At 67.1% G+C, this 57671-nt stretch carries 54 protein-coding genes and 3 tRNA genes (1 of these 57 running past the window's edge); 11 read left to right on the top strand and 46 right to left on the bottom strand.

What is annotated here, in order from left to right:
* From WB461_RS12025 to WB461_RS11955, 15 genes are all read right to left on the bottom strand, one after another.
* Positions 1 to 478: the start of an LPXTG cell wall anchor domain-containing protein gene (locus tag WB461_RS12025; protein WP_423852962.1), read on the bottom strand. The gene continues 554 nt to the left of window position 1, outside the view; only the first 478 of its 1032 coding nucleotides appear in the window; the start codon lies at positions 476 to 478; its stop codon lies beyond the left edge, outside the window.
* Positions 479 to 660: 182 nt separating this feature from the next.
* Complete coding sequence (locus tag WB461_RS12020) at positions 661 to 1428, bottom strand: hypothetical protein (RefSeq protein ID WP_423852961.1); 768 nt, start codon at positions 1426 to 1428, stop codon at positions 661 to 663.
* Between the two features lie 60 nt (positions 1429 to 1488).
* Complete coding sequence (locus WB461_RS12015; RefSeq protein ID WP_423852960.1) at positions 1489 to 3012, bottom strand: alpha/beta hydrolase; 1524 nt, start codon at positions 3010 to 3012, stop codon at positions 1489 to 1491.
* Positions 3013 to 3156: 144 nt separating this feature from the next.
* Positions 3157 to 3229 (bottom strand) — tRNA-Ala (locus WB461_RS12010).
* A gap of 63 nt (positions 3230 to 3292) precedes the next feature.
* Entirely contained in the window at positions 3293 to 3940 is a 648-nt protein-coding gene (locus WB461_RS12005) for a histidine phosphatase family protein (protein WP_423852959.1), read from the bottom strand.
* Entirely contained in the window at positions 3937 to 4290 is a 354-nt protein-coding gene (gene rsfS / locus WB461_RS12000; protein ID WP_423852958.1) for a ribosome silencing factor, read from the bottom strand. The genes WB461_RS12005 and rsfS overlap by 4 nt, the downstream gene beginning before the upstream one ends.
* Positions 4287 to 4922, bottom strand: coding sequence for a nicotinate-nucleotide adenylyltransferase (gene nadD / locus WB461_RS11995; protein WP_423852957.1), 636 nt, complete (start codon positions 4920 to 4922; stop codon positions 4287 to 4289). The genes rsfS and nadD overlap by 4 nt, the downstream gene beginning before the upstream one ends.
* A gap of 5 nt (positions 4923 to 4927) precedes the next feature.
* On the bottom strand, positions 4928 to 5071 hold the full coding sequence (locus WB461_RS11990; protein WP_423852956.1) for a hypothetical protein: 144 nt from the start codon (positions 5069 to 5071) through the stop codon (positions 4928 to 4930).
* 12 nt (positions 5072 to 5083) lie between these two features.
* Positions 5084 to 6331 carry a glutamate-5-semialdehyde dehydrogenase gene (locus WB461_RS11985; protein ID WP_423852955.1) on the bottom strand — a complete coding sequence of 416 codons (1248 nt, stop codon included), beginning with the start codon at positions 6329 to 6331 and terminating at the stop codon, positions 5084 to 5086.
* 77 nt (positions 6332 to 6408) lie between these two features.
* On the bottom strand, positions 6409 to 7497 hold the full coding sequence (gene proB, locus WB461_RS11980; RefSeq protein ID WP_423852954.1) for a glutamate 5-kinase: 1089 nt from the start codon (positions 7495 to 7497) through the stop codon (positions 6409 to 6411).
* A complete protein-coding gene (gene obgE / locus WB461_RS11975) occupies positions 7497 to 9035 on the bottom strand; it encodes a GTPase ObgE (RefSeq protein WP_423852953.1) in 1539 nt (512 codons plus the stop codon). The genes proB and obgE overlap by 1 nt, the downstream gene beginning before the upstream one ends.
* Before the next feature lie 96 nt (positions 9036 to 9131).
* Positions 9132 to 9395 carry a 50S ribosomal protein L27 gene (gene rpmA / locus WB461_RS11970; RefSeq protein ID WP_118394833.1) on the bottom strand — a complete coding sequence of 88 codons (264 nt, stop codon included), beginning with the start codon at positions 9393 to 9395 and terminating at the stop codon, positions 9132 to 9134.
* A 12-nt stretch (positions 9396 to 9407) separates the two neighbouring features.
* Complete coding sequence (rplU, locus tag WB461_RS11965) at positions 9408 to 9716, bottom strand: 50S ribosomal protein L21 (RefSeq protein WP_423852952.1); 309 nt, start codon at positions 9714 to 9716, stop codon at positions 9408 to 9410.
* A gap of 93 nt (positions 9717 to 9809) precedes the next feature.
* Positions 9810 to 12362 (bottom strand): Rne/Rng family ribonuclease, encoded by a 2553-nt coding sequence (locus tag WB461_RS11960; protein WP_423852951.1) that lies wholly within the window; start codon positions 12360 to 12362, stop codon positions 9810 to 9812.
* A 166-nt stretch (positions 12363 to 12528) separates the two neighbouring features.
* Positions 12529 to 13293: a TIGR03936 family radical SAM-associated protein gene (locus WB461_RS11955; RefSeq protein WP_423852950.1), complete on the bottom strand. Its 765-nt coding sequence runs from the start codon at positions 13291 to 13293 to the stop codon at positions 12529 to 12531.
* A 52-nt stretch (positions 13294 to 13345) separates the two neighbouring features.
* On the opposite strand from WB461_RS11955, the gene WB461_RS11950 reads away from it, so the two are divergent.
* Entirely contained in the window at positions 13346 to 14551 is a 1206-nt protein-coding gene (locus WB461_RS11950; protein WP_423852973.1) for a CynX/NimT family MFS transporter, read from the top strand.
* 13 nt (positions 14552 to 14564) lie between these two features.
* Here the strand turns inward: WB461_RS11950 and WB461_RS11945 are convergent, their stop codons facing one another.
* On the bottom strand, positions 14565 to 16496 hold the full coding sequence (locus WB461_RS11945; protein ID WP_423852949.1) for a TIGR03960 family B12-binding radical SAM protein: 1932 nt from the start codon (positions 16494 to 16496) through the stop codon (positions 14565 to 14567).
* A gap of 31 nt (positions 16497 to 16527) precedes the next feature.
* On the opposite strand from WB461_RS11945, the gene WB461_RS11940 reads away from it, so the two are divergent.
* Complete coding sequence (locus WB461_RS11940) at positions 16528 to 17154, top strand: hypothetical protein (protein WP_423852948.1); 627 nt, start codon at positions 16528 to 16530, stop codon at positions 17152 to 17154.
* Between the two features lie 71 nt (positions 17155 to 17225).
* On the opposite strand, the gene ndk is transcribed toward WB461_RS11940, so the two are convergent.
* Genes ndk through WB461_RS11925 form a run of 3 tightly spaced genes read right to left on the bottom strand, consistent with a single transcriptional unit; the run spans position 17226 to position 19347 of the window.
* Positions 17226 to 17636: a nucleoside-diphosphate kinase gene (gene ndk / locus WB461_RS11935; protein ID WP_423852947.1), complete on the bottom strand. Its 411-nt coding sequence runs from the start codon at positions 17634 to 17636 to the stop codon at positions 17226 to 17228.
* A 35-nt stretch (positions 17637 to 17671) separates the two neighbouring features.
* A complete protein-coding gene (locus tag WB461_RS11930) occupies positions 17672 to 18004 on the bottom strand; it encodes a DUF4233 domain-containing protein (RefSeq protein WP_423852972.1) in 333 nt (110 codons plus the stop codon).
* Between the two features lie 5 nt (positions 18005 to 18009).
* Positions 18010 to 19347, bottom strand: coding sequence for a bifunctional folylpolyglutamate synthase/dihydrofolate synthase (locus tag WB461_RS11925; protein ID WP_423852946.1), 1338 nt, complete (start codon positions 19345 to 19347; stop codon positions 18010 to 18012).
* 198 nt (positions 19348 to 19545) lie between these two features.
* Between WB461_RS11925 and WB461_RS11920 the strand changes: the two genes are divergently transcribed.
* Positions 19546 to 21660, top strand: coding sequence for an MMPL family transporter (locus tag WB461_RS11920; protein ID WP_423852945.1), 2115 nt, complete (start codon positions 19546 to 19548; stop codon positions 21658 to 21660).
* Positions 21661 to 21734: 74 nt separating this feature from the next.
* Complete coding sequence (valS, locus tag WB461_RS11915; RefSeq protein WP_423852944.1) at positions 21735 to 24311, top strand: valine--tRNA ligase; 2577 nt, start codon at positions 21735 to 21737, stop codon at positions 24309 to 24311.
* 41 nt (positions 24312 to 24352) lie between these two features.
* Here valS and WB461_RS11910 read toward each other — a convergent pair whose 3' ends face one another.
* The 4 genes from WB461_RS11910 to WB461_RS11895 all read right to left on the bottom strand — a co-directional run bounded on the left by WB461_RS11910 (position 24353) and on the right by WB461_RS11895 (position 28115).
* Positions 24353 to 25504, bottom strand: a complete 1152-nt coding sequence (locus WB461_RS11910; protein WP_423852943.1) for a saccharopine dehydrogenase family protein — start codon at positions 25502 to 25504, stop codon at positions 24353 to 24355.
* A 47-nt stretch (positions 25505 to 25551) separates the two neighbouring features.
* Entirely contained in the window at positions 25552 to 26823 is a 1272-nt protein-coding gene (clpX, locus tag WB461_RS11905) for an ATP-dependent Clp protease ATP-binding subunit ClpX (RefSeq protein ID WP_423852942.1), read from the bottom strand.
* Positions 26824 to 26940: 117 nt separating this feature from the next.
* Positions 26941 to 27543 carry an ATP-dependent Clp protease proteolytic subunit gene (locus WB461_RS11900; RefSeq protein ID WP_423852941.1) on the bottom strand — a complete coding sequence of 201 codons (603 nt, stop codon included), beginning with the start codon at positions 27541 to 27543 and terminating at the stop codon, positions 26941 to 26943.
* Positions 27540 to 28115 carry an ATP-dependent Clp protease proteolytic subunit gene (locus WB461_RS11895; protein ID WP_423852971.1) on the bottom strand — a complete coding sequence of 192 codons (576 nt, stop codon included), beginning with the start codon at positions 28113 to 28115 and terminating at the stop codon, positions 27540 to 27542. Before WB461_RS11895 ends, WB461_RS11900 begins: the two co-directional genes overlap by 4 nt.
* Before the next feature lie 695 nt (positions 28116 to 28810).
* Here WB461_RS11895 and WB461_RS11890 point away from each other — a divergent pair.
* Together WB461_RS11890 and WB461_RS11885 are read left to right on the top strand one after the other, a co-directional pair.
* The gene (locus WB461_RS11890; RefSeq protein WP_423852940.1) at positions 28811 to 29077 is read left to right on the top strand and encodes a hypothetical protein; all 267 of its coding nucleotides are present in this window, start codon (positions 28811 to 28813) and stop codon (positions 29075 to 29077) included.
* Positions 29078 to 29133: 56 nt separating this feature from the next.
* Positions 29134 to 31233, top strand: a complete 2100-nt coding sequence (locus WB461_RS11885; protein ID WP_423852939.1) for a tetratricopeptide repeat protein — start codon at positions 29134 to 29136, stop codon at positions 31231 to 31233.
* A 45-nt stretch (positions 31234 to 31278) separates the two neighbouring features.
* Here the strand turns inward: WB461_RS11885 and WB461_RS11880 are convergent, their stop codons facing one another.
* The 11 genes from WB461_RS11880 to WB461_RS11830 all read right to left on the bottom strand — a co-directional run bounded on the left by WB461_RS11880 (position 31279) and on the right by WB461_RS11830 (position 43449).
* A complete protein-coding gene (locus tag WB461_RS11880) occupies positions 31279 to 32268 on the bottom strand; it encodes a Gfo/Idh/MocA family oxidoreductase (RefSeq protein WP_423852938.1) in 990 nt (329 codons plus the stop codon).
* Positions 32265 to 33416 carry a Gfo/Idh/MocA family protein gene (locus WB461_RS11875; RefSeq protein WP_423852937.1) on the bottom strand — a complete coding sequence of 384 codons (1152 nt, stop codon included), beginning with the start codon at positions 33414 to 33416 and terminating at the stop codon, positions 32265 to 32267. Before WB461_RS11875 ends, WB461_RS11880 begins: the two co-directional genes overlap by 4 nt.
* A complete protein-coding gene (locus WB461_RS11870; protein ID WP_423852936.1) occupies positions 33413 to 34306 on the bottom strand; it encodes an ATP-binding cassette domain-containing protein in 894 nt (297 codons plus the stop codon). The genes WB461_RS11875 and WB461_RS11870 overlap by 4 nt, the downstream gene beginning before the upstream one ends.
* Positions 34303 to 35337: an ABC transporter permease gene (locus WB461_RS11865; protein WP_423852935.1), complete on the bottom strand. Its 1035-nt coding sequence runs from the start codon at positions 35335 to 35337 to the stop codon at positions 34303 to 34305. The genes WB461_RS11870 and WB461_RS11865 overlap by 4 nt, the downstream gene beginning before the upstream one ends.
* A gap of 76 nt (positions 35338 to 35413) precedes the next feature.
* Positions 35414 to 36376 (bottom strand): sugar ABC transporter substrate-binding protein, encoded by a 963-nt coding sequence (locus WB461_RS11860; RefSeq protein WP_423852934.1) that lies wholly within the window; start codon positions 36374 to 36376, stop codon positions 35414 to 35416.
* Between the two features lie 34 nt (positions 36377 to 36410).
* Positions 36411 to 37907, bottom strand: a complete 1497-nt coding sequence (locus WB461_RS11855) for a CoA-acylating methylmalonate-semialdehyde dehydrogenase (protein WP_423852933.1) — start codon at positions 37905 to 37907, stop codon at positions 36411 to 36413.
* Positions 37904 to 39805 (bottom strand): 3D-(3,5/4)-trihydroxycyclohexane-1,2-dione acylhydrolase (decyclizing), encoded by a 1902-nt coding sequence (iolD, locus tag WB461_RS11850; RefSeq protein ID WP_423852970.1) that lies wholly within the window; start codon positions 39803 to 39805, stop codon positions 37904 to 37906. The genes WB461_RS11855 and iolD overlap by 4 nt, the downstream gene beginning before the upstream one ends.
* 8 nt (positions 39806 to 39813) lie before the next feature.
* Positions 39814 to 40689: a 5-deoxy-glucuronate isomerase gene (iolB, locus tag WB461_RS11845; RefSeq protein WP_423852932.1), complete on the bottom strand. Its 876-nt coding sequence runs from the start codon at positions 40687 to 40689 to the stop codon at positions 39814 to 39816.
* Positions 40686 to 41579, bottom strand: coding sequence for a Cgl0159 family (beta/alpha)8-fold protein (locus WB461_RS11840; protein WP_423852931.1), 894 nt, complete (start codon positions 41577 to 41579; stop codon positions 40686 to 40688). Before WB461_RS11840 ends, iolB begins: the two co-directional genes overlap by 4 nt.
* The gene (iolC, locus tag WB461_RS11835; protein ID WP_423852930.1) at positions 41576 to 42559 is read right to left on the bottom strand and encodes a 5-dehydro-2-deoxygluconokinase; all 984 of its coding nucleotides are present in this window, start codon (positions 42557 to 42559) and stop codon (positions 41576 to 41578) included. Before iolC ends, WB461_RS11840 begins: the two co-directional genes overlap by 4 nt.
* On the bottom strand, positions 42556 to 43449 hold the full coding sequence (locus tag WB461_RS11830; RefSeq protein ID WP_423852929.1) for a TIM barrel protein: 894 nt from the start codon (positions 43447 to 43449) through the stop codon (positions 42556 to 42558). Before WB461_RS11830 ends, iolC begins: the two co-directional genes overlap by 4 nt.
* Positions 43450 to 43571: 122 nt before the next feature.
* Here WB461_RS11830 and WB461_RS11825 point away from each other — a divergent pair, with 122 nt between their 5' ends.
* Positions 43572 to 44309, top strand: coding sequence for a GntR family transcriptional regulator (locus tag WB461_RS11825; RefSeq protein WP_423852928.1), 738 nt, complete (start codon positions 43572 to 43574; stop codon positions 44307 to 44309).
* 18 nt (positions 44310 to 44327) lie between these two features.
* Here the strand turns inward: WB461_RS11825 and WB461_RS11820 are convergent, their stop codons facing one another.
* The 5 genes from WB461_RS11820 to WB461_RS11800 form a co-directional block, all read right to left on the bottom strand.
* The gene (locus WB461_RS11820; protein WP_423852927.1) at positions 44328 to 44798 is read right to left on the bottom strand and encodes an SRPBCC family protein; all 471 of its coding nucleotides are present in this window, start codon (positions 44796 to 44798) and stop codon (positions 44328 to 44330) included.
* Positions 44799 to 44801: 3 nt separating this feature from the next.
* Positions 44802 to 45263 carry an SRPBCC family protein gene (locus tag WB461_RS11815; RefSeq protein WP_423852926.1) on the bottom strand — a complete coding sequence of 154 codons (462 nt, stop codon included), beginning with the start codon at positions 45261 to 45263 and terminating at the stop codon, positions 44802 to 44804.
* Positions 45264 to 45292: 29 nt separating this feature from the next.
* Positions 45293 to 46552, bottom strand: a complete 1260-nt coding sequence (locus WB461_RS11810) for an esterase/lipase family protein (RefSeq protein ID WP_423852925.1) — start codon at positions 46550 to 46552, stop codon at positions 45293 to 45295.
* A gap of 57 nt (positions 46553 to 46609) precedes the next feature.
* Complete coding sequence (gene tig, locus WB461_RS11805; protein ID WP_423852924.1) at positions 46610 to 47980, bottom strand: trigger factor; 1371 nt, start codon at positions 47978 to 47980, stop codon at positions 46610 to 46612.
* 203 nt (positions 47981 to 48183) lie between these two features.
* Positions 48184 to 48257: transfer RNA gene (locus tag WB461_RS11800), tRNA-Pro, on the bottom strand.
* Positions 48258 to 48288: 31 nt separating this feature from the next.
* On the opposite strand from WB461_RS11800, the gene WB461_RS11795 reads away from it, so the two are divergent.
* The 3 genes from WB461_RS11795 to WB461_RS11785 all read left to right on the top strand — a co-directional run bounded on the left by WB461_RS11795 (position 48289) and on the right by WB461_RS11785 (position 49893).
* On the top strand, positions 48289 to 48837 hold the full coding sequence (locus WB461_RS11795; protein ID WP_423852923.1) for a 4-amino-4-deoxy-L-arabinose transferase: 549 nt from the start codon (positions 48289 to 48291) through the stop codon (positions 48835 to 48837).
* A gap of 47 nt (positions 48838 to 48884) precedes the next feature.
* A tRNA-Gly gene (locus WB461_RS11790) sits at positions 48885 to 48961 on the top strand.
* 74 nt (positions 48962 to 49035) lie between these two features.
* Positions 49036 to 49893, top strand: a complete 858-nt coding sequence (locus WB461_RS11785) for an oxidoreductase (RefSeq protein ID WP_423852922.1) — start codon at positions 49036 to 49038, stop codon at positions 49891 to 49893.
* Here the strand turns inward: WB461_RS11785 and WB461_RS11780 are convergent.
* The 7 genes from WB461_RS11780 to WB461_RS11750 all read right to left on the bottom strand — a co-directional run bounded on the left by WB461_RS11780 (position 49844) and on the right by WB461_RS11750 (position 56612).
* Positions 49844 to 50989, bottom strand: a complete 1146-nt coding sequence (locus WB461_RS11780; protein ID WP_423852921.1) for a SpoIIE family protein phosphatase — start codon at positions 50987 to 50989, stop codon at positions 49844 to 49846. The genes WB461_RS11785 and WB461_RS11780 overlap by 50 nt on opposite strands.
* Positions 50990 to 50998: 9 nt before the next feature.
* Entirely contained in the window at positions 50999 to 51811 is an 813-nt protein-coding gene (locus WB461_RS11775) for an Fpg/Nei family DNA glycosylase (RefSeq protein ID WP_423852920.1), read from the bottom strand.
* Entirely contained in the window at positions 51804 to 52262 is a 459-nt protein-coding gene (locus WB461_RS11770) for a ribose-5-phosphate isomerase (protein WP_423852919.1), read from the bottom strand. Before WB461_RS11770 ends, WB461_RS11775 begins: the two co-directional genes overlap by 8 nt.
* 33 nt (positions 52263 to 52295) lie before the next feature.
* Entirely contained in the window at positions 52296 to 53831 is a 1536-nt protein-coding gene (locus tag WB461_RS11765) for a CDP-glycerol glycerophosphotransferase family protein (protein WP_423852918.1), read from the bottom strand.
* A 16-nt stretch (positions 53832 to 53847) separates the two neighbouring features.
* Entirely contained in the window at positions 53848 to 54741 is an 894-nt protein-coding gene (locus WB461_RS11760) for an alpha/beta hydrolase (protein ID WP_423852917.1), read from the bottom strand.
* A gap of 84 nt (positions 54742 to 54825) precedes the next feature.
* Positions 54826 to 55467: a disulfide bond formation protein DsbA gene (locus WB461_RS11755; RefSeq protein WP_423852916.1), complete on the bottom strand. Its 642-nt coding sequence runs from the start codon at positions 55465 to 55467 to the stop codon at positions 54826 to 54828.
* Positions 55468 to 55472: 5 nt separating this feature from the next.
* Positions 55473 to 56612 (bottom strand): glutamate--cysteine ligase, encoded by a 1140-nt coding sequence (locus tag WB461_RS11750; RefSeq protein ID WP_423852915.1) that lies wholly within the window; start codon positions 56610 to 56612, stop codon positions 55473 to 55475.
* A 72-nt stretch (positions 56613 to 56684) separates the two neighbouring features.
* Between WB461_RS11750 and WB461_RS11745 the strand changes: the two genes are divergently transcribed.
* Positions 56685 to 57671 (top strand): M1 family metallopeptidase (locus tag WB461_RS11745; protein ID WP_423852914.1); only part of this gene is annotated, 987 nt, incomplete at its 3' end.

Below are 57671 nucleotides of genomic sequence, written 5' to 3'. Positions count from 1 at the left end.
TCGAGTTGGTCGCGGCGACTGCGTCGATGTCCAGACCGACGGCCAGCGTGCCATCGGTCGTGGTGCCGGTCGCGATGATGCCGTCGACAGCGGTTGAGTTGGTCGCGGACACGGCGTCGATGTCCGTGTTCGCCGTGACCAGCAGACCGTCGGTGTTCGTGCCGGTGGTCAGCACGCCAGCAGTGTCAATCGCGTTGGGCGAGGAGACTGCGACGCCGTCAACCGAGAGGACGAGCTGTCCGTCGATGCTGTCGACGGCAGTGTTCGCGTCGGCATTCGTGCTCGCATCTGCATTCGTGTTCGCATCTGCATTGGTGTCAGCATCTGCATTGGTGTCAGCGCTGGTGTCGTCGATGCAGTTGGTGGCCGTCACGAAACCGGTGGCCGGCGCGGCGGATGCGCCACCGGCGAAGCCGATCGTCGAGGCGGAAGCCAGAACCAAGGTTCCGAGTGCCATGGTGGCTTTGCGGATTTTCATTGAATTCCTCGTCAAGATCTGCGAATCATGGGAGTACGCGTCTACGGACTGGCACGGCTGTCCACGACGTGTGGGACGAAAAAAAGTTACCACACTTGCGTCGCGATGCTGTTACCACTCCAAACAGCGGTCCTGAAGGTGTGTATTGCTGTCTCTATGACAACGATTCGGGTGCGATCGCGTTATGGCGCCGCGACTACTGATTCGACCTGCTTCTGCGTCTGCGCCTGGATCCCTGCCTCATACTCAGTCAACCGCCGCATCAGTGCAGCCGGCCGATCGCCCAGGCGGAAGAAGAACGGCTGACCCTCGTCAATCTTGTCGGCGCCCTTCTCGGTCATCGCTACGGCGTCATCGGCATACGTCGTCAGGTCGAGCCGGAGCAGATCCGCTCCCCGCGGGACCGGCTGCTTCTTCAGCCGGGTCCGGGCCTTTCGGAAGGCAGGGAGAACCAGCTCACGCAGTGGCGCTCCCGAGAATATGGGTGTGTCGCCCAGAAGCTTGCCGGGCTGCAGACCGGCAAGCTTCTTTCCTGCAGCAATGAATTTGGAGTCTGGAATCGCCTTCAACCGCAAGTACTTCTCGAGGCCGTCCAACGCTGCCAGCGTCGCGGCCCGTCTCGCCCCGGCAGTTGCGTACTTGCTGCTGTGCTCACGTCCGTACGCCGTCGTGCCCTCTGTCGAGATGCGCGGGGCCGTGGACACGCCTTTCGACGCCACCTTCAGCAGAGCTGGGTAGCCATCCTGATCGGCATCGTGCTGTTGCTGAACCGCGTCTGCCGCCGTGGAGACGTGCCGCCGCAGTGCAGCGTCGAACTGCTCGGCCACCCGATCAGCGGTCTGGATCTGCCGTCGCTCCTCAGGTGACTTCGCCACCACAGCAGCTGTACCGGTGAAGAAAAGCCCAGTCGTCACGGTGCCGATCAGGGCCGCGCGAAAACGGGACGTCATGCCCCTAGTGTGCTGTGGCCCGAGAGGAGGGCAAACGCGAGGGTCTTCCAGACACCCCGGTCATCTCGAGTTGTCGCAGGTCACCGGGCCATCTGGGGGCTCGCGCGACGTCAGGTAGCGGTTGACGGCACGGTCGACACACGCATTGCCGATCCCGTACCCGGTGTGCCCATCACCTTTGCGCTTCACGAGGATCCCGGAGTCAAGGTCCGAGGCGAGCGACTTCGCCCACGCGTAGGGCGTCGCTGGATCACGCGTCGACCCGATCACCATGATCGGCGAAGCGCCCGCTCCGGTCACCGGTTGCTGCGGATGATCCGACGATGCTGGCCACCCTCGGCACTCCGCTGCCGACCAGGCCATCACACCGCCGAAGACCGCTGATGCATCCCGGTAGGCCGGGAGCAGATCCCGGATCTCGCTGTCGGTCGGAGCCTCGGGATAGTCCAGGCAGCGAACCGCGAAGAAGGCCTGCGCGGCATTGCTTCGGTACGTGCCATCCTCCCGGCGGCCGTAGTACTGGTCACTCAGCCTGAGCAGGATGCTTCCGTCGCCGAACGAGGCGCGCACGAGGCCCGTCGTCAACACGCTCCAGCTGTCCGGGTCGTACATCGCGTAGGCGATGGCGTAGACCGCCATTCCTTCGGTCAGTCTTCGATCGAACCGGGTCTTGATCGGAGTCTCCTCCAACGAGCTCAGCAGCGAGACGATCATCGCGCTGGCTTCTTTCGGCGTCGTGCCGAGGGGACAGCTCCCTGCGTCGAAGCAGTCCGCGACGTAGGCATCCAGTGAGCGCTGGAAGGACTTGGCCTGGGCGAGGCCCTGGCGCTCCTTGGTCAGTGAGGGATCAACGGCACCGTCGAGGATCATCGCGCCGGTGTGGCGAGGGAAGAGCTCGGCGTACGTCGCGCCGATCTGCGTGCCGTACGAAGCGCCGTAGTAGTCCAGCGTCTGCTGGCCCATCAGCGCGCGCAGTACGTCCAGGTCCCGAGCGACCTCGTCCGTGGACACATGGGCGCTGATCGCGCCGGAGGACTTGACGCAGGCCTTGCCCAGGGAGGCGAAGCCACGATGCAACGCGGCTGCCTCCTTCGGAGTGGCGGGATCGGGATCCAGTGCAACAACCTTGTCGAAGGCGCGATCGGACAGACACTTCAGTGGCTTGCTCCGGCCCACTCCGCGAGGATCGAACCCGATGATGTCCCGTTTTGTGAGGATCGCGTCCGACGTGAGCGACGCGAACGAGTCGACGTAGTCGACGCCGGACCCCCCCGGTCCCCCAGGGTTGATGAACACAGCGCCGTCGGACTTGTCCGCAGCTGGACGGAGCTTGACCCGAAGGCGAATGGTGGGCCCGGCGGGTTGGTCATAGCTCAGCGGGACCCGGACCCAGGTGCACAGCGCTCCGGCGCACTGCTTCCACGCCACGTCCTGACGGTAGAAACGTTCCAGACCGGCAGGCCCCCGCTCGCCGGTGGCGACTGGGTACCGGTTCTCCGCAGAACGAACCCCGCCGACGAATGCCGCCAGCGCGAGGGTCCCGATCATCATCGCGGCGATACCGATGCTGATGCGGGCTAGCACCTGGGATCAGACCTTCCGAGAGACGACGAGGAGCGGCCTCCAGCGTAGGCGGTGACCGCACACTCAGGGCCGACGCTGCGATGTCGGGCTCGGACGCAGCGAAGCGGGGGTCCGGCCGAAGTCCGGCCGAACCCCCGCTGTCTGTGGAGCATAGGAGATTCGAACTCCTGACCTCTTCCATGCCATGGAAGCGCGCTACCAACTGCGCCAATGCCCCGCTGCCCGTGTTCACTGGGCCTCGTCAATGTTAGCCGTTGACCGCACTCTTGCCCAAACCGGGTCACTCGTCGTCCGACATCACTGGCTCTGGCAAGGTCCCCGCGTTCCACTCCGTGAGCCGCCACCTCGACCAGTCCCGGTGACGGGAGTTCTCGAGCACCGACCACGAGCAGTTGCCAAGCCCGCCGAACAGACCCCAGTGCACCTCGGGGATGCCCAGGAAGACGCAAGCCCCAGTCCGGAGGACCGCACCGTGCGCCACGACGACCAGCACCCCACCGGCAGGCAGGTCCTCGAGCAGTTCGTGCAGCGCCGCTGCGAATCGTTCTCCGGCCTGGCGATGCGTCTCGCTGCCCGGGATGCCTGTCTCGTCGCCCGAGGTCCAGGCTTTCATCCCCTCGGGATACTGCGCCCAGGCCTCCTGCCAGGTCAACCCTTCGCGTGCACCGAAGTTGAGCTCCCGCAACCGGGGATCGAGCTCGACGCGCGTGCCCGTCACCTCGCCGAGGGCGCGAGCCGTGTCGGCGGCACGCAGCAGATCGGAGCTGACGATGCGATGCGGTGCGAGCGTGGCCAACCTGGCCGCAGCCGACCGCGCCTGAGCCAGGCCCACCTCGTCGAGCGGGATGTCGCTCTGGCCCTGCACCCGACCTGCCACGTTCCACTCCGTGCGGCCGTGGCGCCAGAGCACGACCTGGCGGGTGCTCATGTCAGGGAGATCGCCGGGCAGTCGCTCCACAGCCGTTCCAGCGCATAGAAGACCCGCTCGTCCTGGTGCTGGACGTGCACGACGATGTCGGCGAAGTCGAGCAGGACCCACCGGCCCTCGCGCTCGCCCTCCCGGCGCACTGCCTTGGCGCCCAGCGAGATCATTCGCTCCTCGACGGCGTCCTGCACAGCGCGAACCTGCCGTGGACTGGATGCCGAGCACAGCAGGAAGACATCGGTGAGCGCCAGCTGCTCGGAGACGTCGAAGGCGATGATGTCCTGCGCCAGTCTGTCCTCGGCGGCCGCGGCTGCGGCCCTGGTCAACTCGACTGCGCGGTCGGTGGCGCTCATGGGACCTTCCGGTAGAGCTCATGTTTGGCGATGTACTGCACCACGCCGTCCGGGACGAGGTACCAGACTGGTTCACCGCGCTCGACGCGGATGCGGCAGTCAGTCGACGATATCGCCAGGGCGGGGATCTCCACGAGTGTGATGCGATCCCGGGGAAGTCCTTCGAGCGTCTCTTCGTTGAGCTCGTGGCCGGGGCGGGTGCACCCGACGAAGTGCGCTCGGGTGAACAGCTCCTCGTGGTCCTGCCAGGTGAGCAGCGCAGCCATCGCGTCGGCGCCGGTGATGAAGTACAGGTCGGCGTCCGGGTGCTGGGTGGAGAGATCGCGCAGGGTGTCGATCGTGTACGTCGGCCCTTGCCGGTCGATGTCGACCCGGCTCACCTCGAAGCGGGGGTTGGCCGCGGTGGCAATGACGGTCATCAGATAACGGTGCTCGGCCGGTGACACGTCGCGATCGGCCTTCTGCCACGGCTCGCCGGTGGGGACGAAGACGACTTCGTCCAGGTCGAACCAGGACTGGACCTCACTGGCCGCCACCAGGTGACCGTGGTGGATCGGGTCGAACGTGCCGCCCATGACGCCGACGCGTCGGCGACCGCCGTCGGCGCGTTCAGGCCGCTGGTGCTCGCTCACGCGGGTCAGGAGTGCTCGCGGCCCTTGCCGAAGGACAGCAGGCCCAGCATCAGGACCACCAGGATCACCAACGCGATGGCACCGACGGCGTAGGGATCGATACCGATGTCGCGAAGGGGCTCTTCGGCCGCCACGAGGTTCGAGAACATGGCAGCAATCTATCAGCGCACGTGGCCGTCGCCGACAACGACGTACGTGGTGGTCGTCATCTCCGTCAGGCCCATCGGTCCACGAGCATGGAGCTTTTGCGTCGAGATGCCGATCTCGGCACCGAACCCGAACTCGGCACCGTCGGTGAATCGGGTCGAAGCGTTGACCATGACCGCGGCGGAGTCCACGCCCGTCGTGAACTGGGACGACGCCGCCAGCGATGTAGTGACGATCGCCTCGGTGTGGCCTGACGAGAACCTGCGGATGTGCGCGACGGCCTCGTCGATCGAGTCGACGACCCTGGCCGAGATGTCCAGCGAGAGGTACTCGGTCGCGTCGTCGTCGTCGGTGACCGGCACGATGTCGGCATCGACGGCGCAGAAGGCCTCGTCGCCATGGATCGTGACATCGGCGGCCTGCAAGACGGCGATGACGCGAGGCAGGAAGACATCGGCGACTGCCTTGTGCACGAGCAGCGACTCAGCAGCGTTGCAGACGCTGGTGCGCTGTGTCTTGGAGTTGACGACGATGTCAAGCGCCATCTCCAGATCAGCCTCGGCATCGACATAGACGTGGCAGTTGCCGACCCCGGTCTCGATGACCGGGACGGTGGACTCCTCGACCACGGCTCGGATCAGCCCAGCTCCGCCGCGGGGGATCACCAGGTCGACCAGCCCCCGGGCCTGCATCAGGTGCGTCGCAGATGACCGATCACCAGCCGGGATCTGCTGGATCGCATCGGCCGGGAGGCCGGCCGTGACCAGCGCTGCTCGCATGCACTCGATGATGGCGGCGTTGGACCGGGCCGCGGACGATGACCCGCGCAACAGGACCGAGCTGCCGGCCTTGAGGCAGATCGCGGCAGCGTCGGCCGTGACGTTCGGGCGACCCTCGTAGATCATTCCGATGACGCCCATCGGCACACGAATCTGCTGCATCCGCAGGCCGTTGGGCAGGGTCGAACCTCGCACCACCTCACCGACCGGGTCGGGCAGCGCGGCGATGTCGCGCACTCCCTCAGCGAACGATGCCACCCGGCCCGGATCGAGGCGCAGCCGGTCGATGACGTTGGCTCCGGTCCCTGTTTCACGCGCCTCCGCGACGTCGAGGTCATTGGCGGCAACGATCGCTGAGGTGCCGTGCAGGAGGGCGTCGGCGATGGCGTGCAGCGCGGCGTCCTTCTGCGCCCGGGTGGCGACAGCGAGCGAGCTGGCTGCGATGCGGGCACGCCGAGCGGCGTCGTGGACCTGTTCCTTCATGGCCCCGATCCTAGTTCGCGGCTCACCGCGGCCGGCGGTCAACCGGTTGGACTGCTACCGGAGTACCCCTGGGGTCCTCAGAACACCATCATGTCGTCGCGGTGGACGACCTCACGCTCGTACTCCGAGCCCAGCTCGGCGGCAAGGTCACGAGTGGACCGGCCGAGCAGGCCGGGCAGCTCCGTGCTGTCGTAGTTCACCATGCCGCGCGCGATCACGCTGCCGTCCGGACCGACGAGGTCGACCGGATCGCCCGCGACGAACGTGCCACTCACTCCCGTGACACCGGCGGGCAGCAACGATGCCTTGCGGACGACCAGGGCACGCACGGCTCCGTCGTCCAGGTGCACCGATCCCTTCGTGTCACTGGCATGCGCGAGCCACAGCAGCCGGGTGGGGCGCCGGCGCCCCGTGGGGTGGAACCGGGTGCCGGTCGCTGCGCCCTCCAGTGCGGTGGCTACCTGCGGCGTGGAGGTCAGGACGACCGGGATTCCCGCGCCGGTGGCGATCCGTGCCGCCTCGACCTTGGTCACCATGCCGCCCGTGCCGATCGAGGAGGTGCTGGGTCGAACGATGTCCAGGCCGGCGATGTCGTCCTCGCCATGTACGTCCGTCACTATTCGGGCACCCGCACGGCGCGGATCACCGTCGTAGAGCCCGTCGACGTCGGACAGCAGCACCAGGCGATCCGCGTGGACCAGGTGCGAGACCAGCGCCGCGAGACGGTCGTTGTCGCCGAAACGGATCTCGCTGGTCGCGACCGTGTCGTTCTCGTTGACGATCGGGACCACGCCGAGCTCCAGAAGTCGGGCGAAGGTCTGGTACGCGTTGCGGTAGTGACTGCGGCGAGTCACGTCGTCCGCCGTCAGCAGCACCTGACCGACCACGAGACCATGGCTGGCGAAGCGTTCGGCGTAGCGTCCGATCAGGGCTCCCTGACCCACGCTGGCGGCCGCCTGCTGCGTCGCCAGGTCGCGGGGTCGCCGCTGTAGGCCCAGTGGGGCAAGACCCGCTGAGATCGCGCCCGAGCTGACCAGGACGATCTCGTCGCCTCGGCCGCGGGCCGCGGCGAGGGCGTCAACCAGGCCGTCGACCAGATCACCGTCGAGGCCCCCAGCCGCCGAGGTCAGGGACGACGAGCCGACCTTGACAACGATGCGCGCCATCAGCGCGGGTCCTCGTCGCCGAGGTCACCATCCGTCGGACCATCGGTGGACTCGGGGTCTCCTTCAGGGAATGACCAGTCGGGGTCGCGTTCGTCTCCGCGTGCCTCGCGACGCTCGGCCTCGAACGCCCGGCGAGCAGCCAGCTCCTCACGCCGCTGCACGTTGGTGCGCCGATCCGACTGGTCGATGCGCAGATCCTCGCCTCGCCGGCCAAGCACCTCGGCACCCGCCATGATCTGCGGGTCGAAGTCGAACACGACCGCGTTGCCCTCTTCGCCGATGACGACGTCGTCACCCGCCGAGGCGCCGAGCTTGAGCAGCTCGTCCTCGACGCCGAGTCGGTTGAGTCGATCGGCGAGGAAGCCGACTGCCTCGTCATTGCTGAAGTCGGTCTGCCGCACCCAGCGCTTGGGCTTGTCACCACGAACGATCCACTGGCCCTCGTGCTCGGTGATCGTGAACTCCCGACCCACGCCGGCCTCCGCCTTGGGACGCAGCACGATCCGAGTCACCTCTGCGACGGGTGTCGCGGCCCGTCGCGCGGCGACGATCGCAGCCATCGCGAACGACAGCTCACGCAGTCCTGCGTGGCTGGCGGCCGAGACATCAAAGACATCGAGGCCGCGCGCCTCGAGGTCGGCGCGGACGAATCCGGCGATCTCGAGTGCGTCAGGCACATCGGTCTTGTTCAGCGCCACGAGTCGTGGTCGGTCCTCGAGCCCGCCATACGCCGCGAGCTCTCGCTCGATCACGTCCAGATCGGTCAGCGGGTCGCGTCCAGGATCGACGGTCGCGCAGTCGATGACGTGGACGAGCGCGGCGCAGCGCTCGACGTGGCGCAGGAAGTCGTGGCCCAGCCCGCGGCCCTCGCTGGCACCCTCGATCAGACCGGGGACGTCCGCGACCGTGAAGGTCGTCGAACCCGCGGTGACGACACCGAGATTGGGCACCAGTGTCGTGAACGGGTAGTCCGCAATCTTCGGCCGCGCGCGCGAGAGAGCGGCGATGAGGCTGGACTTGCCGGCACTGGGGAAGCCGACCAGCCCGATGTCGGCCACGACCTTGAGCTCGAGCGTGAAGGTCAGCTCGTCGCCGGGCTCACCCTTCAGCGCGAAGCCCGGGGCCTTGCGCTTGGAGGAGGCGAGGGCGGAGTTGCCCAGCCCGCCCCGGCCGCCAGCTGCGATCACGAGCTCGGTTCCGGGACCGGTCAGATCGGCCAGCACCTCGCCCTGCTCGTCGCGCACGACCGTGCCGTCAGGAACACGCAGGACCAGGTCCTCGCCGTTGCTGCCGCTGCGGTTGTTGCCGGCACCCGGTGCACCGCTGGTCGCCCGACGGTGGGGTTCGTGGTGATAGTCGACGAGGGTCGTGACGTCAGCGCCTACCCGGAGGATGACGTCGCCGCCGTGACCGCCGTTGCCGCCGTCCGGGCCGCCGAGCGGCTTGAACTTCTCGCGGTGCACGGAGGAGACGCCGTCGCCGCCAGAACCACCAGAGACGTGGAGCGTGACCTTGTCGACAAAGCTGGGGACAGCCACCGGCCGCTCCTTTCGTGGGGCCCTCAGGGCCGAAAACGGGACGAAGGGGCAGTCCGCAAGCTGCGGACCGCCCCTTCGAGAAGAATGTTCGCCGTACTACTCCGCCGGAACGCCGGGGAGGATGTTGACGACCTTGCGACCACGACGCCGACCGAACTCGACCGAGCCGGCCGACAACGCGAAGAGCGTGTCGTCCCCACCGCGGCCAACGTTCGTGCCCGGGTGGAAGTGAGTGCCACGCTGGCGAACGATGATCTCGCCGGCGTTGACCAGCTGACCGCCGAAGCGCTTGACGCCGAGACGCTGTGAATTTGAATCGCGGCCATTCTTGGTAGAGGCTGCGCCCTTTTTGTGTGCCATGTGCTCAGTCCCCTACTTCTTGATCCCGGTGATCTTCACCTGGGTGTACTTCTGACGGTGACCCTGCCGCTTCTTGTAGCCGGTCTTGTTCTTGTACTTCTGGATGACGATCTTGGGGCCCTTGGACAGTCCCAGGACTTCAGCCGTCACCGTGATCTTGGCGAGCGAGTCAGCATCGGCCGTCACGGTGTCGCCGTCAACGAACAGCACGGCAGGCAGAGACAGCGTCTCGCCCTCGGACTGTGCGACCTTGTCGATCTGGATGACGTCGCCGACGGCTACCTTCTGCTGGTTACCGCCACTGCGGACGATTGCGTACACCACGGGATTCCTCACTCAATTCAGCTCTGGGGCACGATCCACCGGCGGGCGGGACGCGCAAGAACGGGGCGCAGAGCGCACCGAAGGACTAGTTTACGGAGCCTGACCCTCGCTGGTCAAAACGGGGGCGTCCCCGTCCTTCCCTGAAGTGCCAGAAGTCGTGCTTCCCGACGTGCCCGAGCCAGCCTGGGTCGTCGTGCCATCGGCGGCCTTGCGGGCCGACGAAGCGGGTTCGACTGCCGGTGGAGGGCCAGCAGGCTTGGAGGCCGACCCGCGCTTGCGGGTGGCCTTCTTGGCCGGGGCGACCGGTTCGGACCGTGCACCCTCGGGCGAGTCCGCCGAAACGGCTGGAGCGGCGTCGGGCTTGTCCTCGGACCTCGCGGGCGCCGCCTGAGCGGGCTTGGCGGGATCCTGCTGGCGGGCCTCTCTGTCGCCCGGCTTGGCGTCACCAGGCTTGGCGTCACCCGGCTTGGCATTGCCGCCACCCGCCTTGGACTGGCCGCCACGGTTGCCGTTGGCTCCGCCACCGTTGCCCTGGTTGCCACCGCCGGCTCGACCGCCGCGGTTCCCGCGGCGCTGCTCGTCCTTCTTCGGCTCGACTGGTGCGTCCTGAATCACTACGCCGCGGCCGTGGCAGTGGTCGCAGTCGGTGCTGAATGACTCGAGCAGGCCCGTCCCGATGCGCTTGCGCGTCATCTGAACCAGTCCGAGCGAGGTCACCTCGGCCACCTGGTGGCGAGTGCGGTCCCGTCCGAGGCACTCCACCAGACGGCGGAGCACCAGATCGCGGTTGCTCTCAAGCACCATGTCGATGAAGTCGACGACGATGATGCCGCCGATGTCGCGCAGCCGAAGCTGGCGCACGACCTCCTCGGCGGCCTCCAGATTGTTCTTCGTGACGGTCTCCTCGAGGTTGCCCCCGGAGCCGGTGTACTTGCCGGTGTTGACGTCGACGACCGTCATGGCCTCGGTGCGGTCGATGACCAACGAGCCGCCCGAGGGCAGGAAGACCTTTCGCTCCAGCGCTTTGTGGATCTGCTCGTCCAGGCGGTAGGTCGTGAAGGCGTCCCGACCGTCCTGGCTCTCGAACCGCTTGACCCGCTCGACCAGATCGGGAGCGACGTGGTCGATGTAGCCCTTGATCATGTCCCAGGCGTCGTCACCCTCGACGACGAGTCCCTGGAAGTCTTCGTTGAACAGATCGCGGACGACCTTGATCATCAGGTCGGGCTCGGAGTAGAGCAGCTCGGGCGCGTTGCCGGCCGCCACCTTGCCCTCAATGACTTCCCATCGAGCGGACAGCGCCGTGACATCGCGGGTCAGCTGGTCCTCGGTCGCGCCCTCTGCCGCGGTGCGCACGATGACGCCGGTGTTGTCCGGCAGCACATCCTTGAGGAGGGTCTTGAGCCGGGCGCGCTCGTTCTCGGGCAGCTTGCGCGAGATGCCACTGGTCTGCCCGCCTGGCACGAGGACGAGGAAACGGCCGGGCAGGCTGATCTGGCTGGTGAGTCGCGCGCCCTTCTGCCCGATGGGATCCTTCGAGACCTGTACGAGGATCGCCTGACCGGGCTTCAGCGCGTCCTCGATCTTGCGCTGTTTGCCGTTGCCGAGGGTCGTCCAGTCGACCTCACCTGCGTACAGGACGGCGTTGCGGCCTGCGCCGATGTCGACGAACGCAGCCTCCATGCTCGGCAGGACATTCTGCACCTTGCCGAGATAGACGTTGCCGATGATCGAGACCTGCGACTCGCGCGCCACATAGTGCTCGACCAGCACGTTGTCCTCGATGACCGCGATCTGCGTGTAGTCGTCCCGTTGGCGGACCACCATCTCGCGCTTGACCGACTCGCGACGCGCCAGGAACTCGGCCTCGGAGACGATCGGAGCGCGGCGGCGGCCAGCCTCGCGACCTTCACGGCGGCGCTGCTTCTTGGCCTCGAGTCGGGTCGAGCCCGTCACCCCGGTGATCTCATCCTCGGCAGTGCGTCCGTTGCGGACACGCACCACGGTGTTCTCGGGGTCGTCGGGCGAAGAGTCGGCACCTTCGCCGGCCCGAGCGCGGCGGCGGCGGCGACGGGTGCCGCCGTCTCCGTCGTCCTCGGTGTCGTCCCCTGCGTCGTCGTCGCTGGCGTCGTCGTTGTCGTTGTCGCCCTTGCGACGGCGGCGGCCTCCGCGGCTGCGGCGCCTGCGCTTCGGGCCGTCGGAGTCCTCGTCATCGTCGTCGTCGGAGTCAGCACTCACGTGGTCGGTGTCCGTCACGGGCTTGGGCCTCGCCGGGGCGTGCCCCGGCTCGGGAGCCTTGAACATCGCTGCGGTCGCAGAGACCGCAGTGGCCTCCGTGGTGGAGTCGTCGGTCTTGGATCCAGCCTTCTTGGCCGCAGTCTTCTTGGGCGGCGCCTGCTTGGCGGGCGCCTCCCCGGCCGGCTCAACCGTCTCGTCGTGCTCCTGAGCCTTGGTCGCGGCCTTGCGCGCCGGAGCCTTCTTGGCCGGCGCGTCCTCCGACCTGCTCGCTGAGGGAGTGGACTGCGGGGCAGCCGGGGCGGAGAAGCTCACAGCGGCGGGGGGTCCTGCCGGACGGCCAGCCGCGCGGCGGCGGGTCGAGGATGCTGTGGTGGGTTCGCCGGTGGTGTCGTTGTCGTCGAGCATCTGCTCTCCTTCGCCCGTGGCCGATCAAGATCGGCCGGGGCACGTCTGCGGCCCGACAAGCGGGCCTGAAGCCTTCGGTCAACCCCGGCGCCACGCGCCGGGGACTGACGACGAACTTTGGTCTGTCACATCAACTTCTCCACCCGCCGCCGCGGTCGGCACCCGGTCAGGATGCGTCGCGGTCGAAGGCAAGTGGATCGCCTACCGTGCCGTTGTCCGAGTCAAGGGGACCCTGGGCCAAGCGAGTCGCCAGAGGCGTCTGCCCGAGCTCGAGGCCACCGCTGGATCGGAGTCCGGCGAGAACGTCGTCTGGTCGCACTGACGGTGTGTCGTGTCGTACAACCACGGCAAGTATCGCACACGGACCCGCAGCGGTCGCTCCGGAACGCGCGGAAAGAGCGAGCACGGCGTCGCGGCAGTCGAGTGTCCGCAGGCCCCGTTTCATCATCCGCTCGATCAGGACCTCGTCGGTCGCGAGGAATCGCCTGACCGCGTCCTGGGCGTGTTCCACGACCACTCCCGGCAGCGCGATCTCCCAAGAGCTGGCCTGCAGCTGGTCTGCGAGGGAGCCCGACTTCGCCACCACGACGTCGACGATGTCCAGGCCGGGTGGCAGCGCCGCGTCGAGCGACGCTCGCACCTCATCGGCATCGCACGGGCGGGTCATGCCGATCTCGAGATACTCGGCCTCGCTCGCCGCCCCGGTCGGAGATGCGTTGGCGTACGAGATCTTGGGGTGGGGCGTAAACCCTGACGAGAAGCCGATCGGGATGCCCGCCCGCCGAACAGCCCGCTCGAACGCCCGGGCGAAGTCCCGGTGGCTCGTGAAGCGCAGGCGCCCACGCTTGGTGTATCGAATCCGAAGCTTCTGCACTATCGGCAGCTGCGGATTGGGGGCTTCGGGATTGGGGGTCCCCTCCAGGGTCGTCACCCGACGAGGCTACCTGTGCCAGTACAGAGTTGAATGGGGCCTCGTGAGCCTCATGCCCCGCACTCCGACCAGCGGGCGCCTCCTCGTCGCCGCCGCCATCGTGCTGCTCGCGCTCAACCTGCGAGTCGCCATCGGCAGCCTGGGAGTCGTGCTCAGCGCAGTCCGCGCGGACCTGGGCATGTCAACGGCTGTCGGCGGGATCGTCACCACCATCCCGGTCGTGTGCTTCGCGGTGTTCGGCGTCGGTGCCCACGGCGTCGTGAAGAGGCTGGGTCTGCACCGGACTGCGGCACTGGTGCTGACCATGCTGGCAATCGGCCTCGTCCTGCGAGCCCTGGCCGACTCCACGGCACTGTTCCTGGCGTGCACCACGTTCGCGCTGGCCGGAGCGGCGATGGGCAACATCATCCTTCCGCCACTGGTCAAGGCACACTTCCCTGACCGCATCGCCCTGATGAGTGCGCTGTACGGCGCTGCGCTGATGGCCGGGGCGACCCTCGGCTCGATCGCCACGGTTCCGCTGTCCGACGTATTCGGTGGATGGCGGCAGGGCCTCGGCCTGTGGGCCGCGCTCTGCTTCGTCGCTCTGCTGCCCTGGCTCGCCTTCCTGCGTAGCGACGTCAAGTCTGATCCGTCCGAAGGTCACCGCCTGCCACTGGGTCAGGTTTCACGATCACCCCTGACGTGGGCGATGGCCCTGCTGTTCGGCGCCCAGTCCGCAGGCGCCTACGCACAGTTCGGCTGGTTCCCCGAGATCCTGACCGATGCCGGTCTGAGTGACGCCCACGCCGGGGCGATGCTCGGCCTGCTCAGCGGAGTGGGGATTCCACTGACGCTGGGACTGCCGTGGCTCATGCGGATCATCGGGGACCGGCCAACGCTACCTTTGACCTTCGCGGTCCTGACGGCCGGCGGATGGCTCGGCGTGCTGCTGGCACCCACCACCGCGACCTGGCTCTGGGCCGTCCTCCTTGGCCTCGGTGGCGGCTCCTTCACGTGGACGCTGACCATGATCGGCAAACGTACCCGGACCACCGCCGGCACCACGACCCTGTCGGTCTTCACCCAGGGGCCGGGCTACCTGATCGCCGGGATCGGACCGCTCGGCGCCGGGATCCTGCACGACGTCACGGGCACCTGGACCACTTCGATCATCGGCTTGATCGGCCTGGCCGGAGTCATCGCCGTAGCGGGTTCGTTCGTCGCTCGGCCGGTGATGCTCGAGGACACCCTGAAACCCAGCTCTCGCGATCGGTGACGGGGTCGGCGCCCTAGACCACGCTGAGCGGCAGCAACGACCGCCCCGTCGGACCGATCTGGATCTCCGTGTCCATCTGCGGGCACACGCCACAGTCGAAGCATGGCGTCCAGCGGCAGTCCTCCACCTCGAGTGCTCCGTCCGGATTCAGCGAGTCCTGCCAGTCCTCCCAGAGCCAGTCCCGGTCGAGCCCGGCATCAAGGTGGTCCCAGGGCAGCACTTCGGCGTACTCGCGCTCACGGACGGTGTACCAGTCGAGGTCGACTGGCTCGTCGGCCAGTGCCACGGCAGCCTGCTCGGCCCACCGGTCGTACGAGAAGTGCTCGCTCCACCCGTCGAAGCGTCCACCGTCCCGCCACACCGCCTCGATGACCCGGCCGACCCGGCGGTCACCCCGCGAGAGGAGTCCTTCGATGGTCCCGGGTTTTCCATCGTGGTACCGGAAGCCGATCGCCTTGCCGTACCGCTTGTCGGCGCGGACGAAGTCCCGCAGCTTCTGCAATCGGGCATCGGTCGTCTCGTGGTCGAGCTGCGAGGCCCACTGGAAAGGGGTGTGCGGCTTGGGCACGAAGCCGCCGATCGAGACGGTGCAGCGGATGTCATGCCGCCCCGACACCTCGCGGCCGGTCTGGATGACCCGCTTCGCGAGCTCGCCGATCTGCATCACGTCCTCGTCGGTCTCGGTCGGAAGCCCGCACATGAAGTAGAGCTTGACCTGGCGCCAGCCGTGAGAGTAAGCGGCGGCGACGGTGCGAATGAGGTCGTCCTCAGTCACCATCTTGTTGATGACCTTGCGAAGCCGCTCGCTGCCCCCCTCAGGGGCGAAGGTCAGGCCCGAGCGACGACCGTTGCGGCTGAACTCGTTGGCCAGGGTGATGTTGAACGCATCGACCCGGGTCGACGGCAAGGACAATGACGTGTTGGTGCCCTCGTAGCGGTCACCCAGCTGCTTGGCGACCTCGCCTATCTCGGTGTGATCGGCGCTCGACAGACTCAGCAGGCCCACCTCTTCGAAGCCGGTCTTGTCCAGCCCGTTCTGGACCATCGCGCCGATGCCCTCGATCGAGCGCTCCCGCACCGGACGCGTGATCATGCCGGCCTGGCAGAAGCGACAGCCGCGCGTGCAGCCGCGGAAGATCTCGACACTGAACCGCTCGTGCACGGTCTCCGCCAACGGAACCAGCGGGTTCTTCGGATACGGCCAGGCGTCGAGGTCCATCAAGGTGTGCTTGGCGACCCGCCACGGCACACCGGGACGATTCGGCACGATGCGCTGGATTCGGCCATCCGGCAGATAGTTGACGTCGTAGAACTTGGGCACGTAGACCCCGCCGCTCTTGGCAAGCCGAAGCAGGACCTCGTCCCGGCCCCCGGGTCGTCCCTCCGCCTTCCACTCGCGCACGACCTCGCTGATCGCGAGCACGATCTCCTCACCGTCGCCGAGCACTGCGGCGTCGAGAAAGTCCGCGATGGGCTCTGGATTGAACGCCGAGTGCCCCCCAGCGATCACGATCGGGTCATCGTCGCCACGGTCGACGGCGTGCAGCGGCATCCCGGCGAGGTCGATCGCGGTGAGGAAGTTGGTGTAGCCGAGCTCGGTCGAGAACGAGATGCCCAGCAGGTCGAACGCCCGAACCGGACGGTGTGCATCGACCGTGAACTGGGGGATGTCGTTGTCCCGCATGACTTTTTCCATGTCGGCGAACACGGCGTAGGTTCGCTCGGCCAGAATCCAGTCGCGCTCGTTGAGCACCTCGTACAGGATCTGGACGCCCTGGTTGGGAAGTCCGACCTCGTAGGCGTCGGGATACATCAGCGCCCAGCGCACCTCCGCGGAGTCCCACTCCTTGCTCGTCGCGTTGAGCTCACCGCCGACGTACTGGATCGGCTTGCTGATCGACGGCAGCAGCGGTTCGAGGCGGGGGAAGACGGAGTCGACGGACATGTCACCAAGGGTAACGACCTAGGCTTCACCCGTGAGACGACGCCAGCGCCTGACCCCACCCTTCAGCGTCACGTACGTGCCGTTGTCGACCGATGACTCACTCGATCAGACGCTGACGATCATCAACAACACCGACACCTCGGTGCGACCCACGCTGCGGTTCACAGCCCGCAATGCCTACGGCACCGAACTGCCGCACGTCAGCACGATCGGTGTGAACCAGACCCACGTGGGCGGCGCCCTGCTTCCGGCCGGCGGGACCCTCGTCGACATCCTGCGCTTCGACGGACAGGGCGCCCGGCTGGTCAGCGGTGTCGACGTCCAGCTCGCCGAGGTGGAGGAGTCCGATCACCAGGCCCTGGAGCAGGACGTCCGGACCGTCATGATCGACCTCGAGCAGAAGGCGACTGCCGACCCGGAGGACTTCTGGGGCATCGGCGTGGTCAACCCCAATCCGTTCGGCGTGACGATGAGGGTCTCCCTGGTCCGTCTGGAGGATCGCGAACGCAGCTATCCCCGCCAGGTCGTCGACGTGGTCGAGCTGCAGGAGGACGTCGACATGGCGTCGGTGTCGAACCACGTCATCTGGTTGCCGGAGGACGTCCGCGGCCAGTTCCACGGAGTCGTGCACCGACTCGTTCCGCCCACCTTGGCCTGAGCCCCCCTGCTCGCAGCGCTCGGTGTCGATTGCTCGCAGCGCTCGGTGTCGATTGCCGGGTCCGGCCGCCGTCAGGCCAGGTTCGGGAACCAGAGCGCGATCTCGCGCTCCGAGGACTCCTCGGAGTCCGAGGCGTGCACGAGGTTCTCGCGGTTCGACAGCGACAGGTCTCCCCGGATCGTGCCCGGTGCCGCCTGCCGACCGTCCGTCACACCGTTGAGCTGTCGGACGACCGAGATGGCCTCGTCACCCTCCAGCACCAGCGCGACGAGCGGACCGGAGATCGCGAAGGCCCGCAGCGGCGGATACCACGGCTGCTCGACGTGCTCGGCATAGTGCGCATCGGCCTGCGCCGAGTCGATCGTGCGCTGCTCCAGCGCCACGATCTGCAGCCCCTTGGACTCGAAGCGGGACAGGATCTGGCCCACCAGCCCCCGGCGGACACCGTCAGGCTTGATCAGGACAAGAGTGCGTTGGGACATGGCGCGACCCTATCGCGGGCCGCCCGTTCAGCCGCTCAGGCCTCCCCCGCCTCCTCGGCCCATCTGGCCTTGTCCGCCTCGATTCGGCGACCGAGAAGGTAGGCGCCGAACCACAGCGCCGCGAACATCGCGCCGACGAAGAACATGACCGGCACGAGGAAGCCCAACGCGACAGCACCGACCTGGATGGCGTGCCCGACGAGGTAGGCCGCTGGCCGGCGGAGGGCACCGGCGGTCACGATGCAGAGCAGTGCCAGCCCCAGACCCGTGACCACGGCGACGGGCGTGCTGACGTCCTCGACCGAGATCATGACCGGAACGGCCAGCGCCAGGATGATCGCCTCGAGGGTCAGCATCGCGGCGCACATGCCTCTCACTGGGGCTTCCCTCCGAAGAGCACCCGAGCCTCGCCGGCCGTCACGACCGATCCGGCCACCAGCACTCCGCCGCTGCCCATCGCGTCCTCGTTCCCCTCGGCGGAATCGGCCATCGCGACTGCCTGCTCGAGAGCGTCGTCGAGCCGGTCTGCGACGATGACGCGCTCCGCGCCGAAGATGTCTTCGGCAATCTCGGCCAGCTCAGCAGCCGGCATCGCGCGAGGCGTGCTGCTCTGGGTGCACACGATCTCAGCCATGACCGGCTCGAAGATCCGAAGGACCTCCTCGACGTCCTTGTCGGCCATCATGCCGACGACACCGATCAACGGACTGAACGTGAACGCGTCCCGCACTGCTTCAACTGTCGCGTGCGCCCCATGGGGGTTGTGCGCGGCGTCGAGCAGCACCGTCGGGCTGCGGCGCACCACCTCGAGCCGCCCCGGGGAGGTGACCTGGGCGAACGCCGCGCGCACAAGATCGGGGTCGAGCTCCTTGCTCCCGGTGAAAGCCTCGACCGCGGCCAGCGCGTAGGCCGCGTTGTGGGCCTGATGCGCTCCGTGCAGCGGCAGGAAGATGTCGGAGTACGCGGCCGCCACGCCCTGCAGGTCGATCTGCTGACCCCCGACGGCCGTGGTGCGGTGGTTGACTCCGAAGTCCACCCCCTCGCGCAGCGCGATCGCCCCAACGTCAACCGCTCGGCGCATCAGGACGTCCATCACGGCGTCCTCCTGCTGCGCGACCACGACGTGCGACCCGGGTTTGATGATCCCGGACTTCTCGACGGCGATGACCTCGGGGCGGTCACCGAGGTAGCGCTCGTGGTCGACACCGATCGGGGTGATGACCGCGACCTGTCCGTCGGCGACGTTGGTGGCGTCCCACGAGCCGCCCATCCCGACCTCGATGACAGCCGCGTCGACCGGTGCGTCCGCGAACGCCGCGAACGCCATCGTCGTGATCATCTCGAAGTAGGACAGCGGATGAGCCGCAGAGTCGTCGACGATCTGCGCGTACGCCGCAACGTCGGCGAAGGCGTCCACGAAAAGTGATTCCGAGAGAGGCTCGCCGTCGAGGCAGATCCGCTCGGTCATCGACTGCAGGTGCGGGCTGGTGAAGCGTCCGGTGCGCAGATCCAGTGCGCGCAGCAGCGCATCGATCATGCGGCTGGTCGACGTCTTGCCGTTCGTGCCGGTCAGGTGGATCACCGGATAGGCGTGCTGCGGATCGCCCAGCAGACGGCAGAGCGCGGCGATCCGGTCGAGGGACGGCTCGAGACGGCTCTCGGGCCACCGGCCGAGAAGCGCGCGCTCGACCTCCGCGTACGTAGGTGTCATCACGCACCATTGTCGCAGCAGGTCAGGGCCGCCCCAGGATCGCCACCCGTGGTGGGTTTGCTGGTGGGTTTGCCCGCTGGTGCTCGGGACACCGCGATTTTTCCTGACCGTCCGGTTCATTGTGTGGGAGCGCGGTGCAATGATCAGCAGACGGTCTGATGATCGATTGCGTCAGCCGAAGAGAGAGCGCAGGATGTCATGAATCGCAGCGTCGCCGGCTGGGTCACCCACCACTGGGCCAAATGGGTCGTTCTGGTCCTCTCGCTCATCGTCATCATGGGCGCCGGATCACTCGGCGCCAAGCTGACCAGCGTTCAGGACAACAACATCGCCTCGTGGCTGCCGGGCGACGCCGAGTCCACCAAGGTCATCCAGCAGGCGGCACAGTTCTCGGACCCCGATGCGATCCCGGCTGTCGTGCTGTACGTGCGCGACTCAGGGATTACCCCGGCCGATCTCGACCAGGCCAGGAAGGACAGCGCCGCGATCGCGATGATCACCGGCATCACCGACGTCGCAGCCCCACCCATCCCGTCCGAGGACGGCAAGGCCGCCCAGGTGATCGTCACGATCAACATGGGCAGCGAAGGATGGGACAAGCTTCCCGGCATCGTCGACGAGATGAAGGGGATCGCCAAGGACAACAACGGTCTCGACGTGCAGATCGCCGGTCCGGCCGCGTTGGGCGCTGACCAGGCCAAGGCGTTCTCCGGCATCGACGGAATCCTGCTCCTGTCGGCACTGGTGATCGTGTTCGTGATCCTGCTGATCACCTACCGCAGCCTCCAGCTCGCGGTCCTGTTCCTGCTGTGTGGCGTCGGTGCGGTGTTCACCGCCCAAGGCGTGGTCTACCTGCTGGCGAAGTACGGAGGCCTGACCGTCAACGGCCAGAGTGCCGGCATCCTCAGCGTCCTGGTGCTGGGTGCAGGCGTGGACTACGCCCTGTTGCTGGTGGCCCGCTACCGCGAGGAGCTGCACAACTACGAGGACCGCCACGAAGCCATGCGGCATGCGCTGCACCGCGCCGCGCCAGCAGTGATCGCCAGCGGCGCGACCGTCATCATCGGCCTGCTGTGCCTGCTGTTCGCCCAGATGAACTCGACCAGCAGCCTGGGTCCGGTCGGCGCGGCCGGCATCGCCATGGCGCTCCTGGTCATGCTGATCATGCTTCCGGCGTTGCTGGTGATCGTCGGCCGGTGGATCTTCTGGCCGTTCGTGCCGCGCTTCGGCGATCCGATCAAGAGCGAGACGGGAATGTGGTCGAAGGTCGGTCGACGTATAGCCAAGCGGCCGCGCGTCGTCTGGATCACCACGAGCCTGGTTCTGGTCGGACTCACGCTCGGCATCGCTCAGCTCGGAGCCAACGGTCTCACCAACGAGGAGAGCTTCACCAAGGCGCAGCCGTCGGTCGCCGCCGAGAAGACCTTGTCTGAGCACTTTCCCGGTGGCGCCGGTTCTCCGATCGCGGTCGTCACGAAGACCGACCAGGCCGATGCGGTGAGGCAGGCGCTCAGCAGCGTCGAGGGAATCGAACCGTCGTCGGTTCAGATCAAGGGCGAAGCCGGCGGCACCTCCTACCTGGAGGGGACCCTGACGTCGAAACCGGACTCGGCCGCGGCATTCGACACCGTCGACGCGGCCCGAGTGGCGGTGCATGCCGTGCCAGGTGCCGATGGCCTGGTCGGCGGCAACACCGCGATCAACAAGGACGTTCAACAAGCGTCCTCGGCCGACAACAGGCTGATCATCCCGATCATCCTGCTCGTCGTCCTGCTCGTGCTGGCCGTGCTGCTGCGGTCCATCGCCGCTCCGGCCCTGCTGCTGGTCACCGTCGTCCTGTCCTTCGGCGCCGCGCTCGGCATCAGCGGCCTGGTGTTCCACCACGTGTTCGACTTCGCGGGGGCTGACTCCTCGTTCCCCCTGTTCGCCTTCGTCTTCCTCGTCGCCCTGGGCATCGACTACAACATCTTCCTGATGACCCGGGTGCGCGAGGAGTCGCTCAAGTACGGCACTCGACGCGGGGCGCTGATCGGACTGGGTGCGACCGGAGGGGTCATCACGTCCGCCGGATTCGTGCTGGCCGGCACCTTCGCGGCACTCGCGACGCTGCCCATCGTGTTCCTGGCCGAGCTGGGCTTCGCCGTAGCGGTGGGGGTCCTCCTCGACACGATCATCGTCCGCTCCGTGCTGGTCACGGCCCTCAACCTGGACGTAGGCAGACACATCTGGTGGCCGAGCAAACTGGCTCAACAGGAGGACGTACCGCTCGATCAACCCGGGCACGGGCCGATCCGGTCCACGATCGACGCCTAGGACCGCAGCGACGTCGCAGGCACCCCGGGTGGCCTCGACGCCGATGCCCGGGTCGCAAGCCCCCCCGCCTAGACTTGTCCGTTGTGAACACCGTCCCGGAAAAGCCCGTCCTCGAAGGTCTTGAAGCCACCTGGTCCGCCCGTTGGGCCGAGCGGGGAACGTACGCGTTCGACCGCACCAAGACGCGCGAACAGATCTACTCGATCGACACTCCTCCGCCGACGGTCTCCGGCTCGCTGCACGTTGGGCACGTGTTCTCCTACACCCACACCGACCTGATCGCGCGCTACCAGCGCATGCAGGGCAAGGAGGTGTTCTACCCCATGGGGTGGGACGACAACGGGCTGCCGACCGAGCGCCGGGTGCAGAACTACTTCGGCGTGCGGTGCGATCCCTCGCTGCCCTACGAGCCGGGTTACACGCCGCCGGAGAAGCCAGATCCCAAGAAGCAGGTGGCGGTCAGCCGGCGCAACTTCGTCGAGCTGTGCAACGAGCTGGTCGAGGAGGACGAGAAGGTCTTCGAACAGCTGTGGCGCACGCTGGGACTGAGCGTCGACTGGGCGCAGAAATACACCACGATCGGCGATGAGTCGCAGGTCGTGTCACAGCTCGCCTTCCTGCGCAACGTCGCACGTGGCGAGGCATATCAGCAGGACGCTCCGACCCTGTGGGACGTGACCTACCAGACCGCCGTCGCCCAGGCAGAGCTCGAGGCGAGGGAGTACCCCGGCGCCTACCATCGGGTGGCCTTCCACGGCGACAACGCTCCGGTCATCATCGAGACGACCCGGCCCGAGCTGATCGCCGCCTGTGTGGCACTGATCGCGCACCCCGATGACGAGCGCTACCAACCGTTGTTCGGCACGACCGTGACCTCCCCGCTGTACGGGGTCGAGGTACCGGTCGTGGCCCATCCGGCAGCCGATCCGGACAAGGGATCGGGCATCGTCATGTCCTGCACGTTCGGTGATCTGACCGACGTCCAGTGGTGGCGCGAGCTGCAGCTGCCCAACCGGACGATCATCGGCCGTGACGGGCGCGTGCTGCGCGACACGCCGGACTGGATCAGGCCTGAGGGCGCCGACCACTACGCCGACATCGCCGGCAAGACGACCTTCTCGGCCCGCGAGGCGGTCGTGGGCGCACTGCGCGAGACCGGCGACCTCGACGGTGAACCGGCGCCGACGCAGCGCATGGCCAATTTCTACGAGCGCGGTGACAAGCCGCTGGAGATCGTCTCGACCCGTCAGTGGTACCTGACCAACGGCGGCCGTAGTGCCGACCTGCGCGGTGAGCTCGTGGCACGTGGCGACCAGATCGACTGGGTCCCGGCCTACATGCAGTCCCGCCTGACCAACTGGATCGAGGGGCTGAATGGCGACTGGCTGGTCTCACGCCAGCGATTCTTCGGGATCCCGTTTCCGGTCTGGTACCGACTCGGCGCAGATGGCGAGCCCGACTATGACGATCCGATTCTGGCAGCCGAGGACACCCTGCCGGTCGACCCGGCATCGCAGGTCCCGCCCGGTTTCGCAGAGGCTCAGCGCGGTGAGCCCGGTGGATTCGCCGCCGACCCCGACATCCTCGACACGTGGGCCACCTCCTCGCTCACGCCTCAGATCGTCTGTGGATGGGAGCGCGACCCGGATCTGTTCGAGCGAACCTTCCCGATGGACCTTCGACCTCAGGGCCACGACATCATTCGAACGTGGTTGTTCTCCTCGATCGTCCGCAGTCACCTCGAGCACGGTGTGGCGCCGTGGAGGCACGCAGCGCTGTCGGGCTTCGTCGTGGACCCCGATCGCAAGAAGATGAGCAAGTCCAAGGGGAACGTCGTGGTGCCCGACGAGATCCTCACGAAGTACGGCGCCGACGCGGTGCGGTGGCGTGCCGCCGGTGCGCGGCCGGGTGCGGACTCCCCCTTCGACGAGGCACAGATGAAGATCGGTCGACGCCTCGCGATGAAGGTCCTCAACGCCAGCAAGTTCGTGCTGGCCGCCGAGGAGTCCTACGGGCTGGGGGCCGATGCGACCCATCTCGATGCTTCGAGGGTCACCGAACCGGTCGACCTGTCGATGCTCAGCCGCCTGCGCACGGTCGTCGACGAGGCGACCGCGCGTTTCCAGGAGTACGACTACGCAACCGCGCTCGAGGTCTCGGAACGATTCTTCTGGGACTTCTGCGACGACTACCTCGAGCTGGTCAAGGAGCGGTCCCGTCGCGACGATGCCGCTGGAGCATCGGCCAAGAGCGCCTTCGTCCTGGCTCTGTCGGTGCAGCTGCGCCTGCTGGCGCCGTTCCTGCCCTACGTCACCGAAGAGGTCTGGTCGTGGTGGCAGGAGGGCTCGATCCATCACGCCAGCTGGCCGGTCAACGACGTCGACCTGACGACCGGCGAACAGGATCCCGCGGTGCTCACCTCGGCTGCCTCGGTGCTGGCGGACATCCGCGGCGCCAAGTCGATCGCCAAGGTCAGCCAGAAGACCGAGATCCGCAGCCTGCGGATCAGCGCCGGTCAGGCCGACATCGACCTCGTGCGTCTCGCGATGGCCGATGTGCTCGCCGCCGGACGAGTCGTCGCCGAGCCCACGTACGTCGTCGACGAACAGATCGACGGATTCGCGGTCGAGGCCATCGCCGCCGGGGACTGACTCGGGTCAGGCCGTGAGAACGGCGTAGCTGATCACGGCGGTCACAGCGTGCGGAACGTGATCCCCGCCTGCTGGAGGCGCGTGATCAACGCATCGCCCATGGCGGCCGCGGTCGTGGTCTGACCGGAGACCGTCGGCAGGTCGTCGAAGGCCAGGCACAGTGCCGACTCGCTCAGCATCTTCGCCGTCTCGGTGTAGCCGGGATCACCGCCACTGACCTCCGTCGTGACGGTCGCGCCGCCGCCCTCGCCCACCAGACGCAGCGAGAACCACGACTTCGCCCGCTTCGCCTCGTCGGGCCCGTCGCCTTGATCCTTGAGCTTGAGCAGGAGGGCCCTGGTCGGTTTGAGCTGCGAGCCGGCAAGGAGCAGACCGGCGCCGGCGATCGTCCCCGCCAGCATCGGCAGCCCCTTGAACTGAGCGAAGTGCCGATAGCTGAAATCCGGACCGTAGCGCTCCAGAGCGCGGGCCGAGCGCAGCACGATCTGAGGATCGATGGTCGGCAACGGCAGCGCCCAGCCCTTGCCACCAGCTCCCCGACCGATCTTCCCGCCGCCGCGGACCGTGCGGCCTGTCGGTCGCGTCTCGGACTGCTTGCGCTCCGCGGCTGTTTTGGCTGCCTGGCGCACTCGCGAGAACGCGCCGATCGCCGAATGATAGGTGCCGCCTGAGGCGGTTCCGCCCGCGCGGATGTAGCCGGAGATCGACAGCGGGACACCCTCGGGCAGCTGCTCGACGGTGAACAACACCCCGAGGTCGTAAGGAATCGAGTCGAAGCCGCAGGCGTGGATGAGCCGCGCGCCGCTCTCGCGGGCAAGTGCGTCGTACTTGAGCCACATGCGGTCGACGAACTCCGGCTCGCCAGTCAGGTCGACGTAGGCGATGCCCGCCTCGGCGCAGGCCTTCACGGCCGGCTCGCCGTGAAGGAGGTACGGACCGACGGTGGTGACGAGGACACGCGTGCTCCTGGCCAACGCGGCCATCGAGTCGGCGTTGCTGATGTCGGCCGAGATGATCTCGGGCCGCACACCTCCGCTGGCCTCGACCCGGTCAGCCACCGCCTCGAGCTTGCCCTGGTTGCGTCCCGCGATCGCCCAGGTCGACCCCGCAGGCAGATGGGTGGACAGGTAGTCCGCGGTGAGGCCACCGGTGAAACCGGTGGCGCCGAGCAGGGCGATGTCGACGGAAGTCATCCGCTCAACCTACCGGCAGCAACGCCCTCGATGCCCAAGGGCTCGACTCAGGACGCCTTCTTGGCGACCTCGTCATGGGTCAGGATTGTCGGACCCTCGCTGCCGGAGACCGTCGCCTCGGTGACGACCACCTTGGCGACGTCGTCGCGGCTCGGGATCTCATACATGACCGGCTCGAGCACGGCCTCGATGATCGAACGAAGACCACGCGCACCGGTGCCCCGGGCCAGGGCCAGATCGGCCATCGCCTCGCTGGCGTCCTTGCTGAACTCCAGCTCGACACCATCGATCTCGAACAGCCGGACGTATTGCTTGGTCAACGCGTTCCGAGGCTCGGTGAGGATCGCGACGAGTGCTTCCTTGTCGAGGTTGTCGACGGCAGCGATGACCGGCAGACGGCCGATGAACTCCGGAATCAGCCCGAACTTGAGCAGATCCTCGGGCAGAACCTTGGAGTAGAGCTGAGGCGGAGCGACCGTCTTGCCAATGTCGACCTGGCCGGTGTTGAACCCCAGGCTGGTCTTGCCGCTGCGTTGCTCGATGATCTGGTCCAGGCCAGCGAACGCGCCGCCAACGATGAACAACACGTTGGTCGTGTCGATCTGGATGAACTCCTGATGCGGATGCTTGCGGCCGCCCTGCGGCGGAACTGACGCGGTCGTACCCTCGAGGATCTTCAACAGGGCCTGCTGGACACCCTCGCCGGACACGTCACGAGTGATCGAGGGGTTTTCGCTCTTCCGCGAGATCTTGTCGACCTCGTCGATGTAGATGATGCCCGTCTCGGCCTTCTTGACGTCGTAGTCGGCTGCCTGGATGAGCTTGAGGAGAATGTTCTCGACATCCTCACCCACGTAGCCCGCCTCGGTCAGCGCGGTGGCGTCGGCGATGGCAAACGGCACGTTGAGCATGCGGGCGAGAGTCTGGGCGAGATAGGTCTTGCCACAACCTGTCGGGCCGACCAGCAGGATGTTGGACTTGGCCAGCTCGACCTGGTCATCCTTGCTCCGAGCCGTGCCAACCTGCGCCTGGACTCGCTTGTAGTGGTTGTAGACCGCGACGGCAAGAGACTTCTTCGCGCCGTCCTGGCCGATCACGTAGCCGTTGAGGAAGTCGTAGATCTCGTGCGGCTTCGGCAGCTCGCCCAGGCTGAGCTCGGCCCCTTCGGCCAGCTCTTCCTCGATGATCTCGTTGCACAGGTCGATGCACTCGTCGCAGATGTAGACGCCGGGACCGGCGATGAGCTTCTTGACCTGCTTCTGGCTCTTCCCGCAGAAGGAGCACTTCAGCAGGTCAGCGGTCTCACCAATGCGTGCCACGTGAAGACTCCTCTCGTTGGCGTGAACCGGCCCGCGACCGGGACGTCGACTGCTTCACCCTAGCGGCGAAATGCCGTCTCGTCTCGGTCACCGGGCCGGTCAGGATCGTGCGTGTCGTCAGACCGCGGGGACCTTGAGCGTGTTGAGCACCTCGTCGACGAGGCCGTACTCGACCGCCTGCTCGGCCGTCAGGATCTTGTCGCGGTCGACGTCCTTGCTGACCTCCTCGACCGACTTGCCGGTCGCCTCGGAGATCATCTTCTCCATGAGCTCGCGCATCCGGAAGATCTCGTTGGCCTGGATCTCCAGGTCCGAGATCTGGCCGCCGGTGCCTTCGGTGTAGGGCTGGTGGATCAGGATGCGGCTGTTGGGCAGCGCCAACCGCTTGCCCGGCGTGCCGGCGGCGAGCAGCACCGCGGCGGCCGAGGCAGCCTGGCCCAGGCACAGTGTCTGCACGTCCGGCTTGATGTAACGGATCGTGTCGTAGATCGCGGTGAGCGCGGTGAACGATCCGCCGGGACTGTTGATGTAGATGCTGATGTCGCGATCGGGGTCCATGGCCTGCAGCGACATGAGCTGCGCCATGACCGCGTTGGCCACGTCATCGCTGATCGGGGTGCCCAGCATGATGATGCGGTCCTCGAACAGCTTGGTGTAGGGGTCGATGCGGCGGAAGCCGTAGGAGGTGCGCTCTTCCCACTGCGGGATGTAGTAGCTCATGCGATGTCTCCTGCGTTCGCGACGACGTGGTCGATGAGTCCGTACTCCTTGGCCTGGTCCGGTGTGAACCACCGGTCACGGTCGGAGTCGAGCTCAATCTGCTCGACGGTCTGACCGCTGTGCTGGGCCTGCAGCTGGTTGAGCTGCTTCTTGAGCAGGATGCTCTGTTGCGCCTGGATCTTGATGTCCGATGCCGAGCCACCGATACCACCGGAGGGCTGGTGCATCATGATGCGCGCGTGCGGGAGGGCATAGCGCTTGCCGGCCGTTCCGGCGGCGAGCAGGAACTGTCCCATCGAGGCCGCAAGGCCCATGCCGAACGTCGCAACATCGTTGGAGATGAATTGCATCGTGTCGTAGATCGCCATGCCGGAGTCGACGGAGCCACCCGGGCTGTTGATGTACAGGAAGATGTCAGCCTGCGGATCCTCGGCGTTCAGCAGCAGCATCTGCGCGCAGATCGCATTGGAGTTGGAGTCGCGGACCTCCGAGCCCAGGAACACGATGCGTTCCTTGAGCAGTCGCTGGTAGATGTGGCCGTCGAGATCCGACGGGCCGGCCTCGCCGGCCATTCTCGGCGACATGGGGCTGTTGGTGTCCGATGTGTTCACGTCCTCAAACCTAGACGTCCCGGGGTGCGAACACACGCGAAAACACGCCTGTTCGCTGACAGCGTGACGCCGACGCACGTCGCACTCAGACAGGTGTGGCGGTTCTGCCGCAGCTGCAGGCATCACGCATCAGGTCGACCCTTGGCCGACGGTCACCGCTCTGGGATGACTAGATGCGCTTGGTCTGTGTCTGCGTGAACTGGGCTTTGGACACGACGGACAGCGCGCGACTTCCGGTTCGGTGAGAGCTCTGACCGGTGGCAACGAGGGTCTGGGACCCGGTGGGTGTGCTTCCCAGGGACACGGACACCGAGGCCGTTCCCCTCGCGGACGCCGTGCCCGAGGCCAGGTCGGTCCCAGAGATGCTGATCTTGACGGCTTCTGCCGACTCCAGCCCGGAGACGGTCACGGTTATCGATGAGCCCTCGACTGCTGTCGAAGGGGCGTCGAGGGTGAGTGCACTCGGGGATTTGCTTCGCATGACTGACCTCCAGCTAGTCCCTCCGCCGAAAGCGTATCGGCGGAGCGACCATCCGGTAACCAAATACCGAGATTGCCTCCAACTCCGGTCTCAAATCCATCACAAGGTTCTCTCAAGGGGTGTCGGCGACGGTGATGTCATCAGCTCGATACCGACCCAAAACAGGAGAACCACGATGACCACCATCCAGAACTTCCACGCACCCAGCTTTCACGTCAGCAGCAAGATCATCCGCATGGTGGCCGTCGCCGCCGTCGCCGCCGCAGCGCTCGTCGCCTTCGCAGTCCCCACGTCCAGCCCGTTCACCGCCTTCCTGGACCTCGTCGACTGGGCCGCGTCCCACTACTTCATCGTGTTGATCGCCTCCGTCGTCAGCGTCGCGGCCCTCGGTGGCCGCGCGAACGCCATCGAGTCAAACAAGCCCCAGTACGACATCCGCTGACGTCCGGGGTCTTCTCCCACTACGATTTGAGGTGGGAGGGAGGCTCAGGAGACGTGATGCCCAAGCCCGATCAGCCGCCTGTGGGCGCGTTGCTCGGGCTGGTCACGTCCGGGGCAGGCAGCGACGAGATCCTCGACCTGTTCTCCTCACTCGGCACGATCCCGATCGAGCAGCTCTCGGTCCGCCAGTGGGAAGCCCTCGCCGAGTCCGTCCGACGCCAGGACGACACCTACCCGGCCAACCTCGCGTGGCGTGCAGCGTACGGGCTGCGCTATCTCGGCCACACCGAACGGTCCTTCCATTTCCTGACGAACGCCGATCGGACCGAGCTCGACGATGCAGAGCGTGCTCAGTTCTGTGCCGCCTGGGCGTCCAGCGCGTGGGGATCCGGTGACGAGAAGACATGCGAGTCACTGACTGCCGAATCGTTCGAGGCGGCCGAGGCGAGCGGCGATGACAACGCGCTGGCTGCGGCGTGGGAGTCCAAGGCACTGCTGGCGGCGATGCACGGTGAGAGCGCGGAGGACCGTCGCGGCCATGAACGAGCGCTGGAGCACGCCACCGCTGCCGGAGCCGACCTGATGGCATCACGCGTTCTCAACAATCTCGGCTCGCAGCTGTTCGACGAATCTCGGTACGAAGACTCGCTGGAGCAGTTCGGACACGCGCTGCGGCTCGCCGAGGCCACTGGCCACCTGTCCTCGATCGCCCTGGTCCGGCACAACCTGGCCGACGTGATGCTCCACCTCGGTCGACTCGACGAGGCCCTGGTCGAGGTCGAGGCAGCACGGGCCCTGTGGAACTCCGTGGACTCGCCGATGGTCGGCGCGGCCTGGCAGGTGCTCGCCGACATCCAGCGGGCTCGCGGTAGCACCGTTCAGGCGACCATGGCCTACCGCGAAGCCCTGGCAGTCGCTTCCTTGGAGAACGAGACCCAGACGCTCGTACCCGCTCTGGTCGGAACCGCACTCATCAGCGTGGCAACCGATCCCGAAGAGGCCCGGCTCATCGTCAAGCAGCTGCTCCATATCCAGGTGGGCACCGGTCAGGTACCCGCACTCACCACCGCGGGGTGGATCGCACTGCAGGACGGGGACACCGACGCAGCAATCTCCTTCGCCGCCGAAGCTGTTGCCGAGGCCTCACGCCGTCAGGCCCGGGCCGCCCTGGCCGAGGCGCTGGAGCTGTCAGTGCTCGCCGGCGGCGTCAGTGATGGTGAGGCTCGACTGCGTGAGGCGGCGTCGATCTGGGAGGGCATCGGCAATCCGATCGGTCTCCAGATCAACGCGATCGTTCACGCGCACCTCTTCGGGACTCCATTTGCCGAGCGGCTGGCCCGCGCAAGCCTGCGATCGCTCGGGGTCCAGGACGACGCGTACGGCATCGCCGGCCAGCTTCACGTGCTCCGCTCAGATGCAGATGGAGTCCCCATACGTGTGCACACCCTCGGCACGTTCGTCCTCTATCGTTCCGGCAAACCTGTCGCCGCTTCCGAGTGGCCGTCGCGCAAGGCTCGCGACGTCCTCAAGATTCTCGCGGCGCGTGGCACCAGCGGCATCCGGCGCGAGGAGATCGCGGACATGCTGTGGCCCGACGACGATGACCCGGGAAGCAAGCTGTCGGTCGCCCTGTCTCATCTCAGGCGGGTGCTCGACCCCGACAAGCAGTACGACCCCAGCCACTTCATCATCGCTGACCGCGCGAGCATCCGGCTCGACATCAACAATGCCTCGGTCGACGTCGTGGAGTTTCGGGGAGCCGCCAGCGAGTCGCTCGCGGCACACGCGGCCCGCGAGCCCGGGGCGATCGACATGCTGGAGGCGGCGGCAGCCATGCACACGGGCGACTTCCTTGCCGACGACCTGTACGAAGACTGGGCTGCTGAGGCGCGCGACGAAGTCGAGGGGCTCGGGGGCGAAGTCGTCCGCGTCCTCGCCTTCGCCCTGGCCAAGACCAGCGATCCACAACGATCCGTCGGCTGGTTCGCCCGACTGCTCACCTACGACCCGCACGACGAGCCGACCTATGAAGCACTGATCTGGGTGCTGGCGGAAGCCCGCCGACACGGAGAGGCCCGTCGATACCACCGGATGTACGAGATGCGGATGCGTGAGCTCGACGTGCCGGCGCAGTCACTCGAGGAGATGACCGGCTGACACGCAGCGCCGACGTGGCGGGGCATCGCCGCGACTGGTGCAGGTCTAGGCGTAGAGGTCCGGGCGAGCGGTCAGCGTGACTGGTTGGCGCTGACCGGTGGTCAACGAGAGGACTCCGGCTGCGGCCACGACATTCGCGACGTGACCGTCCCACGCGCTCGGGCCGCGAACGGCGTCTCGCAAGGCGTCCTCGACCCACGACGCCAGCTCGAGCCGGTAGGCGGCCGCGAAGTGCGCCACGAAGTCGCTCCGGATCGCGGTCGACTCGGCGCCCCCGCGACGAGTCCCGATGCGGGCCAGTGGCCGAAGCTCTGCCGTGCCGGAGGTGCCGACGACCTCGCACCGGATGTCGTATCCGTACGACGCGTTCACGAACACCTCGGCGCTCACGATCGTCCCTCGACTCATCCGGATGGTCGCGAGCTGCGGATCCCGCAGACCTTCGGAGACAGGCGAAATGATCTCGATCTCGGCGATCTCGTCGTCCAAGAGCCAACGGACCGTGTCGAGCTCGTGGATCATCGAACCCGTCACGATGCCCGCGTCGGTCGCACTGGTGTGGCTCGACGCGTTGCGGTGCACGTGATGCACCAGTCGCACGTCCCCCAGCCGGCCGGAGCGCAGCTCGTCGCGCAGCTCGTTGTAGCCCGGGTCGTACCGGCGCATGAAGCCGACCTGGACCAGCCGGCGACCCCCTGCCACCTCGGCTTCGACGACACCCAGCGACTCCTCGGGATTGACCGCCAACGGCTTCTCGCACAGGACGTGCTTGCCTACGGCGAGGCATGACCGCACCAGATCAGCGTGCGTCTGGTCCGGGGAGGCAATGATGATCGCGTCGACAGATGAGGAGTCGATCAACGCCTCGGCCGAGGATGCGACGTCTGCGAAGGCCGGCCGTGCGACGGCGCGTGCCGTCTCGACGTCGAAGTCGTAAACCTCGGACACGCGCGCCGACGGGACGCTGCGGGTGAGCGTTCTGATGTGGTCGGCGCCCATGGCGCCAGCCCCGATGACACCGATCCGCAGGCTCACAGCACCACCCAACGTCGCTCGGTGGACGACTCGAGCATCGCCTCGACGACGTCAGCGGCCACCACCGCGTCGTGGATCGTGGCCCCGACCGGCCCGCCCCGCGAGATCGACTCGATCAGCCGCCGAGCCTCGACGACCTTGAGATCGTCGAAGCCCATGGGGTTGTTGGGCCCGGGCTGGAAGGCGCCGAAGTCACCGTCCCCGGGTGCCGCATACCGGGTCGTGTAGAAGGCGTTCTGGAAATCCTGGTCGATGCACACCTGCAGCTCGTTCATCCGGCGGAAGTCCCACGCAAGGGCACCGGCGGCCCCGTGCACCTCGATGCCGTAGGTGTTCTGCTCGCCGACGGCACAGCGGCTGGCCTCCAGGATGCCGCGCGATCCGTCAGCGAAACGCAGCAGTGCGTTGACGTAGTCCTCATTCTCGACCTCACCCAACGCACCGTAGCCGCGCTCATAGTGCATCGCACCCGGCGCGGCCTGCGGCCGGTGCCCGATGAAGGTCGCGCGGTCGACCACCAGCTCGGCAATGTCGGCGACGACGTGCCGGGCCAGATCAGCCGCATGGCTGACCAGATCGCCGAGCACGCCGCTGCCGGCGAACTCGTTCTTAAACCGCCATGACAGCGCCCCGTCGGGATGGGCGGCGTAGTCCGAGATGAACCGGACCGAGGTGTGCTCGATCGCGCCCAGGCGCCCGGTCGACACCAGCTCGCGGGCCAGCTCGACCGCCGGCACGTTGCGGTAGTTGAACCCGGCGGCGGACTGCACGCCGGCCAGATCGACCGCTTCGGCGATCTCCCGGGTCTCGATCGCGCTGCGGCCAGCTGGCTTCTCGACCCACAGATGCTTGCCGGCCCGTGCCGCAGCGACCGCGACGTCGCGGTGGATGAAGTTGGGCCCCGTCACGCACACCAGATCGATGTCGTCCCGGGCGACGAGGTCGTTCCAGTCCGCGAAGACATGCTCGAACCCATATGCCGCGGCCGCCCGCTCGGCACGGTCGTCGACGGCCGTGTCCGCGACGGCGACGAGACGCGGAGCCAGCGGGCTGTCGGTGTAGTGCTGCATCAGGCGGCTCAGCGCTCGCGCATGAACCTGGCCCATCCAGCCGAAACCGACGATTCCGACGCGGAGCTCAGAGGTCATCGGTCCACGTCGGACTTGAGCTCGTGGACCACCTCGGAGTCCGACCCCATGGCCGCCTCCAGCTCCTGGGCCAGCGTCTCCAGCTCGGCGCCGCCGGCCATCATCGTGGTCAGGTCGTCGAGTGACAGTTCTGCTTTGGGGAAGTCGCCGATGCTCCGGCCCCGACGCAGCAGCATGAACCGGTCCCCGACGGGATAGGCGTGATGCGGATTGTGCGTGATGAACACGACGCCGAGGCCGCGATCGCGGGCTTTCGCGATGTACTTCAGCACGACACCGGACTGCCTGACTCCGAGCGCTGCCGTCGGCTCGTCGAGGATCAGGATCCGCGCACCGAAGTAGACCGCCCGCGCGATCGCGACGCACTGGCGCTCGCCGCCGGACAACGTGCCGATCGTCTGCTCGACGTCACGCAGGTCGATGCCCATCGCGGCGAGCTCGGTCTTGGTGGTCTGCTTCATGAAATCGATGTCGAGCTTCTTGAACGGACCCCAGCCAAGGGTGGGCTCGCTGCCGAGGAAGAAGTTCCGCCACACCGGCATCAGAGGGACGACAGCCAGGTCCTGGTACACCGTGGCGATCCCACGCTCCAGCGCCGCGCGGGGACTCGAGAAGGCCGTCGCCTCGCCATCGATGAGCAGCTCCCCGTCGGAGTGCTCGTGGGAGCCCGACAGGATCTTGATGAACGTCGACTTGCCGGCTCCGTTGTCGCCGAGCACGCAGGTGACCTGCCCAGCCCGGACGGAGGTAGACACGTCGCTCAGGGCGATGATGTTGCCGTAGTGCTTGCCGATGCCCTTGACCTCGATGACCGGCGTCCCTGACGGCGCCGGAGCATGCTGGTCGGTTGGCCGGCTGGCCGCGGCCTTCTTGCTGCGCTTGCGCATCATCGTGCCGTCTCCGCTCGCTTGCGTACCCACTCGTTGAGCAGGACTGCACCCAGCAGCATCACGCCCAGGAATGCCTTGAGCCAGTTGTTGTCCCAGCCTGAGTAGACGATGCCCTGGTTGACCATGCCGTAGATCAGGGCGCCCAGCGCCGCGCCGATCGCGGATCCGTAGCCGCCGGTCATCAGGCAACCGCCGACGACCGCGCAGATGATGTAGATGAACTCCTGACCGACGCCGGTGTTGCTCTGCACCGTCGAGGTGGTGAAGAGAAGCAGCATGCCGACGAGCCAGCCTGCGCCGGCGGTGGTCATGAAGAGCCCGACCTTGGTCCTGAACACCGGCACGCCGACCTGACGCGCAGCGGTCTGGGCCCCACCGACCGAGAAGATCCAGTTGCCGGTCTTGGTCCGCAGCAGGACCCAGGTCGCCACCACCGTGACCGCGAGCCACCAGAACACCGAGGCGTACACGAGGCCGCCGTTGACGCTCAGGTTCGAGCCGAAGAGCCGCTTGGCCTGATCGTAGTAGGGAACATCTGACATGCCCTGGATGGCAACCTGGCCGATCAGCGCCTTGGTGCCGGCCAAGTCGATGCCCTGCAGCACGAAGAACGTCCCGAGCGTGACGATGAAGCTCGGCAGGCCCGTCTTCATCACCAGGATCCCGTTGATCGCCCCGGCGCCGAGCGCGAGACCGAGCGAGACGATGATCGCCGCCCAGATGTTGAGGCCGTACTCCGTCGTCAGCACCCCGACGACCAGACCCGTGAAGCCCGTCATCGCGCCGGCCGACAGGTCGAACTCGCCGCCGATCATCAACAGGGCCACCGCCACGGCCATGATGCCGATCGTCGAAGCACCCCGCAGCCACGTGCTGGCACCGCTTGGCGTCGCGAAGACGTCCGTGGTGACCGCGAAGAACGCGAAGATGGCGATCGCTGCGACCAGCGCGCCGATCTCGGGCCGCTTCAGCAGCGCCGTCAGGGTCGAGGTTCGAGCGACCCGCTCGTCAACGACGGTGGCTGTCGTCATGTCTGCTCCGTTGCTCAGTCTGTGCGGATTGGACCGACTGGCCCCGGAGCCCGGTCTCCCGGGCCCCGGGATCAGGTCAGCGGGTGCCGTTTCCTGCGAACTTCAGGACCGCATCAGCGTTGTCCTTGGTGATGAAGGCGGGGCCGGAGTTGATCGGCTGCCCACCACCGATGTCATTGCCGTTGATCGACTTCAGGTACAGACCCGTGACACCCAGGAAGCCCTGGACGTAGGGCTGCTGATCGATGGCAAACAGGATCTTGTCGGCCTGGATGTCCTTGAGGACGTCCTCGGAGAGGTCGAACGTTGCCACCTTGGCCTTGCTGCCGGAGTCGCTGACCGCCGCGACAGCGTCGATCGCATACTGGCCGCCGAGTGTCACGACGGTGTCGATGTTCTTGTCGGCCTGCAGCTTGGACGTGATGGTCGCCTGCACCGCGTTGTCGTCGGTGCCGTCGACCTGCAGGTTGTTGACTGTTCCGCCAAAGGTGTTGGCGATCGCCTTGCAGCGCTCCTCCAGACCGACGTTGCCGGCTTCCTGGATGACGCAGATGACGTTCTTCTGGCCCTCGGTCTTGAGCCGCTCACCAACGGCCTCACCGGCGATGGTCTCGGTCTGTCCCACGTGGGTCAGTGCGCCGAAGTCCTTGAACTTGTCGACGCCGGAATTGATCGTGATGACCGGGACGCCCGCGGCGACGGCCTTCTTGACGCTGGCCTCGAGACCATCAGGGTTGGCCATCGAGATGACGATGCCGTTGACCTTGTCGGCAACCGCGCCATCGATCAGCTGGGACTGCTTGGCCGGATCGGCGTCCGAGCTGTAGTTGACCGTGACGCCGTAGTCCTTGCCGGCCTGCTCCGCACCGGACTTGACCCGGTCCCAGAATGCATCGCCGGGCGCGCCGTGGGTGATGACCGCGTACTTGTAGTCCTTCTTGGCGGTGTCGGCGGTGCCGCTGTCGCTGCCCGTGCCGCTGCACGCAGCCACCACGGCGCCGACGGCGACGATCGCTCCTACTAGCTTGATTCTGGACATGTGATCTTCCTGTCTCTTCGTTGGCGACCTGACGTCATTGTGCCGTCGGGAAGTTCAATTGCGCGAGCGATTCCTCGCTGATGTCGGGCCACCGGGTGGTGACGACCTTTGCCTGGGTGTAGAACCGCACCCCTTCGGGGCCGTGGATGTGATGATCGCCGAACAGTGAGTCCTTCCAGCCTCCGAAGGAGTGGAAGGCCATCGGCACCGGTACCGGCACGTTGATGCCGATCATGCCGACATGCACCTTCCGCTGGAAGGATCGTGCCACTTCACCCGAAGAGGTGAACACCGCTGTGCCGTTGCCATACGGATTGGCGTTGACCAGGTCGATCGCGGCATCCAACGTCGGAACCCGAAGCACGGCCAGCACGGGCCCGAAGATCTCGTCGGTGTAGACCGACATCTCGGTGGTCACGTGATCAAGCAGGGTCGGTCCGACGAAGAAGCCTGACTCGTGCCCGGCGACGACCAACCCGCGGCCATCCACCACGACCTTGGCACCTGCATCCTCACCCTGACCGATGTAGTCGACGACCCGGTCGCGGGATGCCTCGGTCACGACGGGCCCCATCTCGGCGTCCGGATCGGTGCCGACGCCGACTCTGAGGCCAGTCGAGCGCTCGCGGAGCTTGTCGACCAACGTGTCAGCAGCGGGGCCGACCGCCACGACGGCACTGATCGCCATGCAGCGCTGCCCGGCCGAACCGTATCCCGCGGCGACGATGTGATCGGCAGCGAAGTCCAAGTCGGCGTCCGGCATGACCACGGCGTGATTCTTGGCTCCCCCGAGTGCCTGCACCCGCTTGCCCGTCCGGCTGGCTCCAGCGTGGACGTACCTGGCGATCGGCGTTGATCCGACGAACGAGACGGCCGCGATGCCGGGATGCTCCAGGATCGCGTCGACCGCGACCTTGTCGCCGTGGACGACGTTGAACACCCCGTCCGGCAGACCTGCCTGCTGATAGAGCCGCGCGACCAGGTCGGAGGCGCCCGGGTCACGCTCGGACGGCTTGAGCACGAACGTGTTGCCGCACGCTATCGCGACGGGATGCATCCACATCGGCACCATGATGGGGAAGTTGAATGGTGTGATCCCGGCGACCACACCGATCGGCTGACGGAATGTGTGCGAGTCGACACCACGCGAGACATTGTCGTTGAACTCGCCCTTCAGCAGCTGCGGGATGCCCGCCGCGAACTCCACGACCTCGCGACCCCGCACGACCTCGCCCCGCGCGTCCTCGAGCGTCTTGCCATGCTCGGAGGAGATGATGGCGGCGAGCTCGTCCTCATGCTCGACGAGCAACTGGCGCAGGTCGAACATGACTCGCGAGCGGACAGTTACTGACGTCTCGCTCCACGTCTGATAGGCCGTCGCTGCTGCCTGCACGGCCGCATCGACATCCCCGGCCGTGCCGAGTCGTACCTGCGACGGGATGGTTCCCGCGGCAGGGTCGAAGACGTCGGCAAGGCGATCGCTCTCGCCGGCCGACCGCGCTCCGGCGATCCAGTGGTCGTAGGTCGTCATCGGCTTTCCTTCTGCTCGTTCGGTGGCGCGAGGTGCGTGCGCTGGTGGGACTTGTGCTCGTCGTAGGTGGCTCGGGCGACCTGGGTCGACTCCAGGGTCGAGGTCTCCGCGACCGGAACGTCCCACCACGCGTGGCTGTCCGGCGCTGACGTCGACGGGTCCGTCTCGACGTGGATCACCGTGGTTCGAGTCGACCGCCTGGCCGTGCCGATCGCTGCGCGAAAGTCCGCGATGGTGGACACCGGCAGGACGTCGGCCCCGAGGCTGGCCGCGTTCGCAGCGAGATCGACCGGAAGCCGATCACCGTCGATCCCGGTGTCGGTGCGATAGCGGTACTGCGTGCCGAACCGCTGCGAGCCGAGCGACTCCGACAGCGCTCCGATCGAGGCGAATCCGTGATTCTGCACGAGGACCACGATGATCTTGATGCCCTCGGCCACCGCGGTCACCAGCTCGGTGTTCATCATCAGGTAGGAGCCGTCGCCGACCATCACGAACACGTCACGCGGGTCCGACTCGTCGAGTGCGGCCATCTTTGCGCCGAGCCCGCCGGCGATCTCGTAGCCCATGCAGGAGAACCCGTACTCGACGTGATATCCCTTCCGATCGCGGGTGCGCCACAGCTTGTGCAGATCCCCGGGCATCGAGCCTGCGGCGCACAGCACGATGTCGCGCGGGTCCGACAGCTCGTTGACCGCACCGATCACCGCGGACTGGGCGGGCAGTGGCCGGACATCGAGGTCGTATGCGCGCTGGACGACGTCGTCCCACTGTGCGGCGAGCTCGGTCGCGTGGGCCGAGTACGCAGGGTCTGTCGTCCACTCCCCGAGCCCCGCGGTCAGGGCGGTCAGGCCCTCTCGGGCATCGGCAACCAGGGCGGTGGCGCCGAGCTTGTGCGAGTCGAAGGACGAGACGTTCAGGTTGACGAAGCGGACGTCACCGGCCGCGAACACCGTGCGTGAGGCAGTCGTGAAGTCGCTGTAGCGGGTGCCGACACCGATCACCAAATCGGCCTCCGCGGCCAACGCGTTGGCTGCGGTGGTGCCGGTGGCACCGATCGCCCCGACCGCTTGCGGATGGTCGTACGGCAGCGCGCCCTTGCCGGCCTGGGTCTCGGCGACCGGGACACCTGTCGCCTCGGCGAAGGCACGTAGGGCGTCGTTCGCGCGGCTGTAGGTCACGCCGCCGCCGGCGACGACCAGGGGGCGTCGTGCAGCACTGATGGCCGCCACGGCACGGCTCAGGGCGGCCGGCTCCGGCACTGCCCGGGCGACGTGCCAGACCCGGCGCGCGAACAGCTCGTCCGGCCAGTTCCATGCCTCGGCCTGGACGTCCTGCGGCAGCGCTAGGGTGACGGCGCCTGTGACTGCAGGATCGGTGAGCACGCGCATCGCGTTCAGCAGCGCAGGCGCCAGCTGCTCGGGGCGATGCACCCGATCGAAGTACGCAGACACCGGACGCAGTGCGTCGTTGACCGAGATGTCGCCGCTGGCCTGATTCTCGAGCTCCTGCAGGACTGGATTGGCGACCTTGGTGGCGAAGGTGTCGCCGGGCAGCAGCAGGACCGGAAGCCGATTGATGGTGGCCAGCGCGGCGCCGGTGACCAGGTTGGTGGCGCCGGGCCCGACCGAGGCCGTGACGGCCATCGCGGCAAGCCGGTCGCGCTGGCGGGCGTAGGCGACCGCGGCGTGAACCATGGCCTGCTCGTTGCGTCCTTGGTGGTAGCGCAGATGAGTGCGATCCCCGGACAGCGATCGCTCCAAAAGCGCCTGCCCGACACCGGCGACGTTGCCGTGGCCGAAGATTCCCCAGCACCCCGCGAAGAAGGGGTTCTCGACGCCGTCGCGCTCGACCTGCTGGGACTCCAGGAACCGGACGACGGCCTGTCCGACGGTCATGCGTACGCTCACCGATTCGCTCCGTCCGTGCCGGTGAAGGGCAGCCGGGAGTCGATCTCCTGATCGGCCCACGTCTCCCGGACCCAGGTGTGGGCCGGATCGTCGCAGATCAGCCAGGCGCGCTCGGCGCCGGGTCCGGCCATGACGTTGAGGTAGTACAGGTCGTAGCCGGGCGCCGCGATCGAGGGGCCGTGCCATCCGTGCGGAATCAGGACCACGTCACCCGAGCGGATCTCCGCCGTGATGTCGATGTCGGCCTGCTCGTGGCCGTAGACCCGTTGGAATCCGATGCCCGGTCCATGGGGGCCGTCGGCCACCTCGAAGTAGTAGATCTCCTCGAGCGCCGTCTCGCCCTCGCGCTGCTCGTCATGCTTGTGCGGAGGCCACGACGACCAGTTCCCGCCCGGCGTCAGCACCTCGCACGCGATGAGACGGTCGGCCTCGAGCACGCCGGGGACGCCGAAGTTGTTGACCTGCCTGCTCGACTGTCCTGCGCCCCGCATCTCGACCGGGACGTCGATCTTGGCGAGATGCGCCGGCGACAGCCGGCGCTCGCAACGAGCAGAGGCCAGCGCGAACCGGCCACCCAACTCGCTGACGACCGAGAGCTCGGCGTCCCGCGGGACGTAGACCGTGTCGCTGGGTCCCGCGAAGACACTGCTGCGTCCTTCCAGGTGATACGTGTGCCCATCGACGGCCACGTCGGCCGAACCGGTCAGCGGCACGATGACGTGCTCGGACTCGCCCGTGCCGAACGACTCGCGTTGACCGGGTGCCAGCTCGAGGATCCGCAGGCCGCAGTAGCCCCAGCCTGCGCTTCGCGGGGTGATCTCGAGCGCGAACGGCTCGACCGCGGCTTCTCCCGCCCGTACGACCAGACTCACGCCGTCATCATCTCCACGGTTGCGTCAACAGCGGATTCGACGCCGCCGTCCGGCGGAAACAGCAAGGTGCGGCCGACGACCATGCCGCGCACGCTGGGGCTCGCGAGCGCCTTCGACCAGGAGGCGAACTGGGCGGTCTGGTCGGCCCCCACCTCTCCCCCGAGCAGCACGACCGGCAGCGTCGTGGCGGCCAGCACGGCCTCCATGTTGTCGACGACGGGCAGCTTCAGCCAGGTGTACGCGGAGGTTGCGGCCAGCCCGGCCGACACTGTTGCCGAGCGGATCACCGCCTCGGTCGTCAGGTCGTTGCGAATCCGCCCCGTGGTGTCGCGACGGGAGATGAACGGCTCGACCATCGCCATCACGGCGTGCGTTGCCAGCTCGCTGACCGCCCGCGCGCACGACTGCATCGTGGCGACGGTGTGATGATCCTCGGGGTCGATGCGGAACAGCATCTTGCCCCCTTGATAGCCAGCGGCCGCGATGCCCGCGGCGTCATATCCGGTGAAGCGGTCGTCGATCTCGAACACCGTGCCGGCCAGTCCGCCGCGGTTCATCGAGCCGATCACGACCTTGCCCTCCAACGCGCCGAGAAGCAACAGGTCCTCGATGACGTCGGCGGTGCCGAGAACCCCGTCGACGCCGGGGCGCGCGAGCGCCCGCACCAGTCGGGACAGCAGCTCGGCGCGATCACCCATCGCCAACGGATCCTCGCCTGCGCGCAGTGCTCCGCGTGCTGGGTGGTCGGCCGCGACCAGCAGGAGCCTGCCGGTCTGTCCCACCAGCCCCTCGGGCTGCTGGCGCCGTGCGGCCAGATCGCCGATCCGCTCGGGGTGCAGCGCGCGGGTCTGGACGAGCTTGGCGATGCTTGCGGCGTCGACGGTGATCATCGGACACCTCCCGGGGTTGTGACGGAGCCAGCGGCCAGGACGGCCGAGACCTGATCGACCGTGGGCATGGCATCCGCACAGGAGAGCTGGCCTGCGACGTAGGCACCGGCCGCGTTGGCGAACGTCAGGAGTCGCCTGAGGTCCCATCCGCTCAACAGACCATGGACGAGCGCACCGCCGAAGGCATCGCCAGCACCCAGTCCGTTGACCACGTCGACCGCGACGGGCGGCACGAGGATCGACTCCTCTCCGCGCACGCCCAGCACGCCGGCGGGACCCTGCTTGACGACCGCCAGCTCGACGCCGGCTGCGCGCAATGCCCTGGCCGCCATCTCGGGCTCGGTCTCACCGACTGCGACCTCGCACTCCTCCCGGTTGCCCACCGCGACCGTGACGTGAGGCAGTGCCGCCCGCATCTGGCCGGTCGCGACCGCAGCGGACTCCCAGAACATCGGGCGGTAGTCCAGGTCGAGCACGGTGATCCGCTCTCCGGCCTGCGGGTCGGTGCTCCGTGCCTCCAACGCGGCAAGGTGCGCCGTGCGGCTGGGCTCCTGCGAGAGCCCGGTCCCGGTCACCCAGAACACGTCGGCCGCGCGGATCGCATCGAAGTCGAGCTCGGCGACATCGATCTCCAGATCCGGCGCCTTGGGCTCGCGGTAGAAGTACAGCGGGAAGTCGTCCGGCGGGAAGATCTCACAGAAGGTGACGGGCGTCGGCAGGCCCGCGACGGGACTGACCCAACGGTCGTCGACACCGAAGTCGCGCAGTGCGGCGTGGACGAACCGGCCGAACGGGTCATCGCCCGTACGAGTGATGGTCGCAGCGCTTCGGCCGAGGCGCGCCGCAGCGACAGCGACGTTGGTCGAGCTGCCACCGAGGAACTTGGCGAACGACGTCACGTCCTCCAGATGACGGCCGACCTGCTCGGGATAGAGGTCGACGCCGACGCGCCCCATCGTGATGAGCTCCAGATGTGTCACGCGAGCACTGCCCTCACGTACTCCAGGCTTGCCCGGACGTCTGCGACGGGGCCCTCGCCCTCCGGCTCGCCGTCCTTGAACATGACATCCTGCTCCAGGACGTACCAGCCTCCGTAGCCCGCGGCCCGCAGCGCCTCGAGCATGGCCCTGATGTCGACGTCGCCCGTACCCAGCACCCGCCACATGCCGTCGGCGACCGCTTCGGAGAACGAGATCTCCTGCGCGACGACCTGGGCGGCCTTGCGCGCGTCGACGTCCTTCAGGTGCACGTGCCGGACCCGCTCCACGTTGTCGAGCGTGATGGCGACGGGGTCAGCTCCTGCCGCGGCAAGGTGGCCGGTGTCGATGCAGAACCCGATGTGCGCGCCGTCGACGACGCGTTGCACGTGTTCGGCAGATTCGACCAGCGTCCCCATGTGCGGGTGTATCACCGCGAGCACGCCACGTTCGCAGGCGCGCGCCGCGATGCGGTCGAGATTGCCGAGCAAGGTCTTCCACTGCAGGTCATCGAGCAGCGGGCGCTCGTCATAGCCGTCGACACCGGTCGCCGCGGCCAGCACGACGACCTCGGCACCCGTGACCAGGCAGCCTTCGATGAAGGCGTCGACAGCGGCCATCGGGTCGCGGTCCGGGTCGTGCAGCACGACCGGCAGGAATCCGCCGACCGCCTGCAGCCCGTAGGTCTGGAGGAAGTCGCGTCGCGTCACCGGATCCTCGGGAAGGAAGCCGTCCGGGCCGAACTCGGTCGCGGTCAGGCCCAGTCCTTCCATCTCGGCCATGACACGCTCGGCAGACAGCTGGTGTCCCCAGCCCGGCACCTCGCACACGCCCCACGAGATGGGGGCACCGGCCACGCGGGGGCCGATCTGGCGCTGATCGCTCGCGGTCATGCAGATCCTTTTCCGAGTTTGTGCTGACAAAGTATCAGCACGAGTGTGGCGCTCCTCACACTTCGCGTCAACCCTTTGTCCTGACATATTGACGTATTGACATGGCCCATTAAATTGTCCGTATGGTCGCGCCCCGGTTCACCCTCGACAGATCCAGTCCTGTCCCGCTGTACTTCCAGATCGCCGAGCAGTTCGAGACCGCGATCCTCAGCGGCAAGATCGCGCCCGGCGAGCGCATCGACAACGAGATATCACTGGCGAAGAACCTGGGACTGTCCCGCCCCACGATGCGGCAGGCGATCCAGGTGCTGGTCGACAAGGGCATGCTGGTGCGCAAACGCGGCGTCGGCACCCAGGTCGTGCACGGAAAGATCCGCCGCTCGGTCGAGCTCACCAGTCTGTTCGACGATCTCAGCGCCGCAGGTCAGCAACCCCGCACCGAAGTCATCGCGGTCGCAACGGTCGCTGCCGAGGAGGATGTCGCGCACGAGCTGCAGCTACAACCCGGCGATGACGTGTGGTCACTCGAGCGGCTCCGGTTTATCGGCGCGCAGCCACTCGCCCTGATGCACAACTTCATTCCGGTCGACGTTATCGATCTGGCCGCGGTGGATCTGGAGCAGTCGGGCCTGTACGCCTACCTGCGCTCCTCCGGGATTCTGATGCGCGTGGCTCGCCAGCGCATCGGCGCCCGCGGGGCAACGGTCGACGAGGGTGCCCTGCTGGGCGAGAAGAAGGGCGCTCCCCTGCTGACGATGCAGCGCACGGCGTACGACAACGCCGGACGCGCCGTGGAGTACGGTCGGCACGCCTACCGACCTGAGCTCTACGCCTTCGAGCTCACGCTCGTCGACCGCTGAGGACGCCGCCGCCGCTGGTCAGCCCTCGAGCTCGGCCTTGATGCTCGCCAGGGTTCGATCGATCCCGTCGCGCAGCTCGGCGTCATGGGACTCAGCACCGCCCAGCGCCAGTCGTGCGGTGAGCCGCACCGACAACGAGGGATCAACCAGGGCAGTACGCCGCTCGACCAGTCGCGTCCCGGCGGCGGTCGGCTCGATCTCATACGACCAGTCCACGTTGGTCGGCCAGACGTGGAACGTGAACGCTCCACGTCCACCGTCCTGTGCCGGGGGCTTCCATCGCGTGATCCGGCTTGTCGTGGGCCAGACGAATCCCTTGCGACGGTTGAGGTTGACCCCCCGACGACCCACCTTCGGCCGGCCGAACATCAACGTTCCGACGAGCTCGGGACTGCGGCGCTTCATGGCCGAGACATCGGAGACCGCCGCCCACACCTGGTCCGGTGTCGCGTCGATCTCGATGGACGACTCGAGTGCTGGCTGACCCACGACTCAGACCCGCTCGGCTTCGGACTTGATGCGCTCGAGAGTCTGCCGGATCCCGGCGTCGAGCTCCTGCTCGAACTCCTCGACCCCTCCGAGCAGGCCCTTCACTGCTGCGTTCGAGATGGCAGCCACACCACGGGGCGTGTGCCGGCTCTCGGTCAGGCGGGTGCCGGTCGCGGTCGGCTCGAGCTCGAACGACCAGACCGTCCGGTTCTCCAGGATCCGAAAGGACAACCGGTGATCTGGCTCGAAGTCCACGACCCGGGCATTGGTGGGCCACCGCTTCCAGCCCTGACGGTTCAGGTTCAGGGTGCGGGCTCCCTGCTTCACCTCACCGCCGAAGACCTTCATGCTCACGCACTGCGGACTCCACTCACCCATCCGCTTGAGATCGGAGACGATGGCCCAGACCCGCGCCGCAGGGGCTTCGATCTCGATGCTGTGGGCGATGAGCGACTGGTTGGGCATGAATCTCCTGGGATCGGGTCGAGCAAGGGTCAGGCGTGACGTGGCGCAGCGGGCAGGGCACGCTGCTTGCGCGCGTGGGAGTTGAGCCACTCGACGAGCCAGTCTCCCACCTGGGGATGATTGAGCAAGGCGAAATGGTGGGCACTCGGGAGATACTCGAACGTCGCGCCGTCAACGATGGGCCCGGCGCGGCCGACCCCGGTGGCCGACGAGAAGTGCACGAGCAGGTCGCCCAGCACCGAGCTCAGCGGATGGCGCTGCGAAGCACCCAACGTCGCCGCCACGAAGTGGTACTCCGCGAGCGGTAGCGGCGCCGCGGCGATGCGGTCCAGACCCCATTGCCCGGTGAGGTCCTGACCCTCCCACTCGTCCTTGGTGATGTATCCGTGCCGCAGATCCACTATGCCAGCCGAGCGCGACTCAAGGATCGAGCTGAACGGGCTCGACTCCGGCCAGAATCGCAGCAGCCGCGATCCCAGATGAGCAACCTTCTCGAGATTTGCCCCGGCGTGAGGCGTGCCCAAGCACACGACGTCTCGCACGAGGTGGTGCCAGGTCTGACCGGTCGCGGTGGCGTGATTGGTGGCGGCCCGCGCGACGAGGCCACCCATCGAGTGGCCGATCAGCGTGATGCGGGTGACCGGCACGGGCCACTGGGCGACAAGCTGCTGCAGGAGGACGTCGAGGTGCTTGCCGTTCTCCGAAATGTGCAGGCCCGTGTTGTAGCGGATCATGACCGGCGTGCCATCGGTCTCGGCGACGATCCGTTCGGCGTAGGTCGTGCCATGCACCTTGGCGGCGTTGGACCACGATTCGTCGTTCTCGCAGAGCCCGTGCACGAACACGACGGGGTGGCTGGTGCCGGCCCGGAAGGCTTCGGCGAGCGGCCACGACGTCACCGGGACGTCCTGGCCCTCATGTCGGATGGCCATCGTGATGGCCTGCGGGTCGTCGAGCATGCGCAGCTCATCACCGATCAGCCCGTTGACCGCCGCGACGACGAGTCGGCCGCGGCGGGTGTCCTCGAGTGGCCTCCCCACACCGCGCGTCGCCAGCGCTCGTATCGAGCCGCTCGAGACACGCAGCACGCCGGAGACAGCACCGTAGACCGAGGTCACCACTGCGTCGTGCAACGACTCAGGCAGGCGACCGCCGACGACGCGAGTGGCCTGGAATGCCCGCCGCGAGATCGCGGTGTGCAGATCCCGGGCGGTCGCGACGATCAAGCGGTCGCTGTAGTCCAGAGCCAGCGCCGCCACGTCGGTGGTTCGTGCGGGCTCGACAGGCATGGTCCCATACTGCCGGTATCCGAAGAGAAAGTGAACTCCCGCGCGGGGAGTCCTCGGTCACGCCTCGGCGTTGTCCTCGTCGGCGGCCTCGACCTCGTCGGCGTAACGGCCGTCGGCCTGCAGCTTGGACAGCTCGATGACGTTGCCGGACTTGTCGACGACCTTGGCCGACTCCACCAGCGATGCCAGCGCCTTGCCGCGCAGCACCTCGCTGACCATCTCGGGCACGTGGTTGTGCTCCATGATGTGCTGGATGTACGAGTTGGGGTCCTCGCCAGACTGCTGGGCGCGGCGCATGATGTGCTGCGACAGCTCGGCGTCGTCGATGCCGAACTCCTCGGTCGCGACGACCTGGTCGAGCACGAACTGGGCGACCAGCGAGTCGCGCACGCGCTTCTCCAGGTCAGCCTCGAACTCGTCAATCGTCTGCTCCTCGTCGTCGAGGTAGGTCTGGAACTCGACGCCGGCCATCGTGAGCTGCTGCTCGATCTGCTCGCGGCGGCTCGCGATCTCCTCGGTCACCAGGCTCTCGGGCAGCGGGGCATCGATCCGGCTGACGATCTCGTCCAGGATCAGGTCGCGGGCCTCGTTGGCCTGCTCCATGCGCTTCCCACGTGTGACGCGATCGGCAAGGTCGGCGCGCAGCTCATCGATCGTGTCGAATTCAGAGGCGGTCTGCGCGAACTCCTCGTCGAGCTCGGGCAGCTGCTGCTCCTTGACGTCCTTGACCGTGACGGTCACGTCGACGTCCTGCCCGGCGAGCTCGCCACCGACGAGCTGCGTCGTGAATGTCTTGGTCTCGCCAGCCTTGAGGCCCGTGACGGCCTCGTCAAGACCGTCGAGCATTGTGGCCTTGCCGATCGTGTACGGCATGCCGGCAGCCTGGGCCGCTTCGATCTCCTCGCCATCCTGTGCGGCGGACAGATCGATCGTCAGGAAGTCACCTTCGGCGGCAGCCCGGTCGACCTCGGCGAACGTGGCGAAACGCTCACGCAGGGCCGTGATCTGCTCCTCGATGTCGTCGTCGGCGACGGACGAGTCCTCGACCGTCACCTCGATCGACGCCACATCTGGAAGATCGAGCTCGGGTCGGACGTCGAGCTCGGCCGTGACCTCGATCGGCTCGCCGTCGACGAACTTGGTGAGATCGATCTCCGGCTGGCTGAGGGGCTGGATCTTGGTGTCCTGCAGGGCTTGGTTGTACCAGCCGGGAAGCGCCGAGTTGATCGCCTCGTCGAGCACTGCGGTGCGCCCGATCCGCTGATCGACGATTGCCGCGGGAACCTTGCCCTTGCGGAAGCCGGGGATGGTGATCTGTGAGCCGATCGTCTTGTAGGCAGCATCGAGGCTGGGCTTGAACTCCTCGAACGGCACCTCGATGGTGAGCTTGACCCGGGTCGGGCTCAGTGTCTCGGTGGTGCTTTTCACGTGACTGACTCCTGCATGATCTCGGCGCTTGGAAGGGGGCGCTGCTGCCGGAGCACATCGGGCAGAAACAGCGACGTACCAGTCTCTCATGGGACCCCGGGTGGACCCAAAGGAGTCTCGCCACCCGCCCCTCTTCGCGATTTGTGACGAGTTCAACGCTTACGACATCCGAAACGGTGGAAATCGTCACAAATCGCGGGGAGTCGGGATGACAGGATTCGAACCTGCGACCTCACCGCCCCAAACGGCGCGCGCTACCAAGCTGCGCTACATCCCGTAGCCGGGTCAGTCTAGGGGACACTGGGCCCGTGACATCGCATCGGTACGCCGACCTCGTCGGATTGGCCCTGCGGCGCCAGCCCGCGTGCGGCTCGACCCGCGTCGTGGCAATCGATGGCCCCAGCGGATCAGGCAAGACCCAGCTGGCCGATCAGCTTGTCACCACCAACCGCGCGGCAGTCCTCCACCTCGACGATGTCTATCCGGGCTGGCACGGCCTGGCTGCGACACCGCCCATGATCGTTCGCTCGGTGCTCGAACCGCTGGCGGTCGAGGAGGTCGGCATGATCCCTCGATGGGACTGGAGCCGCCATCAGGCCGGGCCGCACATGCGAATCGATCCCTCACCGTTGCTGATCCTGGACGGCGTGGGCAGCGGGGCAGCGACGATCCGGCCATTCCTCAGCCTGCTGATCTGGGTCGAGGCGTCGACCGAGGTCCGCAAGCGCCGCGCTCTGGCCCGCGACGGCGGGGCGTATGTGCCGTTCTGGGACGTCTGGGGAGCGCAGGAGGCCGTGCACTTCCACGCGGATGAGACACGGCGCCATGCGGACGTCATCCTGCGCACCGATGGGTGAACCACCGGTCGCATGTGGCAGGATGTACGTCGTTGCCGCAAGGCTCCGCGGACGTAACTCAATTGGCTAGAGTCTCTGCCTTCCAAGCAGAATGTTGCGAGTTCGAGTCTCGTCGTCCGCTCCACGTCAGGGCCCCTCCTCGGAGGGGCCCTTCGGTATTCTTGGGCCCTCCTCCGGTCTCGGTCCTATGCTCCGTACATGACAGATCGCACCGCGCTCGTCACCGGTTGCTCCTCCGGCATCGGCGAGGCCACCGCGGCTCGCCTCGTGGCCTCGGGCTGGACCGTGTACGCCACCGCACGTCGCCCGGAGTCATTGGCCAACCTCGCCGCTCAGGGTTGCCGCACGCTCGCGCTGGACGTGACCGACGAGCAGTCCATGACCGCTGCGGTGGATGCCGTGCTCGCGGGGGCCGGCCGTATCGACGCCCTGGTCAACAACGCCGGCTACTCGCAGTCCGGTGCGACCGAGACGCTGGACCTGGACGACGTGCGGCGGCAGTTCGAGACCAATGTCTTCGGCCTGCTGCGCATGTGCCAGCTGGTGCTCCCGTCGATGCGGGAGCGTGGTGCCGGCCGGATCGTCAACATCTCCTCGATGGGCGGGCGGCTCGTCTTCCCCGGAGGAGGCGCGTACCACGCGACCAAGTACGCCGTGGAGGCGTTGTCCGACGCGATGCGCTTCGAGGTGGCGGGATTCGGCGTCGAGGTCGTCATCGTCGAGCCCGGGCTCATCACGACCAACTTCGAGAACACGGCCGTCGCGTCGATGGACAGCAACGACGACGGGTCGTACGCGGACTTCAACGCCGCAGTGGCCAAGGCCACCAAGGAGGCCTACGCCGGTCCGATGCGCCGTCTGGGCGGCGGACCGGACTCCGTCGCCAAGGTCATCGAGAAGGCGCTGACCGCCCGCCGGCCCAAGATCCGATACACCGTGACCCCCTCGGCCAGCCTGTCAATCAGGACCCGCAACCTCGTCGGCGCACGAGCCTGGGACGTCATGCTCAAGTCCCAGTTCCCCCAGCCTTCGACTCCGATGCCTCGGAACGACTGAGGATCAGGACCGCCTGGTCGTCGTCGCCCGATGCGACCAGCTTGAGTATGCGGCGCGGGGCCTGGTCGAAACCCGTCGCCACGATGACCGCAGCGGCCGTACGAAGCCACTCGATGCCAGCGGTGAAGTCCCGCACGCGCGACTCGACGACCCCGTCGGTGTAGAACATCAACGCATCGCCGACTCCCAGGTTCCCGGTTGTCCGGTGGAAGTCGGGGTGCTTCATGATGCCGAGCGCGTTCCCTCGTGCGCCGTCGATCTCCCAGGTGTGGCTCGCGCTTTCCCAGCGCAGTGCCGGCGGGTGCCCAGCGTTGATGATCGAGTAGTCACCCGACGGGAGGTCGATCAGGACGTGGACAGCCGTGGCGAATCCGTCGTGCCAGTTCTGGCGAATCAGGAAGTCGTTGCCGGCGGCGAACAGACCGACGGGTGGGAGCGCACCGATCAGTCCGCCGAGTGCGCCCGCGAAGTGAAGGGACCGCGTGCCAGCTGCGACGCCCTTGCCGCACACGTCGACCAGAATCATCTCGAGCCGGGTCTCGTCCTCCGAGATGTTCGCGACCAGGAAGTCGCCGGCGAACTTGGTCCCGCCTGCTGACCGCATGGCGGACTCCGACGACCAGCCGGCGGGCAGCGGTGGCACCACTCCCTGCGCCTGCAGCCGGTCCCGCAGATCCACCAGCATCGCCTCGCCGAGCGAACCTGGTAGACCGCTACGCCGACGGCTCGACTCGAACAGGACCAACACCGCCACCAGCGCGAGCACGATCAAGGTGCTGAATCGGCCCGCGGGCAATCCATAATCGACGTACTGGGATCTGATCGTGATCGCCGCAGCGACGCCGGCGCACAGGATCAGGACGAGCAGCGGTCGGTAGCGCAGCGCCATGGTCCCGAGCAAGAGGGGGATCACGAAAGTCGCGACGGGGAACACGTTGTAGTCCGCGAGCGACAGCAACAGAATTCCGCCGGTCAGCACCAGGAGGGCAGCCAGCACCGCGATCTGTCCCTCGGTCGTGCCGTTGCGCCAGCGAATGATGCGCTCGTCGAGATACTCGGCCACCGACAGCAGGGCCCGGCGTATCCGATCAGTCACTCCCTCAGCCTATCCGCGGCGCTGGCATGACGGGCACCAAAAGAGATTGCGGCCGGCCAGGGGTCGGCGCCGGATCACGGCGTTGCACACGTGGCAGCGCTGCCCGTCGCGGCGATAGACATAGACCTCTCCCCCGTGATCATCCGCCCGTGGTTCGCGTCCCATCACTGCCGGCTCGTGCTCGGGACGGACCGTGTCGATCCGACCCACCTCCACGCCGGTACGCATCAGGCCCACGAGGTCGCTCCAGATGGCATCCCACCTCGTGCGGGTCAGTCGCCGACCTGCCGTCATGGGCGCGACGTGCTGCCTGAACAGGACCTCGGCCCGGTAGACGTTGCCGACTCCGGCCAGCACGGTCTGATCCATCAGCAGCGTCGCGATCGGAACCACAGAAGAGTGGACGCGACGCCAGGCGCGCTCGGGATCGGCATCATCGCGCAGGGGATCAGGGCCCAGCCGGGCCACGATCCTGTCCACCTCTGGAGGAGTCAGCAGCTGGCAAGCGTTCGGCCCGCGCAGATCAGCCGTCGACTCCGCCTCCAGCCGCCAGCGGACCTGCCCCACCACGGGCCGGCCCACGCCGGGAGTGAACACGAAGGTCCCGTACAGCCCGAGGTGGATGTGCACCTGTTCGGGCAGGTCGAGGAACGAGACGAACACGTGCTTTCCCCACGCCTCGGCGTCCTCCAGGATCAGCCCGTCCAGGCGTGCCGCCTCGTCGAAGAAACGTCCCTGCGGGCTGGTGGAGGCAACCACCCGTCCGGCGAACGCCGCGCGCAGGTCGTCGGCGAGTCGGTGGAGGGTGTGTCCTTCAGGCAATCTCGCCGGTCTTTTCGTACGTCAGCAGCATGTCGACCCGCCGCTGGTGCCGCTCGGCGTGGCTCCACGGAGTCGTCAGGAAGGCCTCCACGATCGCGGTGGCCTCGTCAGCGGTGTGCATCCGCGCGCCCAGGGCGACGATCTGTGCATCGTTGTGCTGACGCGCGAGCGATGCCGTCTCGGTGCTCCAGGCCAGCGCGGCGCGGGCGCCCAGGACCTTGTTCGCCGCGATCTGCTCTCCATTGCCCGAACCACCGATCACGACAGCCAACGAACCCGGTTCGGCGACGGCGGCCGCGGCCGCCTCGATGCAGAACGGCGGATAGTCGTCCTCAGGATCGAGCTGGTGCGCGCCATGGTCGACCGGCTCGTGACCCTGGGCACTGAGCCAGTCGACGAGATGGGCCTTGAGCTCGAAGCCGGCATGATCGGCGGCAATGTGGACGCGCATGAACTCAGTCTCCCAGTCATGTACCCGGGTCGATCAGGCGCCTCGTACGAGATCGCGGACGAGCTCGGCAAACGCCTCGGCCGACTCCTCGCCCTCGAACTCGCCCAGGACATAGCGCTTGCGCTCACGCCGGGCCGCCTCCAGCGGGTCGTCACCCAGCATCTGGTCGAGGACCTCGTCGAGATTCGACAGGTCACCGAGGATCACGTAGCCGGTCTCGGCCACCGAGAACTCGGCGCGGAAGTCCTCCACCGAGGCCCTCATGCTGGTCATCGCATACGGCTTCTCCGACTGCAGGAAGTCGGACACGACGCTCGATACGTCCGAGACCAGCGCATCAGCCTGGTTCGAGCAGTCCACGACGCTCCAGGTCTTCTCGGCGAGCTTGCCCCACACGTGCTTGCGCCCCGTCTCGGCCCTGTTCTCGCGCAAGATGGTGTGGATCTCCCGCACCACCTCCCGGCGGATGCGCCAGCGATAGCTCAGCGGATGCGGACGGAAGATCACGGTGACACCTCGCGCGAGCAGCGCTTGCACGATTGCCGGGCCACGCTCGAGAGACGAGAAGTTGACCGCGTCGTCGAGGCCTTGCCAGGTCGGCGCGTACAGCACGACGGGCGGTTCCTGCTGCGAGATCGGTCCACGCCCGAGGCGGACCTCCCCCGCTTGCGGTCGCCCCACCACGACGAACTTCTCGGGGTCGACGTGGATGCCGTGCCGCTCGTAGCGGTCGATCCCGGCCTGGCCACAGACGACGAGCACGTCGTAGAGCGCGTGTCTGGGGTTGAAGTTGGCCGGCTTGTCCGAGTCGCCATGGTTGAGCCACACGTGCGTGAGCTCGGTGTGACTCATGAAGCCTTTGTTGGTCTGGGCGTTCTGGACATAGAACACCGCACGGATCGACCTCACCAGCACCGAGTCCAGATCGGCCATTCCACGGGACCCCAGCTGTACCAGCGGCGAGCTCAGGTCGGCGCCATCGACGATCAGCGGCAGGTACCTCTCGTGCAGCGTGATGACCACACACTTCTCGCCCGAACGCAGGAGGTACGGCTCCCACATCCGCAGCTGCCACGGCCCACCGGATCGTCCTGCGAAGCCCATCGCAATCGTCGGCGCGTACTTTTCGAGCGCTCCGCGCACCCGGCGACTGTGTCGCAAAAATCGGATCGTCGTGCCTGCGCAGGCCAGCCAAGCCAGGGCCGTCATGATCGCGAGCACCACGAACTCCGGCCACGAGGCGTCCAGTGCCGTGAGAGCCACCGCGAGGCCGGCGGCGGCCAGACTCACCCAGGTGTGGGCTTCCAGAGGGACCCGCGTCGGGCTGGGCGGACCGTCCTTGACGCCAGGCAACCCGTAGGCGTACGACGGCCGGTCCGGCACTCGCGGAACGAGAAACGACCCAGCCAGCAGGAACACCAACGAGGCGAACGTCGCCGGTGGGGGCACCAGCACCAGCAGGAGACCCAGCGCAAGACCGACGACCGGCAGGACCACCAGGCGCGGACGTCCGGCGATGGCGCGGAGCCGACGGGTGGGCCGGTTGGAATCGTTCTGCTCCCCGCTCACGCGGACAGTATGCCAGTCAGCGGGAACGGGCCCGGTGAGCGTCGAGCAGCGCGCCGACGATCGTGACGGTGGAGCGGGAGGCATCGAACAGGTCCGGCTGACGCCAGTAGGAGTGCACCATGCCGAGCGCGCGAACGCCCATGACGTCGACGCCCGCCTCGGCAAGCAGCGCGGCGTAGTCCTCGGCCTGGTCACGGAGCAGGTCGTGCTCGTTGGTCACCAGCAGGACCGGCGGGTGGTCCGCCAGGTTCGTCGCGTTCACGACCGAGACCTCAGGCGTGTCGCCCAGCTCTCCCGGCGCATAGGCCTCCCAGAACCATTCCATCGACGCGGCCTCCAGCGCGGACGTCTCCCCCGGACCGCCGAGATCGGCCCGCCGGTCGACGGCTGGGTACAGCAGGACCTGGAAGTCGATCGCTGCGTGCTCACGAACCGCCAGTCCGGCCACCAGGTTGGCGCCGGAGGAGTCGCCGATCGCTGGCAGGAAGGAGGCGTCGACGCGATGCTCCCGGTCGTGCGCCCGCAGCCAGTGAGCCGCGGTCTGCACGTCGTCCAGTGGCGCCGGATAGCAGTGCTCGGGGGCGCGGCGGTAATCGACGGCCAGCAGCGCCCATCCGGTCACGTGGGCCAGATGGCGACAGAAGTTGTCATGCGTCTCCAGGTCGTGCAACACCCAACCGCCGCCGTGGACGTACAGGGCCACCGGCGCACCGTGGCGCGGCCGGTAGAGGCGGCACGGCACACCCGCAGCGTCGAGGTCCTCGACATGATCCAAACCGATCCGCTCGGTGGCCGCCAGGGCGGCCTCACGCCCGGCCAACCGGATCTGTTGGTACGTCTGCGCAATCGGCCCGGCCGACGCGGCATCGAGCGAGTCCAGCAATGCGCGTGCCTGCGGGTGCAACGTCATCCCGCGAGCGTAGTGTCGCCGAGCCGTCTCGCGGAACCGTCCGGCTCGACCATCCTTGCGGCCGCCGCCCCGTTCGTCGGCGGCTCAGTCGAACGACAGCTCGCCCCTGCGGGTCCGCTTGAGCTCGAAGAAGTCCGGGAATCCGGCCAGCAGCCGCGCACCGTCGAAGACGGATCCGGCAGCCTCGCCACGCGGGATGCTCTGCAGGACAGGACCGAAGAACGCCACGCCGCCAATGGAGATCACCGGGGTGCCGACCTCTTCACCGACCCGCTCGATGCCGTCCTGGTGGGACGCGCGCACCGCGTCGTCGAACGATCGGTCCTCGGCCGCTGCGGCGAGCTCGATCGGAAGACCGGCTTCGGCCAGTGCTTCCTCGAAGAGCGCCGGGCCGAACTCCCGTCCTTCGTTGTGCCGCTTGGTGCCAATCGCGGTGTAGTACGAGCTCAACGCATCGAGCCCGTAGGACTGCTCGACGGCGATCGCGATGCGGACCGGTCCCCACCCACGCTCGAGCATGTCCCGGTACTCCTGCGGAACGTCCTTGTCCGCGTTGAGCACCGAAAGGCTCATGACGTGGAAGGAGGTCTTGACGTCGCGGACCTGCTCGACCTCGAGCATCCAGCGAGAGGTGATCCAGGCGAAGGGGCACAACGGGTCGAACCAGAAGTCGACCTGCTCGGTCGTGGCGGATGTTTCGGGCGCGAAGGTATCAGTCAGGGTCATGCAGACTAGAACAACGGCCGACCGGCTCGCATTTCCTCGACCAGCGATCCGACCACCACGTCGAGCTCGCCGCCGTGTGCCGCAGCGATCCGCCGCTGCCGTTGATATGACGCGCCACCAGCGATGATGTCGTGCACGCCATTGAGCTCCGCAACGCACCCCAGTCGGTGGGCCACCGGCTCGAGCTGGCCGAGGAGGCGGGCGAGGTCGGTCGTGACCAGCTCCTCCTCGCCGGACTCATCGAGGATCAGGATTGCCTCCATGCCGTATCGCGCCGATCGCCACTTGTTCTCCTGCGCGAACCACCCAGGCACGGTCGGGAGCGCGCGTCCAGCGTCCAGCTCGGACGAGAAGTGCTCGACCAGGCAGTGCGTCAGGGCTGCGATGCTGAGCAGCTCGGCCTGCGAAGGGATCCCATCGCTCACCCGCACCTCGAGCGTGCCGAACTTGGGCGACGGGCGCAGGTCCCATCGGATCTCGTCGAACACATCAATGACGCCGGTGTGCAGCATGTCGTCGACATATCCCTCGAGCTGGCTCCACTCCTCGAACTGGAAGGGCAGCCCCGCAGTCGGCAGCTGCTGGAACATCAACGCCCGGTTGGAGGCGTAGCCGGTCGCCTTGCCGCCCCAGAACGGCGAGGACGCGCTCAGCGCCAAGAGGTGTCCGTAGTAGGTCAGCATCGCCCTGCTGATCGGGAGCACCTTGTCGCGGTCCTCGATGCCGACGTGCACGTGGACGCCGTAGATCAGCATCTGCCGGCCCCACCACTGGGTGCGATCGATCAGAGTCGCGTAGCGCTCCTTGTCGGTGACCTTCTGGTGGTCCCAGGCGGCAAACGGATGGGTGCCCGCGCACATCAGCTCGACCCGCAAGGGATCGGTCACGACCCGGATCTCCTCGATGGCCCGCTGGAGGTCCGCCCCCGCCTCAGCGACCGTGTGGCGCACCCCCGACACGATCTCGACGGTGTTGAGCAGGAGCTCCTGCCGAATGTGGGGGTGCTCGCTCCCATCCGCTGGCCCGATCGCGTCGAGCACGGTCTGCGCGACCTGACGCAGGTCGCCGGAGTCTGCGTCGACCAGAGCCAGCTCCCACTCGATCCCAATGGTCGAACGCTCGGACCGCGCGAACGGGATGTCCATGTGCTCATACTGCCCGAGATCGGAGCATCGACCCGCCTCAGACGAGGAACCACCCCGTGAAAGCATGGCGACATGCCTGGTACCAACCTCACCCGCGAAGAAGCCAGCGAGCGGGCCTCCACCGTCTCCACAGAGACGTACGATGTCCAGCTCGACCTCACCCTTGCCTCCGACACCCGGTTCGGATCGATCACGACGATCCGTTTCGGTGCGACGCCCGGATCCTCGACGTTCGTCGACCTGGTCGACGGCGACATCTCGTCGATCACGCTCAACGGCGCGCCGATCGACGTCTCGGCGTACGTCGACCATCGCATCGCGCTGACCGGCCTCGCGCTCGACAACGAGCTGGTCGTCGAGGCGACCCTGCCCTACTCGCGCTCCGGCGAGGGTCTGCACCGCTTCGTCGACCCGGTCGACCAACGGATCTACCTCTACACGCAGTTCGAGGTGCCCGATGCGCGCCGCGTGTTCGCCACGTTCGAGCAGCCCGATCTCAAGGCGACGTTCGAGTTCCACGTGACGGCCCCCGCCGCGTGGGCAGTGGTGTCCAACTCCCCCACTCCCGAGCCCGCTGCCGCTGGTGCAGACACCGCGACCTGGCACTTCGCTCCGACCAAGCGCATGTCGACGTACATCACCGCACTGATCGCCGGGGAGTACGTCTCGCTGACCGACTCCTATCAGGGCGAGTACGGCGAGATCCCGCTCGGCGTGTTCTGCCGCCAGTCGCTCGTCGAGCACCTCGATGCCGACGACATCTTCCTCATCACCAAGCAGGGCTTCGAGTTCTTCGAGGGTGCCTTCGAGATGGCGTACCCGTTCGGCAAGTACGACCAGCTGTTCGTGCCGGAGTACAACATGGGCGCGATGGAGAACGCCGGTGCGGTGACATTCCGCGACGAGATGATCTTCCGCAGCCGACAGACCGTGGCGGCCTACGAGCAGCGTGCCAACACGATCCTGCACGAGATGGCACACATGTGGTTCGGCGATCTCGTGACGATGAAGTGGTGGGACGACCTGTGGCTCAACGAGTCGTTCGCCGAGTTTGCGGCC

It is taken from the genome of Aeromicrobium sp., from assembly GCF_049587115.1.
GTDB lineage: Bacteria > Actinomycetota > Actinomycetes > Propionibacteriales > Nocardioidaceae > Aeromicrobium.
Note: the sequence above shows the minus strand (reverse complement) of the source record. Positions and strands in the feature narration are given on the sequence as shown.

Bases quoted from the DNA above. Each gene is read 5' to 3' on its own strand.
- WB461_RS12020 (WP_423852961.1), bottom strand. From the start codon at position 1,428: ATGACGTCCCGTTTTCGCGCGGCCCTGATCGGCACCGTGACGACTGGG.
- WB461_RS12005 (WP_423852959.1), bottom strand. From the start codon at position 3,940: ATGAGCACCCGCCAGGTCGTGCTCTGGCGCCACGGCCGCACGGAGTGG.
- rsfS (WP_423852958.1), bottom strand. From the start codon at position 4,290: ATGAGCGCCACCGACCGCGCAGTCGAGTTGACCAGGGCCGCAGCCGCG.
- WB461_RS11990 (WP_423852956.1), bottom strand. From the start codon at position 5,071: ATGTTCTCGAACCTCGTGGCGGCCGAAGAGCCCCTTCGCGACATCGGT.
- WB461_RS11985 (WP_423852955.1), bottom strand. From the start codon at position 6,331: ATGAAGGAACAGGTCCACGACGCCGCTCGGCGTGCCCGCATCGCAGCC.
- proB (WP_423852954.1), bottom strand. From the start codon at position 7,497: ATGGCGCGCATCGTTGTCAAGGTCGGCTCGTCGTCCCTGACCTCGGCG.
- rpmA (WP_118394833.1), bottom strand. From the start codon at position 9,395: ATGGCACACAAAAAGGGCGCAGCCTCTACCAAGAATGGCCGCGATTCA.
- WB461_RS11960 (WP_423852951.1), bottom strand. From the start codon at position 12,362: ATGCTCGACGACAACGACACCACCGGCGAACCCACCACAGCATCCTCG.
- WB461_RS11950 (WP_423852973.1), top strand. From the start codon at position 13,346: ATGCCCCGCACTCCGACCAGCGGGCGCCTCCTCGTCGCCGCCGCCATC.
- WB461_RS11945 (WP_423852949.1), bottom strand. From the start codon at position 16,496: ATGTCCGTCGACTCCGTCTTCCCCCGCCTCGAACCGCTGCTGCCGTCG.
- ndk (WP_423852947.1), bottom strand. From the start codon at position 17,636: ATGTCCCAACGCACTCTTGTCCTGATCAAGCCTGACGGTGTCCGCCGG.
- WB461_RS11930 (WP_423852972.1), bottom strand. From the start codon at position 18,004: ATGTGCGCCGCGATGCTGACCCTCGAGGCGATCATCCTGGCGCTGGCC.
- WB461_RS11925 (WP_423852946.1), bottom strand. From the start codon at position 19,347: ATGACACCTACGTACGCGGAGGTCGAGCGCGCGCTTCTCGGCCGGTGG.
- WB461_RS11920 (WP_423852945.1), top strand. From the start codon at position 19,546: ATGAATCGCAGCGTCGCCGGCTGGGTCACCCACCACTGGGCCAAATGG.
- WB461_RS11910 (WP_423852943.1), bottom strand. From the start codon at position 25,504: ATGACTTCCGTCGACATCGCCCTGCTCGGCGCCACCGGTTTCACCGGT.
- WB461_RS11900 (WP_423852941.1), bottom strand. From the start codon at position 27,543: ATGAGCTACTACATCCCGCAGTGGGAAGAGCGCACCTCCTACGGCTTC.
- WB461_RS11895 (WP_423852971.1), bottom strand. From the start codon at position 28,115: ATGGCCGGCGAGGCCGGCCCGTCGGATCTCGACGGCCACATCTACCAG.
- WB461_RS11890 (WP_423852940.1), top strand. From the start codon at position 28,811: ATGACCACCATCCAGAACTTCCACGCACCCAGCTTTCACGTCAGCAGC.
- WB461_RS11885 (WP_423852939.1), top strand. From the start codon at position 29,134: ATGCCCAAGCCCGATCAGCCGCCTGTGGGCGCGTTGCTCGGGCTGGTC.
- WB461_RS11875 (WP_423852937.1), bottom strand. From the start codon at position 33,416: ATGACCTCTGAGCTCCGCGTCGGAATCGTCGGTTTCGGCTGGATGGGC.
- WB461_RS11870 (WP_423852936.1), bottom strand. From the start codon at position 34,306: ATGATGCGCAAGCGCAGCAAGAAGGCCGCGGCCAGCCGGCCAACCGAC.
- WB461_RS11865 (WP_423852935.1), bottom strand. From the start codon at position 35,337: ATGACGACAGCCACCGTCGTTGACGAGCGGGTCGCTCGAACCTCGACC.
- WB461_RS11860 (WP_423852934.1), bottom strand. From the start codon at position 36,376: ATGTCCAGAATCAAGCTAGTAGGAGCGATCGTCGCCGTCGGCGCCGTG.
- WB461_RS11855 (WP_423852933.1), bottom strand. From the start codon at position 37,907: ATGACGACCTACGACCACTGGATCGCCGGAGCGCGGTCGGCCGGCGAG.
- iolD (WP_423852970.1), bottom strand. From the start codon at position 39,805: ATGACCGTCGGACAGGCCGTCGTCCGGTTCCTGGAGTCCCAGCAGGTC.
- WB461_RS11840 (WP_423852931.1), bottom strand. From the start codon at position 41,579: ATGATCACCGTCGACGCCGCAAGCATCGCCAAGCTCGTCCAGACCCGC.
- WB461_RS11830 (WP_423852929.1), bottom strand. From the start codon at position 43,449: ATGACCGCGAGCGATCAGCGCCAGATCGGCCCCCGCGTGGCCGGTGCC.
- WB461_RS11825 (WP_423852928.1), top strand. From the start codon at position 43,572: ATGGTCGCGCCCCGGTTCACCCTCGACAGATCCAGTCCTGTCCCGCTG.
- WB461_RS11815 (WP_423852926.1), bottom strand. From the start codon at position 45,263: ATGCCCAACCAGTCGCTCATCGCCCACAGCATCGAGATCGAAGCCCCT.
- WB461_RS11810 (WP_423852925.1), bottom strand. From the start codon at position 46,552: ATGCCTGTCGAGCCCGCACGAACCACCGACGTGGCGGCGCTGGCTCTG.
- WB461_RS11785 (WP_423852922.1), top strand. From the start codon at position 49,036: ATGACAGATCGCACCGCGCTCGTCACCGGTTGCTCCTCCGGCATCGGC.
- WB461_RS11770 (WP_423852919.1), bottom strand. From the start codon at position 52,262: ATGCGCGTCCACATTGCCGCCGATCATGCCGGCTTCGAGCTCAAGGCC.
- WB461_RS11760 (WP_423852917.1), bottom strand. From the start codon at position 54,741: ATGACGTTGCACCCGCAGGCACGCGCATTGCTGGACTCGCTCGATGCC.
- WB461_RS11755 (WP_423852916.1), bottom strand. From the start codon at position 55,467: ATGACCCTGACTGATACCTTCGCGCCCGAAACATCCGCCACGACCGAG.
- WB461_RS11750 (WP_423852915.1), bottom strand. From the start codon at position 56,612: ATGGACATCCCGTTCGCGCGGTCCGAGCGTTCGACCATTGGGATCGAG.